The sequence below is a fragment of the Streptomyces sp. NPDC058872 genome (genome assembly GCF_042743065.1).
Taxonomy (GTDB): Bacteria; Actinomycetota; Actinomycetes; order Streptomycetales; family Streptomycetaceae; genus Streptomyces.
Map to the genome: position 1 here is coordinate 1 of NZ_JBHYMK010000045.1, position 57,149 is coordinate 57,149.

Genomic DNA, 57,149 nt, shown 5'->3' on the forward strand with positions numbered 1-57,149 from the left:
CTCCACCCCGAACGCATCGGCGTCCACCTCTCCGAAGAATTCCAACTCCACCCCGAACAATCCACCGACGCCTTCGTCCTCCACCACCCCGAAGCAACCTACTTCAACGCACGGTAATCGGGCGGAGTAAATCCGCCCGTTTCGGGTGATCGCGACGTACACTGGTCGGTCCAGTGCAGGCCGGTCTTCCTCCCCGTACCGGGGAGGGGGCCGGCCTTCTCGTCCCTCCATGGAGGTGTGTCGGATGACCAGTACGGTCCCCGCGTCCCCGTTCCGCACGAACGGCCGCTCCGCCCTGCAGGCGGTCTTCCTCGACATGGACGGGACCCTCGTCGACACGGAGGACTTCTGGTGGGACGCGGAGGTGGAGGTCTTCGCCGACCTCGGACACCGCCTGGACGACGCCTGGCGCGATGTCGTCGTCGGGGGCCCGATGTCCCGAAGCGCCGGCTACCTGATCGAATCCACCGGCGCCGACATCACCCTCGCCGAGCTCAGCGTCCTGCTCAACGAGAAGTTCGAGCAGCGCATCGAGCGGGGCGTCCCGCTCATGCCGGGCGCCGAGCGGCTGCTCGCCGAGTTGGCCCGGCACTCCATCCCCACCGCCTTGGTCTCCGCCTCGCACCGCCGGATCATCGACCGGGTCCTCGCCTCCCTCGGCCACGACCGCTTCACGCTCACCGTCGCCGGCGACGAGGTCGTCCAGACCAAGCCGCACCCCGAGCCGTACTTGACGGCCGCCCAGGGCGTCGGGGTCGACCCCGCGCTCTGTGCCGTCATCGAGGACACCGCGACCGGTGTGGCGGCCGGCGAGGCGGCGGGCTGCAGGGTCGTGGCAGTGCCCTCCGTCGCCCCGATCACGGCCTCCGCGGGGCGGGTCGTGGTGCGCTCCCTGGAAGAGGTCGACGTGCCGTTCCTGCGCACGCTGATCACCAGAATTTGAGCTTTTCCTGAGCCTTCCCGGGATCCCTCCGCGGCGAATCCGCTTTCGCCAGGTAGAAAACGATCAGGCCATTCGCCGAAAAGCCCGCAACGTGACCTTAGTCACTCAGAGTGCTGGCCGGCGAGTGGCCTGACTGCGTTCTGTGTCTGGAAAGTGACTGTTTCGGCGTGCCCATGTGTCCCGATTCGCTCAGCTGCGTCCGCATCATCCGGCGCATGACTATCGAGCCCATCGCATTCATGATCACTGTGCGATTACCCCCGGGACGGCCCGTGGTCCGGCAATAGGGGCGCCGCCCACTAATCTTTCGCGAGTACTTCGCCGCATAACCGCGTGCACCGGCGCACACCCAAGTCGCCGTGATCACAGGACCGATCGCAACACCCGGCCCGATCGCTCCCGCCCCGAACGGGCGGCAGGCGGCGGAGTTCCACCACCGCTGTATCCCAGTGCCGGATGAGGAGATCGTCCCTGATGAACCGCAAGACCCTGGTGCTGCCGGCCGTGGCCGGACTGCTCGCCCCCCTGCTCGCCGCCTGCGGCGGCACGGAGGACGGCAGAGCGATCGTCGTGGGCACCACGGACCAGTTCATCGTCACCGAGGACGCCCCCGCCCCGTTCGACCCGGCCTACGCCTACGACACCGGCGCCTGGAACATCCTGCGCCAGACGGTCCAGACCCTCCTGCACGTGCCCCGGGGCGGCGGCGAGCCCGTTCCGGAAGCCGCGCAGAGCTGTGGCTTCACCGACAAGGCCAGCGAGAGCTACCGCTGCAAGCTCCGTCCCGGCCTCACCTTCGCGGACGGCACCCCCATCACCGCGGAGGACGTCAAGTTCTCCATCGAGCGGGTCCTGAAGATCAAGTCGGACAACGGAACCGCCGCCCTCCTCGCGAACGTCGACACCGTCGAGCCCCAGGGCGCCGACGAGGTCGTCTTCCACCTCAAGACCCCCGACGCCACCTTCCCGTACAAGCTCTCCACTCCGGTCGCCGGCATCCTCAGCAAGGACAAGTACGCCGATGACGCGCTCCGCGAGGGCTTCGAGGTCGACGGTTCGGGGCCGTACACCGTGAAGGTCGAGCACGACGGAGACAAGGCCACCCGTTTCGTCTTCAGCAAGAACCCGCAGTACAAGGGCGACGTCACCCTGCGCAACGACCGGGTCGAGCTGCGCCCCTACGCCGACGCCGGTTCCATGGGCGCGGCCCTGGAGGGCGACGACATCGACATGATGGCGCGCTCCCTGTCGCAGGAGCAGATCAAGAACCTCACGGAGAAGCCCAAGGAGGGCATCCGCGTCACCGAGGTGCCCGGCCTGGAGATCCGCTACCTCGGCTTCAACACCAAGGCCCCCGCCGTCGAGGAGAAGGCCGTCCGCCAGGCCATGGCCGCCGTCGTCGACCGGGGCGCGCTCGTCAACCTCGTCTACGGACCCACCGCCGAGCCGCTCTACTCGCTGATCCCCTCCAGCATCACGGGCCACGCGACCCCCTTCTTCGACGCCTACGGCGAGCCCGACCAGGCCCGCGCCGCCAAGCTCCTCAAGGACGCGGGCGTCCAGACCCCGGTCAAGGTCACCCTGAACTACACCACCGACCACTACGGCGCCGAGACCGCCCAGGAGTTCGAGGCGCTCAAGAAGCAGCTCATCGCCAGCGAGCTCTTCGACGCCACCGTCCAGGGAACCGAGTGGTCCCAGTTCCGTACCGCCCAGAAGCGCGGCGACTACGCCGTCTACGGCCTCGGCTGGTTCCCGGACTACCCGGACCCCGACAACTACATCGCGCCGTTCCTCGACAGCGACAACTTCCTCAACACCCCGTACGTGAACAAGACCGTCCGGGAGAAGCTCATCCCGCGTTCGCGCCGCCAGGCCGACCGCAACGCCGCCGGACCCGTCTACGCGCAGATCCAGAAGATCGTCGCCGAAGACGTCCCCGTCCTGCCCCTGTGGCAGGGCAAGCAGTACGTCGCCGCGCGCGACGACCTGAACGGAGTCGAGTACGCCCTCAACACCTCCTCCGACCTTCTGCTGTGGGAACTGGGGCGCGGCACCGCCTGACCCCTTCGTTGTCCCGGTCGTGCGACCCTGCGCGGCCGGCCTGACAAGAGATCAAGAGGCAAGTTCTGTGAAGGCACACAACAAGTGGCTGACGGCCCCGCTCGCCGCGGGCCTGTCCGCCGCCCTCCTCAGCGGCTGCGGCACCGAGCAGGGCGGATCAGGCGGCTCCGGAGGGGGCGTACGCGTCGGCATGTCCGACGAGATCCTCGCCACCGACCCCGCGGCCGGCTACGACCCCGGTTCCTGGCTGTTGTTCAACAACGTCTTCCAGTCCCTCCTCGCCTTCCCGAAGGGAGGCTCCGAGCCCGAGCCCGAGGCCGCCGACAAGTGCGACTTCGAAACCGGGAGCAAGGTCTACACCTGCACCCTGCGCGAGGGCCTCACCTTCTCCAACGGCAACAAGCTCACCTCGGAGGACGTCAAGTTCTCCTTCGAGCGGGCCCTCAAGATCGCGGACCCCTCGGGTCCGGCGCCGCTGCTCTCCACCATCGACACCATCGAGACCCCGGACGAGCGGACCGTCATCTTCCGGCTGAAGGTCCCGGACGCCACCTTCCCCAGCAAGATCGCCTCCGGCGCCGGCTCCATCGTCGATCACCGCGAGTACCCGGCCGACGCGCTCCGCGCCGACGGCAAGGCCATCGGCTCCGGACCGTACAAGCTGGACTCCATCAGCGAGACCGAGGCCACCTTCTCCGCCAACGCCGGCTACAAGGGCACCGCCCGGCCCAAGAACGACGCGGTCACCCTCAAGCTCTACCAGGGCGACCGCGCCGCACTCTCCAAGGCCTTCATCGACGGCGACGTGGACGTGGCCTACCGAGGACTCTCCGCCGGCGACATCGCCGCCCTGGAGAACTCCGCCGACACGTCCGGCAAGGGCATCGAGGTCATACCCGGCAGCAGCGCCGAGGTCCAGCACCTCGTCTTCAACATGAACGACCCGGTCGTCGGCAAGCTCGGCGTCCGCAAGGCCATCGCGTACCTCGTGGACCGCGAGGCCCTCGTCGAGAACGTCTACAAGTCGACGGCCACCCCGCTCTACTCGATCGTCCCCGCCGGCATCGCCGGTCACAACACCGCCTTCTTCGACACCTACGGCGACCCCGACGCGGCCAAGGCGAAGAAGGCCCTCCGGGACGCGGGCATCACCGACAAGGTGAAGCTCACCCTCTGGTCCACGCCCAGCCGCTACGGCCCCGCCACCGACCAGGAGCTGGAGGCCATCGCCGCCCAGCTCAACGCCAGCGGCCTCTTCGAGGCCGACGTGAAGTCCGTCGCCTTCAACCAGTACGAGAAGGACATCGCGGCCGGCAAGTACGGCGTCTACGTCAAGGGCTGGGTCCCCGACTACCCCGACGCGGACAACTTCACCAGCCCGTTCTTCGGCAAGGACAACGTCCTCGGGAACCACTACGAGAACTCCGCCATCACCGGCACTCTCATTCCCAAGACCGCCGGCATCGCCGACCGCGCCGCCACGGCCAAGGCGTACGGCGAGATCCAGGACATCGTCGCCGACGAACTCCCGATCATCCCGCTCTGGCAGGGCAAGCAGTACGCCGTCGCCCGCGACGACGTCACCGGCCTCGAGTGGACCCTCGACGCCTCGACGGTCTTCCGCTTCTGGGAGATCCGGAAGGGCTGACCCCTCCACCGACCGCACGGGGCCCGGCGCGCACGACGCGCGCCGGGCCCCGTGTCCGTTCCCCGTACGATCGGCTACTGGCCGCCGCCGGGGCGCACCAGACCGCTCTCGTACGCGTACACGGCGGCCTGTACGCGGTCCCGGAGCCCCAGCTTCGTCAGCACGTGCCCCACGTGCGTCTTCACCGTCGTCTCGCTGACGAACAGGTCGGCCGCGATCTCCGCGTTCGACAGGCCGCGCGCCACCAGCTTCAGCACCTCCACCTCGCGGTCCGTCAGGGTGCCCAGGGCGTCGGGCACCTGCTCCTCGCCGGTCGGCAGGTGCGCCGAGTACTTGTCGAGCAGCCGGCGCGTGATCGACGGCGCGAGCATCGCCTCGCCGGCCGCCACCACCCTGATCGCCTGCACCAGCTCGTTCGCCGGAGCGTCCTTCAGGAGGAAGCCGCTCGCGCCCGCCCGCAGGGCCTCCACCACGTACTCGTCCAGATCGAAGGTCGTCAGGACCAGCACCTTCGCCGGTCCGTCCCGCCCCGGACCCGTGATCTGCCGGGTCGCCTCCACGCCGTCCATCCGCGGCATCCGGATGTCCATCAGCACCACGTCCGGCTGCAGTGCGCGCACCTGCTCCTGTGCCTGCAGGCCGTCTCCGGCCTCACCCACCACCGCGATGTCCTGCTCCGCCTCCAGGATCATCCTGAATCCGGTCCGCAGCAGCGGCTGATCGTCGACCAACAGGACGCGGATCGTCACGGGGGGCTCCATTCACGGGGCTGGGCTCGCAGGGGCGCCCCCACTACGGTGCGGGCGGGGCCGGGTCCATTCTGCCCTGTCCGGATTCGCCCGACTCCGGCGGGCGCACCGGAACGATCTTCAACGGATAGGCCGGGGGAGTCCCGCCGAACTCCGGACAGACGGCCTGGTGATCGCACCAGCCGCACAGGCGCGTCGGCCGTGGCCGCCAGTCCCCCGACTCCGTCGCCCGCCGGATCGCATCCCACAGCGCGAGCAACTTCCGCTCCACCCGGAGCAGGTCCGCCTCCACCGGGTCGTAGGTCAGCACCTCCCCGCTCCCCAGGTACACCAGCTGCAGCCGCCGCGGGACGACGCCCTTCAGGCGCCACACCACCAGCGCGTAGAAGGTCATCTGGAACAGCGCACCGTCGCGGTACTCGGGCCGGGGCGCCTTCCCCGTCTTGTAGTCCACGATCCGCACCTCACCCGAAGGCGCCACGTCGACCCGGTCGATCACCCCCCGCAGCCGCAACCCCGACTCCAGCTCCGTCTCCACGAACAGCTCGCGCTCGGCCGGCTCCAGACGCGTCGGATCCTCCAGCGCGAACCACCGCTCGACCAGCTGCTCCGCCTCGTCCAGCCAACCCGCGAGACGCGCCCCGTCGGGGTCCCCGGCGAACAGCTCGCCCAGCTCCGGTCGCGAGGCGAGGAGCCGCTCCCACTGCCCCGACACCATCGCCCTCGCCCGCGGTGCCGTCCGCTCCGCCGCGGGATCGTCGAAGAGCCGCTCGAGCACCGCGTGCACCAGGGTGCCCCGCGTCGCCGCCGCACTCGGCTTCTCCGGCAGCCGGTCGATCACCCGGAACCGGTACAGCAGCGGACACTGCATGAAATCGCTCGCCCGCGAGGGCGACAACGACATGGGCACCCGGGGCTCCACCGGCCCCTGCTCGCTCGTACTCATGACGGAGACCCTACGGCCCACCACCGACATGGATCGGAATACCATCGACCTGGGACCCCGTCGCGCTGCATGATCGAACCGTGACGCACCGATGTGGGTCGCACCGCGCGACGAGAGGAACACGTGAACCAGGACGAGCCCAAGCCGCAGCGGACCGAGGAGCCCGGCGGAGGGATCCTCATGGGCCGCCCCTTCGGCGTGCCCGTCTACGTCGCCCCCAGTTGGTTCCTCGTCGCGGCCCTCATCACCTGGGTCTTCGGCGACCAGATCGAGCGCGTCCTGCCCGAGATCGGCGCCGCCCGCTACCTGGTCTCCCTCTTCTTCGCCGTCGCCTTCTACGCCTCCGTGCTCGTCCACGAACTGGCGCACACCGTCGCGGCGCTCCGCTTCAAGCTCCCGGTGCGCCGCATCCAGCTCCAGTTCTTCGGCGGCGTCTCCGAGATCGAGAAGGAGACCGAGACCCCCGGCCGGGAGTTCGTCCTCGCCTTCGTCGGCCCGCTCCTCTCCCTCGTCCTCGCGGGCGTCTTCTACCTCTCCTTGTACGCCGTCGAGCCCGGCACCGTTCCGGGGGTCCTCCTCGCCGGTCTGATGATCTCCAACCTGATCGTGGCGGTCTTCAACCTGCTCCCCGGCCTCCCGCTCGACGGGGGCCGCATGCTCCGTGCCGTCGTCTGGAAGATCACCGGCAAGCCCATGAGCGGCACCGTCGCCGCCGCCTGGGTCGGCCGCGCCCTGGCGGTGCTCGTCCTCATCGGCCTGCCGGTCCTCACCCGCACCGGCCTCCTGGGCAACTCCACCGACGACATCAGCGGCTTCACCACCGTCACCGACGCCCTGCTCGCCGCGATCCTCGCCGCCATCATCTGGACGGGGGCCGGGAACAGCCTCCGCATGGCCCGCCTTCGCGAGCACCTCCCCGAGCTCCGGGCCCGCGCCCTCACCCGCCGCGCGATTCCCGTCGAACCCACGACCCCCCTCTCCGAGGCCCTGCGCCGGGCCAACGAGGCGGGTGCCCGTGCCCTCGTCGTCGCCGACGGTGCCGGCGAACCGACCGGCATCGTCCGCGAGGCGGCCATTGCCGCCGTGCCCCAGCACCGTCGTCCCTGGGTGGCCGTCAGCACGCTCTCCCAAGACCTGGCCGACGGCATGCGCGTCCCGGCCGAACTCACCGGCCAGCCCCTCCTCGACCACCTCCGGGCCCACCCCGCCACCGAGTACCTCGTAGTCGAGGAAGGGGGCGAGATCTACGGCGTCCTCTCCACCGCGGACGTCGAGCGCGCCTTCGTGAAGGCCATGGCACGCCCCTCCTCCTGAGCCCGGTACTCTTGTTCACATGTCCGAACCGACCGGTGCCGCCCGCCGTCGCGGGCCCTTCAAGGTCGGGGACCAGGTCCAGCTCACCGACCCCAAGGGACGCCACTACACGTTCACGCTCGAGGCCGGGAAGAACTTCCACACCCACAAGGGTTCCTTCCCCCACGACGAGCTGATCGGTGCTCCCGAGGGCAGTGTTGTCCGTACCACGGGAAACGTCGCCTACCTCGCGCTGCGCCCCCTGCTCCCCGACTACGTCCTGTCCATGCCCCGCGGCGCCGCCGTGGTCTACCCGAAGGACGCGGGACAGATCCTCGCCTTCGCCGACATCTTCCCCGGCGCGCGCGTCGTCGAAGCCGGCGTGGGCTCGGGCTCGCTCAGCAGCTTCCTGCTCCGCGCCATCGGCGACAGCGGCATGCTGCACTCCTACGAGCGCCGCGAGGACTTCGCCGAGATCGCGAAGGGCAACGTCGAGCGTTACTTCGGCGGCCCCCACCCCGCGTGGCAGCTGACCGTCGGCGACCTCCAGGACAACCTGTCCGACACCGACGTCGACCGCGTCATCCTCGACATGCTCGCCCCCTGGGAGTGCCTGGAGGCGGTCTCCAAGGCGCTCGTCCCCGGCGGCATCCTCTGCTGCTACGTGGCCACCACCACCCAGCTGGCCCGCACCGTGGAGTCCATCCGCGAGTTCGGCTGCTACGCCGAGCCGCAGCCCTGGGAGTCCATGATCCGCAACTGGCACGTCGAGGGCCTCGCCGTCCGCCCCGATCACCGCATGATCGGCCACACCGGCTTCCTCGTCACCGCCCGTCGCCTCGCCGACGGCGTCGAGCCGCCGATGCGTCGCCGCCGCCCCGCCAAGGGCGCCTACGGCGAGGACTATGAAGGCCCCAACAAGGGCTGACGTCCCCGACGGGGCCTCGACCCGGCACACGGGCTGACGCCCCGTGAAGGGCTGACGCTCCGACACCCGCACTGCGCCGCCGTCGGGTTCCCCGGCCGCCGGGGAAACCCACGGCGGCGTCCTCATGCCCGTCGCAGCCCGTACCGAGCCCGGTCGGCCCCCACCTGTTCCGTCGCCCTGTGACGTGTGGCACGATGCCCCGAAACCCCGTCGCACCACCCCACAGGAGACGTCTCGCGTGCAGCCCTCCGCCGCCCCGGACCTCGCGGACCTCGCCCACACCCACGCCCGACCGGCGCACTGGCTGGCCACCGCCACCGCGACCGCCGCGGTCGTCGCCCTCGCCGGACTGCTCCAGCCCGGCCCCGCCGGAGCCACCGGCACCCCGCCCCCGAGGCCCGCCCCCGAGGCCTCCGGAGCCGACTACCCCCTGGAGTGCGGAGGCGCCCCGAGCACGGTCTCGAAGCGGGCCGCCGGAGACCTCGACGGCGACGGAAACCCCGAGACCGTTGCAGCCGTGCACTGCGAAGCAGGCTCCGGCACCCCGCCGAGCGGCGTCTACGTGCTCACCGGGGGCACGGAGGACGGAGCCCCCGCGCGCGTGGTCGCCACGCTCGTCGCGCCCGAACAGCACCGGAACGTGACCGAGCTCGCCGTCCGCGACGGAGCCGTACGCGCGACCCTGCTCGGCTACTCGTCCCCCGACGTGCCCAGCTGCTGTCCCGATGAGAAGGAGCAGGTCAGCTGGCGCTGGCACGACGGTGCCTTCGTCCGCAGCAGCCAGAGCGAGGCGCCGAGCGCCTGAGCCGTCACCCGGCGTCGGGGCCGTACACCTCGACGCCGTCGGCGACCCGGCGCACGTGGATGCAGTCGCCCGGGCACTCCTTGGCGGAGTCCACCACGTCCTGGAGCAGGGGCAGCGGCACCGGCGTGGTGGCACCCGCGTCCTGCAGCAGTTCGTCGTCGGCGCTCTTCACATAAGCGAGCCCGTCGATGTCGAGCTCGAAGACCTCGGGAGCGTACTGCGCGCAGATCCCGTCCCCGGTGCACAGGTCCTGGTCGATCCAGACCTCCAGCGCCTCTTCGGCACCCTTCGCCGGAGCCTCATGCTGCACGGTCATATCTCCTGCCGTTTCTGCTTCGCGCTATAAGTCGGGCCACCTCTGACGGGTGTTGACCAATGACGACGATACAACCGCCCGCTTTCAGACGGTGAAGGGTGGGTATTCCCCTGGCGAGAGGGGAAGCGCAAGGGTGAAGATCGGACACACCCCGGAGTCTTTTTGATCTAGGGGTTTCAATCACCACCCACGCAGGTAGGGTCAGGAAGCGTCCAGCTCCCCTTGGAGGAGGTGAGGACCGTGGCAGCCCACGACGACGACATCAACCGCGGCATCCGGCCGGGGCGGGGGTCTGAAGACCCCGCCGGCCAGGTTGCCTATCTCGAGCAGGAAATCGCCGTCCTGCGCCGCAAGCTCGCCGACTCTCCGCGACACACGAGGATTCTCGAAGAGCGGATCGTCGAGCTGCAGACCAACCTGGCCGGCGTGTCCGCGCAGAACGAGCGGCTCGCGCACACGCTCCGTGAGGCCCGCGACCAGATCGTGGCCCTCAAGGAGGAGGTCGACCGGCTCGCGCAGCCGCCGGCCGGTTTCGGTGTCTTCCTGCAGGCCAATGAGGACGGCACGTGCGACATCTTCACAGGCGGCCGCAAGCTCCGGGTGAACGTCAGCCCGAGCATTGAGCTCGAAGAGCTCAAGCGGGGCCAGGAAGTCATGCTCAACGAAGCGCTCAACGTGGTCGAGGCCATGGAATTCGAGCGGGCCGGGGACATCGTCACCCTCAAGGAGATCCTTGAGGACGGCGAGCGCGCCCTGGTGGTGGGGCACACCGACGAGGAGCGGGTGGTGCGGCTCGCCGAGCCGTTGCTGGACGTCACCATTCGCGCCGGCGACGCCCTGCTGCTCGACTCCAGGTCCGGCTACGTCTACGAGGTGGTCCCCAAGAGCGAGGTCGAAGAGCTCGTTCTGGAAGAGGTCCCGGACGTCGACTACGACAAGATCGGCGGCCTGGGCAACCAGATCGAGCTGATCCGCGATGCCGTCGAGCTTCCGTACCTCTACCCGGACCTCTTCAAGGAACACGAACTGAGGCCGCCCAAGGGCATCCTGCTCTACGGCCCGCCCGGTTGCGGCAAGACGCTGATCGCCAAGGCCGTGGCCAACTCCCTGGCCAAGAAGGTCGCCGAGGTGACCGGTCAGCCCGCGGGGAAGTCCTACTTCCTCAACATCAAGGGCCCCGAGCTCCTCAACAAGTACGTCGGTGAGACCGAGCGGCACATCCGCCTCGTCTTCCAGCGTGCCCGGGAGAAGGCGAGCGAGGGCACCCCCGTCATCGTCTTCTTCGACGAGATGGAATCCCTCTTCCGCACCCGCGGCTCCGGTGTCAGCTCGGACGTGGAGAACACCATCGTCCCGCAGCTGCTCGCCGAGATCGACGGTGTGGAGGGGCTGGAGAACGTCATCGTCATCGGCGCCTCCAACCGCGAGGACATGATCGACCCCGCGATCCTGCGGCCCGGCCGGCTCGACGTCAAGATCAAGATCGAGCGTCCGGACGCGGAGGCCGCGAAGGACATCTTCGCGAAGTACCTCACGGCCAATCTGCCGCTCCATGCGGACGACATTTCCGAGCACAGCGGCTCGAAGGGCGCGGCTGCTCACGGAATGATCCAGTCCGTCGTCGAGCAGATGTACGCGGAGTCCGAGGAGAACCGCTTCCTCGAAGTCACGTACGCCAATGGCGACAAGGAAGTCCTGTACTTCAAGGACTTCAACTCCGGCGCGATGATCCAGAACATCGTCGACCGGGCCAAGAAGATGGCCATCAAGGCCTTCCTCGACCACAACCAGAAGGGCATCCGGGTCTCCCACCTCCTCCAGGCGTGCGTGGACGAGTTCAAGGAGAACGAGGACCTGCCCAACACGACCAACCCCGACGACTGGGCCCGGATCTCCGGAAAGAAGGGCGAGCGGATCGTGTTCATCCGTACGCTCGTCACCGGAAAGCAGGGCGCGGACACCGGACGCTCCATCGACACGGTGGCCAATACCGGTCAGTACCTGTAAAACGCCCACCGGCTGCGGATGTCCGGAAAACGGACATCCGCAGCCGGCGCATTCCATCCAGCATTTCCCCCGGCATCACAGGGAAACAGGGAAATACTGCAATCGATCTCCCCACCAGCGCGGAGCCGTTCTAGGCTCATCGGTACCCGCCGAGTCGCGCACCGTGAGCGCCGCCGGGCAAGGAGGGCCGCATGACCGTACGGCGAGTAATGGGCATCGAGACGGAGTACGGGATCTCCGTCCCGGGACACCCGAACGCCAATGCCATGCTCACCTCGTCCCAGATCGTCAATGCCTACGCGGCGGCGATGCACCGGGCGCGCCGCGCCCGCTGGGACTTCGAGGAGGAGAATCCGCTGCGGGACGCCCGCGGCTTCGACCTCGCCCGCGAGGCCGCAGACTCCAGCCAGCTCACCGATGAGGACATCGGCCTGGCGAACGTGATCCTCACCAACGGGGCCCGTCTCTACGTGGACCACGCCCACCCCGAGTACAGCTCTCCCGAGGTCACCAATCCGCGTGACGCCGTGCTCTGGGACAAGGCCGGCGAGCGGATCATGGCGGAGGCCGCCGAGCGCGCCGCCCAGCTCCCCGGGGCCCAGCCCATCCACCTCTACAAGAACAACACCGACAACAAGGGCGCCTCCTACGGCACGCACGAGAACTACCTGATGAAGCGGGAGACCCCCTTCTCGGACATCGTGCGCCATCTGACCCCCTTCTTCGTCTCCCGTCAGGTCGTCACCGGTGCGGGGCGGGTCGGCATCGGCCAGGACGGACGCGAGGACGGCTTCCAGATCAGCCAGCGCGCGGACTACTTCGAGGTCGAGGTGGGTCTGGAGACCACGCTCAAGCGGCCCATCATCAACACCCGGGACGAGCCGCACGCCGACGCCGACAAGTACCGCCGGCTGCACGTGATCATCGGAGACGCCAACCTCTCGGAGATCTCGACCTACCTCAAGCTGGGCACCACGGCGCTGGTGCTCTCGATGATCGAGGACGGCTTCATCACCGTCGACCTCGCCGTCGACCAGCCCGTGCGCACCCTCCACCAGATCTCGCACGACCCCGGCCTCCAGTACCTGGTCACGCTCCGGAGCGGTCGGACGCTCACCGCGGTCCAGCTCCAGATGGAGTACTTCGAGCTCGCCAGGAAGTACGTGGAAGAGCGTTACGGCTCGGACGCGGACGAGCAGACCATGGACGTCCTCGCGCGGTGGGAGGACACCCTGGGCCGCCTGGAGAGCGATCCGATGAGTCTGGCCGGTGAGCTGGACTGGATCGCCAAGCGCGAGCTCATGGAGGGCTACCGTCGCCGCGACGGCCTGGACTGGGACGCGGCCAGACTGCACCTGGTGGACCTCCAGTACGCGGACGTGCGGCCCGAGAAGGGCCTCTACAACCGTCTGGTGGCCCGCGGGCGCATGAAGCGCCTCCTGACCGAGCCGGAGGTGGAACGGGCCGAGGCGGCGCCTCCCGAGGACACCAGGGCGTACTTCCGGGGGCGGTGCCTGGAGCAGTACGCCGACGACGTCGCCGCGGCCTCCTGGGACTCGGTCATCTTCGACCTGCCCGGTCGGGACTCCCTCCAGCGGGTGCCGACCCTGGAGCCGCTGCGCGGCACCAAGGACCACGTGAAATCGCTCCTGGACCGCTGCCGGACCGCAGAGGAACTCGTCCGGGTGCTGTCGGGCGGCTGAACAGGGGGCCCGGTTCGGGCCTGAAATACCCCGGTGCTGGGAATCATGGAAACAGTGCCCGGGCGTTGTGGAAACTGCAGGGCCGATGTCAGGCCCTGCCTATAGGGTCTGATCTTGTACGGACTCAACCGAGCGGGCCGATTCGAGCGGGGTGAGGGATATGGCGACCAAGGACACCGGCGGCGGACAGCAGAAGGCGACGCGCTCCACGGAGGAGGTCGAGGAGACCACCACGGAGGCGAGCTCCGATCTCCAGGAGCGTCAGGAGAAGCTCGACGACGACGTCGACTCGATTCTCGACGAAATCGACGACGTGCTCGAGTCCAATGCCGAGGACTTCGTTCGAAGCTTTGTGCAAAAAGGTGGAGAGTGATTCCGCCTTTGATGTGAAGGCGGCTCGGGGGCGGGAACGTGACGGTGGAAGTCACCACGCGGTGCGGTCGGTGTGGCGGGACCACGCGGCCCGGTGATTCCGCCGGCGATCGGGGACCGTGCGGCGGCTCGCAGAGATCGTGCCGGCCGCACGCCCCCCGAGGCTCCGGCAGGAGCGGACCGCCTCCGCGCAGCAGAACCGGCCGTGGGCCCACGTGCCCGCGTCCCCTTCCGCATCTCGTGCGCCCCTGTCGGACCCGCGCCGCTGTGGGGGCCCGGGTTCGGGTCTTCCGGGTGCTGGCGGGGCGTCACCGGGATCGGGCGCGGCGGGACGATGCGCCTCGGGCGTCCGTCCCCCGTGTCCGTCCCGCCGCATCAGCGGTTCATGTGGATCACTGCCGTGAGACGGGTAGGGTCCGGGGCGTACTGTGCTTCAACTGTAATTCGGCCATCGGCAAGTTGGGAGACGATCCCGACACCCTTCGTCGGGCCATCTCATCACTGGAGGGAAACGCGTGGAAGCCAACACTCGTAGCACCGGGCGTCTACCAGCTGCCTTCCTGACGCCGGGCTCGTCCTCGTTCATGGACTTCCTGGCCGACCATTCGCCGGAACTGCTCCCGGGCAACCGGAAGCTTCCGGAGGGGATCGTCGAGGCGCCGCACGGCACGACCATCGTGGCCGCCACGTTCTCCGGAGGCGTGGTGCTCGCCGGTGACCGGCGGGCGACCATGGGGAACATGATCGCGCAGCGGGACATCGAGAAGGTGTTCCCGGCCGACGAGTACTCGGCCGTCGGCATCGCAGGTACCGCCGGCCTCGCCGTGGAGATGGTGAAGCTGTTCCAGCTGGAGCTGGAGCACTTCGAGAAGGTGGAGGGGGCGACGCTCTCCCTGGAGGGCAAGGCGAACCGTCTCTCCACCATGATCCGGGGCAACCTCGCCATGGCCATGCAGGGGCTCGCCGTCGTGCCGCTCTTCGCGGGCTGGGACGAGGGCAAGGAGAAGGGCCGGATCTTCTCGTACGACGTGACCGGCGGTCGCTCCGAGGAGCACGGGTACGCCGCCACCGGCTCCGGCTCCATCTTCGCGCGCGGGTCGATGAAGAAGCTGTACCGCGACGACCTGACCGAGGAGCAGGCCACCACCCTGGTGGTGCAGGCGTTGTACGACGCGGCGGACGACGACTCGGCGACCGGCGGCCCGGACCTGGCCCGCAGGATCTTCCCGATCGTCACCGTCATCACCGAGGAGGGCTTCCGCAGGCTCAGCGAGGCCGAGTCCTCCGGGCTGGCCCGGTCGGTCACCGAGCGGCGTCTGGAGCAGCCCGACGGGCCGCGTGCCGCCCTGCTCTGACCGTTCCTCGCCCCTAGAAGCCCTTCAGACCTGAAGAAAGGGACGGTAGCCGGTGTCCACGCCGTTCTATGTCTCACCCCAGCAGGCCATGGCCGACCGGGCCGAGTACGCCCGCAAGGGCATCGCCCGCGGCCGCAGCCTGGTCGTCCTCCAGTACACCGACGGGATCGTCTTCGTCGGTGAGAACCCGTCCCGAGCGCTGCACAAGTTCAGCGAGATCTACGACCGGATCGGCTTCGCCGCCGCCGGCAAGTACAACGAGTACGAGAACCTCCGCATCGGCGGTGTGCGCTACGCCGACCTGAGGGGGTACACCTACGACCGGGACGACGTCACCGCACGCGGTCTGGCCAACGTCTACGCGCAGACCCTGGGCACGATCTTCTCCAGCGCCGGGGAGAAGCCCTACGAGGTGGAACTGGTCGTCGCCGAGGTCGGCTCCGAAGCGGAAGGCGACCAGATCTACCGGCTGCCGCACGACGGCTCGATCGTGGACGAGCACGGCTCGGTCGCGGTCGGCGGGAACGCGGAGCAGATCAGCTCCTTCCTCGATCAGCGACACCGGGACGGCATGTCCCTGGCCGAGGCCCTGAAGCTGGCCGTGCAGGCGCTCTCGCGGGACACCAACGGCACCGAGCGGGAGATTCCCGCGGAGCGCCTCGAGGTGGCCGTCCTGGACCGCACGCGTCCGCAGCAGCGCAAGTTCAAGCGCATCGTCGGGCGTCAGCTCTCGCGTCTCCTGGAGGCGGACGACGCGGCGGCGACCCCGACGGACGAGCCCTCGGACGAGGCCTCCGAGGAGTAGTCGGCAGTGCTCCGAGGGCCCCGATCCGCGTGCGAGCGGACCGGGGCCCTCCGTGCACGTGCGCTCAGGAGCCTGCTGCAGGGCCCGTGGAGCCGCGCGGGACCAGGGTCACGGGCAAGAGGTCGGGAGCAGCCGCTTCGCCCGCGAGGACGTTCAGGAGGGCCTCCATGCCCCGTTCCCCGATGTGCTCGGCGGGGAGGGCGACGGTGGTCAGCTCGGGCTCGACGGCGGTTGCGAGCGCCAGGTCGTCGAATCCGGTGACCGAAACGTCTTCGGGGACCCGTAGCCCGAGGCGGCGCAGGGCCTTGCAGGCGCCGGCCGCGAGGATGTCGTCGTCGCAGACGAGGGCCGTGGGGCGGGGGCCCGGTGCGGCAAGGGCCCGCTCGGTGGCGGCCATGGCGCCGTGCACGTCCAGCGGGGCGCGGACGGTGCGCACCGAGACCTCGGCGAGGGACTCGACGAGGGCTGCGGCGCGGACGTCGAAGGTCCAGGAGGGCACGGCCGAGGCGAGGTGGACGAAGCGCCGGTGGCCGAGCGCGAGGAGGTGCCCGGTGACCTGGCGCATGCCGTCGGCGACGTCCAGGTTGACGTGGGCGGCAGCGGCGTCCGCGGGGTCGCTGTCGAGCATGACCAGGGGCAGGTCGGTGCCGCGGAAGGCCTTGAGCGCATCGGACGCCATGGAGGAGGCGATGACGCCGTCGAGGGCGGCGCGGGCGGAGGCGAAGGGGTCCTTGGCGGGCCCGATGCCGTCGGGAGAGGGGTAGAGGACGACGCCGAAGCCGTGTCGGGCCGCGACGGCGGCGGCTCCGGTGTAGACCCGGGCGAAGAACTCGTTGGTGAGGGCCGGTACCACGAGGAGCGCGGTGCGGGTGCGGCCGAGGCGGAGGTTCCGGGCGGCGAGGTTGGGGCGGTAGCCGAGGCCCCGGGCGGCCTCGCGGACGGCTTCCGCGGTGCGTTCGGAGACCCGGCCGCGCCATTTGTCACCGAGGACGAGGGAGACGGTGGCCTGGGAGACGCCCGCGGCCCTGGCGACGTCCCGGCTGGTGGGGCGGGAGCCGCCGAGTGGTTCCGGGGTCTGCACAGGAGCCTCCGAGTCGAACGGTCACGGGGCGCGGGCTGGACCCGCGCACAGGCGCCATGGTACGTATGACGTCAGAAGTTATACGTAAAACCTCGACCTGGGTTCGAGGTGACGGGAGGGTGACATGGCCACCGAGGCCCCCGCGCACGGCGGCTATCTCGACATACTCCGGGCGCCGCACGCGGCCCGACTGCTCGCGGGGACCCTCGTCGGCCGGCTGCCCAACGGCACCGGCCCCATCGCCATGACCCTGTTCGTCCGGGACCAGGGCGGCAGCTACAGCCTGGCCGGTGGTTTGATCGCCGCCTACGGCATCTCCAACGCGGTCGGGCAGCCGCTCCTCGGTCGTGCCGTCGACCTCAAGGGGCAGCCCAGGGTCCAGTTGCCCGCCGCGGTGCTGTCCGCACTCGGCATGGCCCTGTTCGCCCTCGCCGGCATCGGCCACCTCGCGCTCGCGTATGCGGCCGTCGTCCTGGCGGGACTCTTCACCCCACCGCTGGAGGGCGGCCTGCGCGCGCTGTGGCCGAGCGTGCTCGGCCGGGAGGACCGGGTGCACCGGGCATACGCGCTCGACGCGGTCGCCCAGGAGGTCATGTTCACCGTGGGCCCGCTCCTGGTGACGCTGCTCGTCGCGCTGTGGTCGCCCGCCGCCGCCCTGCTCGTCATCAACGTCCTGGGCGTGCTCGGCGCCCTCGCCGTGGTGCTCTCCGAGCCCTCCCGCACCTGGCGTTCCGCCGTGCGCGAGGCGCACTGGCTGGGCGCCCTGCGCTCGCCCGGCCTCCTCGCCCTCCTCGGTTCGTTCTTCTTCGTCGGGCTGGCGCTCGGCTCCATCACGGTCTCCGCCGTCGCGTACGCGGACGACCGGGGCGCGCCGTCCGCCTACGGCTGGCTGATGGCGGCCCTCGGCCTCGGCGCGCTGTTCGGCGGAGTCCTCTACGGTGCCCGGCAGTGGGCCGGGGCGCCCGAGCGGCGCCTCCGGGTCCTCGTGGGCCTCCTCGCGGTCTGCTACCTGCCGCTCATGCTGACCCCCGGCCCCGTCGCCATGGCCGGCCTGTCGGTCCTCTCCGGGGTCTTCCTCGCCCCCGCGCTCGCCTGTGCGTTCATCGTGGTGGACCGGCACGCCCCGAGCGGCACCGTGACCGAGGCCTTCTCGTGGCTCGTGACCACGTTCGGGGTCGGCGCGGCCCTGGGCTCCGCCGCGGCGGGGCCCGCCGTCGAACTGGCGGGAACCACGGCCGGGTTCGCCGTCGCCGGAGCCGGCGGCCTGGTCGCCCTGCTCGTGCTGCTCGCCACCGGGCGCGCCCTCCGTGCCCCCACCGGCCGCGGCACCACCGTGCGACACGCCGCGGGAGGGACGGTTCCCGGCGCCGTGCACGCCGAAAAGAACGCGCACTGATCGGAACACGACCGAAACGGGAACGTCCAACCCGGTTTCAGCGCACGCCGTCAGGCGTAATGTTCAGACATGGACCGCCGCATTTTCGGGCTGGAGAACGAGTACGGCGTCACGTGCACGTTCAGGGGACAGCGCCGACTGTCTCCTGACGAAGTGGCGCGCTACCTCTTCCGCCGTGTCGTGTCATGGGGCCGCAGCAGCAACGTCTTCCTGCGGAACGGCGCCCGCCTGTACCTGGACGTGGGTTCACATCCGGAATATGCCACACCGGAATGTGACAACGTGACCGAGCTGGTCACCCATGACAAGGCCGGCGAGCGCATTCTCGAGGGCCTTCTCGTCGACGCCGAACGACGCCTGCACGAGGAGGGAATCGCGGGCGACGTCTATCTCTTCAAGAACAACACCGACTCGGCCGGAAACTCCTACGGCTGCCACGAGAACTATCTCGTCGCCCGGCACGGGGAGTTCTCCCGGCTCGCGGACATCCTCATCCCCTTCCTCGTGACGCGGCAGCTGATCTGCGGCGCGGGAAAGGTCCTGCAGACCCCGCGGGGCGCCGTCTACTGCGTCTCCCAGCGTGCCGAGCACATCTGGGAGGGCGTCAGTTCCGCCACCACGCGCTCCCGGCCCATCATCAACACCAGGGACGAGCCGCACGCCGACGCCGAGCGCTACCGCCGGCTGCACGTCATCGTCGGGGACTCGAACATGTCCGAGACGACGATGCTGCTCAAGGTCGGCGCCACCGACCTCGTCCTCCGGATGATCGAGGCCGGCACGGTGATGAGGGACCTGACCCTGGAGAACCCCATTCGGGCGATCCGCGAGGTCAGTCACGACATCACCGGGCAGCGCAAGGTCAGGCTCGCCAGCGGCCGCGAGGCCTCCGCCCTGGAAGTGCAGCGCGAGTACTACGAGAAGGCCGTGGACTTCGTCGACCGGCGGGGCATCCGCGCCGGCACCGTCGCCCAGGTCCTGGAACTGTGGGGCCGTACGCTCGACGCGATCGAGAGCGAGCAACTGGACCGCATCGAGACCGAGATCGACTGGGTCATGAAGCACCGGCTCATCGAGCGCTACCGGACCAAGCACAACATGACCATGTCGAACCCGAGGGTCGCGCAGATAGACCTCGCCTATCACGACATCCACCGTCGCAGGGGGCTGTACTACCTGCTCCAGAAGAACGGCCAGGCGGCCCGGATCTGCAATGACATGAAGATCTTCGAGGGCAAGTCGGTGCCTCCGCAGACCACCCGGGCCCGGCTGCGCGGCGATTTCATCCGGCGCGCCCAGGAACAGCGGCGTGACTTCACCGTCGACTGGGTCCACCTCAAGCTGAACGACCAGGCCCAGCGCACGGTGCTGTGCAAGGACCCGTTCCGCTCCGTCGACGACCGGGTGGAAAAGCTGATCGCCGGAATGTAAGAAGGTCGTACCGGTCGGCTGGGCCCCGCACGTTCCCTGTGCGGGGCCCTCGACGTGGCAGGAGGAACGCCTAGAGTGTCGGCACCATTACTGTGACGTCTGAGATCTGAGGAACACGTGCGCCGACTTGCCGGCCTACTCGTCGTCCCGCTGCTGCTGCTCTCCACCGCGGCGTGCGGCAGCGACGACAAGGGCTCCGATTCCGTCTCGATGAAGAACGGGCTGCCCGCCATCACCGCGGGGGAGAAGTTCGGGGAGAAGCCGACCCTCTCCAAGGGGGAGGGCGACCCGCCCAAGGAACTGAAGGTCAACGTCATCAGCGAGGGCGACGGCGCGGTGACGAAGAAGGGCGATGCGCTCCAGGTGAACTACCTGGGCCAGGCCTGGGACTCCACCACCCCGTTCGACAACAGTTTCGACCGCGGTCAGCCCTTCGACCTCACGCTGGGTGCCGGTCAGGTCATCAAGGGCTGGGACCAGGGGCTGGAGGGCCAGAAGGTCGGCAGCCGCATCGAGATCGGCATTCCGCCGGAGCTCGGCTACGGTGCGCAGGGGCAGGGGGACATCAAGCCCAATGCCACCCTCGTCTTCGTCGTGGACATCCTGAAGGCCGTGACCATCCCGAAGTCGGCCACGGGCACCCCGGTCGCCCAGGACAACAAGGACCTGCCGCAGGTCGGTACGAACACCGACGGCAAGGCCCCTTCGCTGACGGTTCCGAAGGCCGACCCGCCGACCAAGCTCGTCTCGAACTACGTGCTGGAGTCCACGGGCGAGGCCGTCCAGGCCACCGACACGCTGGTCGTGAACTACGTCGCCGCCCTCTGGGCGGACGGCAAGGTCTTCGACTCCACCTACACCACGGGCAAGCCCGCCAACTTCCCGTTGCCGCAGCTCACCCTGAAGGGCCTCAAGGACGGTCTCGTCGGCAAGAAGATCGGCAGCCGCGTCCTCATCGTCGCTCCGCCGTCGGAGGCGTTCGGCAACGAGGAGAAGCAGGGCATCCCGAAGAACTCGACGCTGGTCTTCGCCGTGGACATCCTGGCAAAGATGTAAGACTGTCCCGATCGCGCATTTCACCCTTGCGCAGTTCATTCGTATGAGGAGCAGTTCAGTGAGCATCGAGAAGCCCGAGGTCGACTTCCCGGGTGGCGAGCCGCCGAAGGACCTGGAGATCAAGGACATCTGGGAGGGCGACGGCCCGGAGGCCAAGGCCGGCGCCACCGTCTCCGTCCACTACGTGGGCGTTTCCTTCTCCACCGGTGAGGAGTTCGACTCCTCCTGGAACCGCGGCACCCCGCTGCAGTTCCAGCTCGGCGTCGGCCAGGTCATCCAGGGCTGGGACAAGGGCGTGCAGGGCATGAAGGTCGGCGGGCGCCGTCAGCTGATCATCCCCGCCCACCTCGCCTACGGCGACCGGGGCGCCGGTGGCAAGATCGCTCCGGGCGAGACGCTGATCTTCGTTTGCGACCTGGTCGCCGTCTGATCGGTCACGCCCGACCGGTGACGGTCTTCCGGGGGTCCTCGTCGTCCGCGGCGGGGACCCTCGGCTTTTGTCCCGACACCCCGGGGCGGTACGGTCGGACGTCCGAGAACTGGAACCGGGGAAGGGTGCGGGGCGTCGATGGCGATCGCCAAGTCCGAGCGGCTGATGAATCTCGCGCTGTGCCTGCTCGGGACGCGCCGTCCGTTGAGCAAGCGCGAGCTCCGCGGTTCCATCGAGGCGTACCTCGAGGCGAGCGGCGACGACGCGTTCAACCGCATGTTCGAGCGGGACAAGGACGACCTCCGCGAGCTCGGCCTGGTCATCGAGACCGTCGAGAACCTGGAGGGCGAGACCGGTTACCTCGCTCGCCGCGACTCCAACCGGCTCCCGCCGATCACCCTCGATGCCGAGGAGGCCGCCGCGCTCGGCCTCGCGGCCAAGGTCTGGCAGCAGGCCCGCCTGGCCGGGGCCGCCAGCGGTGCCCTCCAGAAGCTCCGCGCCGCCGGCATGCCCGAGGCCGGGGACTCGTACGACACCCAGCCCAGTGCCCTCGAACCGCGCATCCCGGTGCGCGAGACCGCCTTCGAGCCGCTCATGCTGGCCTGCCGTGACCGACGGCCCGTCGTCTTCGACTACCGCAAGGCCAATGCGGCCCGCCCCGAGACCCGCCACGTCGAGCCGTGGACCCTCGAATGCTGGCGCGGTCACTGGTACCTGGCCGGCTGGGACCGCGACCGCGGTGCCGAGCGCGTCTTCCGGCTCTCCCGCATCACCGGGAAGGTCCGCTCACGGGCCGGTGCCTTCACCGCGCCCGTCCCCGACGTCTCCACCGTCCGGGAGACCGTCGAGAGCTGGGCCGGCGAGACCGCCACCCGCTCCGCCCGGATCAGGCTCCGCGCCGGCTGCGGCTACCCGCTCCGCGCCCGTGCCGGTTCGGTGACCGAGGGTGACGACGGCTGGGACGAACTGGAGATCCCGTACGGGCACGGGCTCGATGCCTGGCTCGTCGAGTTCGGCCCCGACGTCGTCGTGCTGGGGCCGGCCGACCTGCGGGCCGACGTGATGGACCGGCTGCGCGCCGTGGCCAAGGGCTGAGGGGGAGACGTACCGCATGGCGGCCAACGCGATCGACCAGACGAGGCGAATGCTCTCCCTCGTCACCTATCTCCGAGAGCGCCCCGGCGCCCACGTCGCCGACGTGGCCCGTGCCTTTGGGATCACCGAGGACGAGCTCATCGCCGACCTGGACGTGCTGCCCATGTGCGGCACCAGCTTCCGCGGCGGGGACCTGCTCGACATCGACACCGACGGCGACCGGATCTGGTGGCACAACCCCGACGACGTGGCGGAACCGCTGCGGCTCGCCGCTGACGAGGCGACCGCGCTGCTCGTTGCCGCGCGTGCCGTCGCGACCCTGCCGGGGCTCCGCGAGAGCGACCGGGAAGCCCTGCTGCGCGCCACCGCCAAGCTGGAGGCCGCGGCCGGTGAGGCCGCCGGGGCCAGTGCCCGGCTCTCGGTCACCTTCGAATCCGAAGGAGGGGTCTTCGCCGAGGTGGACCGGGCGATCTCCGAGCGGCGACGCCTCTGGGTGCGGTACTACTCGCCCGCGCGCGACGAACTCACGGAGCGCGAGGTCGACCCGATCCGGCTCTTCGCCGTCGGCCACACCTACATGGAGGCGTGGTGCCGGCTCTCCGAGGCGCGCCGCACCTTCCGGCTCGACCGCGTCGCGGAGATCCGCATCCTCGACGAGCACGCCGCGCCGCCCGAACTGGAACTGCGGGACCTCTCCGAGGGCCTCGTCCAGCCGTCCGCCGATGACCCCGAGGTGGTCGTCGAGGTCGGACCCGGCGGACGCTGGGTGGCCGAGTACTACCCGCACGACCGGGCCGAGGAACTGTCCGACGGCGGACTCCGGATCACCCTGCGGACGCCCGACCCCGCCTCCCTGCGCAGGCTGGCGCTGCGGTTGGGCAGCGACGGACGCATCGTGGCGCCTGCGGACCTCGCGGACAGTGCGAGGGCGGCGGCCGGTGCGGCGCTCGCCGCGTACGAAGCCGTGTGACGTTCCTCGGTCCGGGGGCGCTGTTACTGACGTGATGCCAAAGTCGAGAGAGATGAGGGAGATGTCCGCGATGTATGGACTTGCGGCTTCCGTGACCCCGGTCCTCTTCAAGGCCGCCTGTCCCGACTGCCGCTCCCGCTTCGAACTCTCCGCGAGCGCCCTGTGCCTCGCCATCGGGGCCAGTCGCCGCACCACCTTCTACTCCTTCACCTGCCCCGAGTGCGGCAGTTCCGTCCGCAAGCCCGCCGGTGAGCGCATCGTCGAGCTCCTCACCGGCGGTGGCGTCCGCACCCTGCGCCTCCACACCACCGTCTGAACGATCCGCGCCCGTCCAAGGTCTAGGCTCAGCACATGTTCTGGCCCATGCTCGCCATCGCCCTCGGCTTCCTCGGCCTCGCCGTCCTCGGCGGCCTCGCCGTCCGGGTCTTCCTCGAGGTCAGGCGCCTCGGCCGTCAAGTGGCCCACACCACACGGCGCATCAACCAGGCCGCCCAGGAATTGGAAACCGCCGCCGCCGATCTTGCCCGAACCGGTGAGTCGCTCCGTTAGATCGGTGCCGTACGCTGCTGGAAACGCCCTTGATCCGGCCCCGCGTGGTGCAATCGGGAGTATGCACGGGCATTGCCCCGCGTTTACTCCTGCGGGTTACGATCGCAGGCAGCGCGGTGGCCGGACGCATGTCCGACCGGCCGGGCACGCACTCCCCATGCCGCCTCGGTGAGAAGGTAGACCACAGCCATGTTCCGTCAGATCGGTCCCCTCGAGATCAGCCTCATCCTGCTCGTCGTCGTGCTGCTCTTCGGCGCCAAGAAGCTCCCCGAGATGGCGCGTTCCCTGGGCAAGTCCGCCCGCATCCTGAAGAGCGAGGCGAAGGCGATGAAGACCGAGGGCACGGAGGGCGCCGCCGCCCCTGCCGCCCAGACCGCCGAGCAGACGACCGCTGCTCCGCGGACCATCAAGGCCGCCCCCGGCGACGTCACCTCGGCCCGGCCCGTCACCGAGACCACGGACACCACCCAGCGCTGATCCGGTTCGACCCGCTCGCCCCAAGGCCGCAGCACCGCGGCCTGCCCGCATGAGATGAGGACGTGGGTTGCTCAAGTCTGCCCGCACACAGAAGCAGAAGGATCCCGAGGGGCGGATGCCGCTCGTGGACCACCTGCGCGAGCTGCGCAACCGCGTGGCCAAGGCGATGCTGGCGATCGTCGTGGCCTCCGTCGTGGCCGCGTTCTTCAGCCAGCAGCTGATGGACCTTCTGTCCTCGCCCGTGCCGAAGTGCCCGCCCGACACCACGGTCTCCGACAACACCGGCGGGCGCTGCGTCATCATCGCGTACCAGACCATGCTGTCGCCGTTCACCTCGACGGTGAAGGTGGTCATGTTGGCGGGCGTCATCGCCTCCACGCCGGTCTGGCTGTACCAGCTGTGGGCGTTCGTCGCGCCGGGCCTCCACAAGAGCGAGAAGAAGTACACGTACTACTTCGCCGCCGCTGCGGTCCCCCTCTTCGCCGCCGGCACGTACACCGCCTACCTGATCATGCCGGTCAGCGTGAAGGTCCTCATCAGCATCACGCCCGACGTGGCGTCGAACTTCCTCTCGCTCGACGACCTCCTGGACTTCACCACCCGCATGGTGCTCGTCTTCGGCCTGGCCTTCGAGCTGCCGCTGTTGTTGATGATGCTCAACTTCACGGGACTGGTCACGGGCAAGCGCATGGCCGGGTGGTGGCGCGCCATGGTCATGAGCACCTTCATCTTCGGCGCCGTGGCCACCCCGTCCACCGACCCGCTCGGCATGATCGCCCTCGCGGGTCCGATCATCGTCCTCTACTTCATGGCGGTCGGTGTCGCCCTCCTCAACGACCGCCGGCGCCAGCGCGCCAACCCCGATGCCGAGCTGAGCGACGACGAGGCCTCCTCGCTCGACCTCACCCCCGAGGTCGTGGGCGCCGTCGAACCCCTGAACGGAACCCGCTCCCTGCCCGAGCAGGCCACCGGCGAGCAGGGTGGGACCGGGACGCACCGGACCAACGGCTACGACGACATCACCTGATCTTGTAGGGTCCTCCCAGACTCCGTCCGGGGGGACCCATGGCCAGCGACATCACCCTCTTCGTCAATCCGACTGCCGGCCGCGGTCGCGGCGCCCGCGCCGCCCAGCCCGCGGCCAGGGCCCTCCGGGACGCCGGATTCTCCGTCCGCACCGTCCTCGGGGTGGACGCCGAGGACGCCCTGGCGCGCGCCCGCCGGGCCGTCGGCGGGGGCACCGGAGCCCTCGTCGTCGTCGGGGGCGACGGCATGGTCTCCCTCGCGCTCCAGGCCGTCGCCGGCACCACCACCCCCCTCGGGGTCGTCGCCGCCGGAACCGGCAACGACTTCGCCCGCACCCTCGGCCTTCCCGTCCGCGAACCGGCCGCCGCGGCCCGGCTCGCCGCCGACGCCCTCAAGGGCGGGGGAGCCCGGGCCGTGGACCTCGGGCGGGTGACGGTCGGAACCCGCACCCGCTGGTACGGCACGGTCCTCGCCTCGGGCTTCGACTCCCGCGTCAACGACCGGGGCAACCGGATGCGCCTCCCCGTCGGGCGCTTCAAGTACGACCTCGCGATCCTCGCCGAGCTCGCCGCCTTCAAGCCCGTCCCGTACCGCCTCGCCTTCGACGACGGGCGCGTGCTGGAGGTCGACGCGACCCTGGTGGCCGTCGGCAACGGCACCTCCTACGGCGGCGGCATGCGGATCTGTGCCGATGCCCGCACCGACGACGGACTCCTGGACGTGACGGTCGTCGGCGACTGCGACCGCACCACCCTGATCAAGGTGTTCCCCCGCGTTTACCGGGGCACCCACCTCGACCACCCCAAGGTCACCACCCACCGGGTCCGCTCCCTCACCCTCGACGCCCCCGGCACCACCGGCTACGCCGACGGCGAGCGCCTGGGCTCCCTGCCGCTCGCCGTGGAGTGCGCACCGGGTGCGCTGCGCGTCCTCGCGCCGCCCGTGCCCCCCACCGGAGCCCCACCCTCCACATCCCCTCAATAAAGATCGCGTCACTGTCACAGGGGGCGGGTAGGCTCGACAACAAGATGACAGAGGACCTCACACCAGCCGAGGCGTACGCGGCGGCCCGCGCCCGCAACGCCGAGCAGGCCACCGCGCTGGCCCCCTTCCGCGAGATGTACGACTTCGACCTGGACCCCTTCCAGATCGAGGCCTGCCAGGCACTCGAATCGGGAAAGGGCGTGCTCGTCGCCGCGCCGACGGGATCCGGGAAGACCATCGTCGGCGAGTTCGCCGTCCACCTGGCCCTCGCCCAGGGCCGCAAGTGCTTCTACACGACCCCCATCAAGGCACTGTCGAACCAGAAGTACGCCGATCTCGTCAAACGGTACGGGGGCGACAAGGTCGGTCTGCTCACCGGTGACAACAGCGTCAACGGCGACGCCCCGATCGTCGTCATGACCACCGAAGTCCTCCGCAACATGCTCTACGCGGGATCCCAGGCACTCTCCGGCCTCGGGTACGTCGTGATGGACGAGGTCCACTACCTCTCCGACCGCTTCCGCGGCGCCGTCTGGGAGGAAGTGATCATCCACCTCCCCGAGTCCGTCACCCTCGTCTCGCTCTCCGCGACCGTCTCCAATGCCGAGGAGTTCGGCGACTGGCTCGACACCGTACGCGGCGACACCGAGGTCATCGTTTCGGAGAGCCGGCCCGTGCCGCTCTGGCAGCACGTGCTCGCCGGGCGCCGGATGTACGACCTCTTCGAGGAGGAGACCGACCACGGCGGTCGGGGCGCCTCCCGGCGGGAGCTCAACCCCGACCTCCTCCGTCTCGCCCGCACCGAGAACACGCGCACGTACAACCCGCGCGACCGGCGGCGCGGCAAGATGGTCCGCGAGGCCGACCGCGAGCGCGAGCGTCGTCAGCGCTCCAGGATCTGGACGCCCGGGCGCCCCGAGGTCATCGAGCGCCTCGACGCCGAAGGGCTGCTGCCCGCCATCACCTTCATCTTCAGCCGCGCCGGCTGCGAGTCAGCCGTGCAGCAGTGCCTCTACGCCGGTCTCCGACTCAATGACGACGAGGGACGGCAGCGGGTCCGGGAGATCGTCGAGGCGCGCACCGCGGCGATCCCCTCCGAGGACCTCCACGTCCTCGGGTACTACGAGTGGCTCGAAGCCCTGGAGCGGGGCATCGCCGCCCACCACGCCGGAATGCTCCCGACCTTCAAGGAGGTCGTCGAGGAGCTCTTCGTCCGTGGGCTCGTCAAGGCGGTCTTCGCCACCGAGACCCTGGCCCTCGGCATCAACATGCCCGCGCGCTCCGTCATCCTGGAGAAGCTCGTCAAGTGGAACGGCGAGCAGCACGCGGACATCACTCCCGGCGAGTACACCCAGCTCACCGGTCGTGCCGGACGTCGTGGCATCGACGTCGAGGGGCACGCCGTCGTGCTCTGGCAGCGCGGCCTCGACCCCGAGCACCTCGCCGGACTCGCCGGCACCCGCACCTACCCGCTGCGCTCCAGCTTCAAGCCCTCGTACAACATGGCGGTCAACCTGGTCGACCAGTTCGGTCGGCACCGTTCCCGCGAGCTGTTGGAGACCTCCTTCGCCCAGTTCCAGGCCGACCGCTCCGTCGTGGGCATCTCGCGCCAGGTCCAACGGAACGAAGAGGGGCTCCAGGGCTACCGCGAGGGCATGACCTGTCACCTCGGTGACTTCGAGGAGTACGCGCGGCTCCGCCGCGACCTCAAGGACCGCGAGACCGAACTGGCACGGCAGGGTGCGGCCCAGCGCCGCGCCCAGGCAGCCAGCTCCCTGGAGAAGCTCAAGCCCGGTGACGTCATCCACGTCCCCACCGGAAAGTTCGCCGGCCTCGCGCTCGTGCTCGACCCGGGCATCCCCGCGGGCCGCACCAACGGCCACCGGGGCTTCGAGCACCACGACGGGCCGCGCCCCCTCGTCCTCACCGCCGAGCGGCAGGTCAAGAGGCTCGCCTCCATCGACTTCCCGGTTCCGGTCGAGGCGCTGGAGCGCATGAGGATCCCCAAGTCCTTCAACCCGCGCTCCCCGCAGTCCCGGCGCGATCTCGCCTCCGCCCTGCGCAGCAAGGCCGGGCACATCAACCCCGAGCGGCACCGCAGGCAGCGGTCGGCAGCCGCGGACGACCGCGAGATCGCCAGGTTGCGCACCGCGATCCGAGCCCACCCCTGTCACGGCTGCGACGAGCGCGAGGACCACGCCCGCTGGGCCGAGCGCCACCACCGGCTGCAGCGGGACACCCAGCAGTTGGAGCGGCGCATCGAGGGCCGTACCAACACCATCGCCCGCACCTTCGACCGGATCGTCGCGCTCCTCACCGAGCTCGACTACCTGCGCGGCGACGAGGTCACCGCCAATGGCAAGCGGCTCGCCCGGCTCTACGGCGAACTCGACCTGCTGGCCAGCGAATGCCTCCGCGACCGGGTGTGGGAAGGTCTCACCCCGGCCGAACTCGCGGCCTGCGTTTCGGCGTTGGTGTTCGAGGCGCGCCAGTCCGACGACGCCGTCGTGCCCAAACTGCCCAGTGGGAACGCGAAGGCCGCCCTCGGCGAGATGGTCCGCATCTGGGGTCGACTGGACGCCCTCGAAGAGGAGTTCAAGATCAACCAGGCGGAGGGGGTCGGTCAGCGCGAGCCCGATCTCGGCTTCGCCTGGGCCGCCTACCAATGGGCCTCCGACAAGAGCCTCGACGAGGTGCTCAGGGAGGCGGAGATGCCCGCGGGCGACTTCGTCCGCTGGTGCAAGCAGGTGATCGACGTCCTCGGACAGGTCGCTGCGGCGGCGCCCAAGGAGAACAGCACCGTCGCCAAGAACGCCCGCAAGGCCGTGGACGCGCTGCTGCGCGGGGTCGTCGCCTACAGTTCGGTGGGCTGACGGGGCGTCTCTTTCCGGTGGGGTCCACGGTCTTCGGGGCGTGGACCCCACCGTTGCGTCGTACCGGAGGTTTTCCACAGGTCCTTGTCCACAGGGGTGGCGCGGGGGTCCGGCCTTCCGCTTGCATGGACCCGCAAGCAGAGGACGTCAGTCGGAGAGGACGCGCATGACCGTGCACGCTGGTCCGGGTGTGGGGGCACGAGACGAGGGGCAGCGGGCCGAGCCGTCGGGCCGGGGGCACGTCGAGGGGGTGACACCGGCGTTCGCCGAGGGGCCCCGGGGCCTGCCGCTCCTCGGAAACCTTCCCGCCTTCGGCAAGGATCCCCTGGCCTTCTTCGAACTCCTGCGGGAGCGGGGGGACTTCGTGCGCTGGCGCTTCGGTCGCGGTCCCGCCCTCTTCATCGCCCACCCCGATGCCATCGGTGAACTCCTCACCGAGGTCGAGCGGACCTTCGACCAGCCCGATCTGGGCATTGCGTTCCGGACCCTCCTCGGCAACGGCACCGTCGTCGCCAAGGGGGCCGACTGGCGGCGCAAGCGCTCGCTGGTACAGCCCTCGGTCCGCCCCAAGCAGGTGCGCTCCTATGCGTCGACGATGGCGGAGTGCGCCGTCGCCCTGGCCGACCGCTGGACGGACGGGCAGCACGTCGACATCAAGAAGGAGATGGCGGCGCTCACCCAACTCATCGCGGTGCGGACCATCTTCGGCGTCGACACCGCTGCGGACGCCGAGTCCATCGGCCGTGCGATGGACGTCGCGCAGAAGGAGATCGGAGCCGAGTTCAGCGGCATCGGCGCCCTGTTGCCCGACTGGGTGCCCACCCCCGGGCGCGCCCGCATCAAGCGGGCCACCGCCGTCATCGACGCCGAGGTCTCCCGGGTGGTCTCCCGTCACCGCGGCGGCGACACCGAGCGCCCCGACCTGCTGAGCCGGCTCCTGACCGCCCGTGACGAGACCGGCGCCAGCCTTTCCGACCGCGAGATCCGCGACGAGACCGTCACCCTCTACATCGGCGGTCACGAGACGACCAGCTCCACCCTCGTCTGGGCCTGGTACCTGCTCTCCCAGAACCCGCGGGTCCGCGAGGCGCTCACCGCGGAACTCGACCGCGTCCTCGCCGACCACGAACCCGGATACGACGATTACGCGGAGCTCACCTACGCCCAGGCGGTCATCAAGGAGACGCTCCGCCTCTACCCCACCATCTGGCTCCTCACGGGCATCGCCAAGGAGGGCGCCACCCTCGGTGGCACCCCGGTGCCCGCCGGTACCCGGGTGTGGTCGAGCCAGTGGGCCACCCATCGCGACCCCCGCTGGTACGGGGACCCGGAAGCCTTCCGCCCCGAGCGCTGGCTCCCCGGCGAGGACGGCGAGCCGGCCGAAAGGATCCCGGAGTACGCCTGGTACCCCTTCGGCGGTGGTCCCCGCGTGTGCCTGGGCACCCGCTTCGCCCTCGTCGAAGCGGTCCTCGTCCTCGCCGTCCTCGCCCGGCGCTACGACCTCGACGTCACGACCGGGGGGATACGTCCGGTCCCCAGCCTCACCCTCCAACCGGACCGGGACGTCCTCGCCACCGTCCGGGCCCGGAAGTGAGGGCGGCGACGGGGCGGTTTCCCGCAGTCGCACGATGACCGGGTGCGGCTAGGGTCACTGGATGGTTCATGATCCAGATACCTTCGACACCGCGATGGCCGCCTGGCAGGAATGGCAGGAGGCCCCGTGGGGCCGGCTCCGTTACGCGCTCGCCGAGGCCAACCTGGTGCGCGACCTCGGCGACGGCTGCGGAGCCGGGCCCCGGCGGATTCTCGACCTCGCGGGTGGCGACGGAGGCGACGCGCTGCGGCTGGCCGCGCGCGGGCACCTCGTCACCGTCGTCGACCACGCGCCGGCCATGTTGGCCGCCGCCGAGGCGCGAGCCGCGGAGCGCGGCCTGTCGGACCGGGTGACATGTGTCCGGGCGGACGTGCACGCCATGCCGGTGGACCTCGTCGAGGGGGACTTCGACGTGGTGCTGTGCCACAACCTCCTGCCATACGTGGAGGACGCCGCGACGACCCTGGCCGCGGTGCTCGCACCGTTGGGGGAAGGAGGCCTCCTCTCCGTGATGGCGATCAACCGGCACTCGGCGCCCCTGAACATCGCCGTGCGGGAGGCAAACCCGGCGGCAGCCCTGGCAGCGCTCGACGAGGGGCGGCTCCAGAACGAAATGTTCGATTCCCAACTGGCCCTGCACACGGCCGAGGAGATCATTCCCGTACTCGGGGAACTCGGTTGCGAGGACGTCCGGCACTACGGCATCCGCAGCTTCTGCGACTACCTCACCGACGATGCCCGCAAGTACGACGAGAGCTACTACGCCGATCTGGAACGACTGGAACTCGCCACGACCGCGCGACCTCCGTACATGCACACCGCGCGGCTCTTCCAACTCACGGCCCGCAGGCGAAAGGTGTCCTGACGGCCCTTCCGTGCAGGTGCGCACCCCCTGAAGGGTCCGGTCATCCCCTCCGTGGGGGGATGGTGTCCGGTGTGCGCCCGGGCGCCGGGGGTTTCGGCGGCCAGGCCGCACCCGGCACGTCCCCCACCGTGGAACCTGGTACGACGCCCTCGGCCCGCTCGATGTCCGGCATCCGGCCAGCGCAGACCGGGGGGTCGCGCCATCGTCCGGCAGGTCCCGGGCCGCCGTGAGGGGCGGCCCGGGCGGTCACGCGGCTACGGGGGCCGCGTGCCGTTGCTGCCGGGACGCCCAGAGCGAGCGGACGACCAGGAAGAGGGGGAGGCCGATGGGGGAGAGGAGGATGGTCAGGACGAGGAGGGGCGCCATCAGGAGCGGGGGCACGGCGAGGCGGCGGGCCTCGCGGTACATCCACTGACCGATGAGGAGGTCCCAGGCGATGACCTGGGCCCAGAGCGCACCGGCGCCGTCGGGAAGGGCGGTGAGGGCACGGAAGGCGTCGAGGTCGGGTTGGCTGACCGCTGCCCAGAGTTCCGGCAGCACCGGGACGGCGAACACCGCCCAGAGGGCCAGGAGCGGCAGCACGGTCAGCGGGGAGGCCGCGAGGCGTTCGGTGCCGCGCCAGCGCGGTGCCACGATCATGAGCAGCCAGACCGGCGCGGCGAGGAGGAAGGTCAGCTCGAAGAGGCGGTCGGTCATCCCACGACCTCCTCGGCCCGGGCGGGGGAGTCGGCGGAGGTGCGGAGGGACAGTACGGCGGCTGCGGTCCCGAGCAGCAGGATCGCCCCCGCGCCGGCGAGCGTCGCACCGTCCGGTGCGAACAGCGCCTGGCCGCGCAGCGCCTGCCAGGTGAGCAGGACGAAGACCGCCGCGTACACCGCCGAGGCCGTGAGCGTGAGGCGCAGCCGTACCTGTTCGTCGGCGAGGCGGGCGAATCCGGGGAACCGGTGGGAACGCGAGGCGAGGGCGGTCAAGACGATCAGCAGCAGCGGGAGCAGTTGGAGCGCGTGCATGCCGAAGAAGTGCGCCACGCGCAGGTCGCCACCGGTGGTCGCCCAACCGGTCAGCGGCATCGACGGTCCGCCGTCGGGGACCCCGACGCTGTGGGCGCCGATGATCGGCGAGTCCTCGACCGCCAGTTGTTCCGGTGTGGGGCGGACCATCAGGAAGCCGACGGCGGTGCCCGCCAGGGCGATCAGCGAGGACAGTCGGACGGCCCAGGCCATCGCCCGGTCGAGGATCCGGGCGCGCAGCAGGAGCACGGCGATGACCAGGGCGGCCAGCCACAGTACGACGATGGTGCCCCCCATGGCCTGGAAGACGGCTGCGTCGAAGGGGGTCGCCTGGTTGAAGTGGCTCTGGGTGCCGCGGAGGACCTGGAGGGTGATGAGGCTCATCTCCACGGCGCTGGCGGCGGTGATGACCGTCCCGGCCCACCAGCCGATCCGTTGGCCCCGGGGCAGCAGCGAGAGCATCCAGGCCAACGACAGCCCGTAGGCGACGAACGAGACCGAGAACTTGAACGGCTTGGTCCAGATCGGCACGCCGACCAGGGTCCGGTCGTCGACGAGGAGGCCGACGGCGGAGACGAGGGCGAAGACGCCCATCGCTGCGGCGAACCAGACCAGCGGTTGGTGCAGCCGGAACGGTGCGGGTGAAGGGGCGGGTGGGCGTTGCGGGTTCGGCGAAGACATGGGAATCCCCCGTGACAAGGATGGATAGTGGCACTCTCCACTATCTGATAGCGCCACTATCTATGATGGGGTGTCGGTCGGCAAGGCCTGAATGGTGCTGGGAAGGTGAACGCACGGTGCGTATTGGAGAGTTGAGTCGCAGGACCGGAGTGTCCGTGCCGACGATCAAGTTCTACGTACGGGAAGGGCTCCTTCCTGCCGGCGAACTGACCAGTCCGAACCAGGCCTCGTACGCGGAGACGCACGTGCAGCGACTTCGCCTGATCCGGGCGCTCCTGGACGTCGGCGGCATGCCGGTGGCGGACATCCGCGAGGTCATCGCGGCGATCGACGACTCCGACCAGACCGTGCACCAGGTGCTGGGCGCTGCCACGAAGCGGATGGTGCCGCGCTGTGACCGCGAACCGAGCGCCGGCTTGGAGGAGGCGCGGGAGCGGATCGCCGAACTGATCGCCGCGCACGGTTGGCAGACCTATTCGGGGGGCCAGACGACGGAGGCGTTGGTGGCGGCCCTCGCCGCGCTGCACGAGCTCGGGCACGGCGCGTTCGACGAGGTGCTCGACGTCTACGCGGACGCGGCGGAGCGGGTGGCGCAGGCAGATCTGGAATACGTGGCCCGCTATGCGGCGCGCGAGGAGCTCGTGGAGCGGGTCGCCGCCGGTACGGTCCTCGGCGACGCGATCTTCTCCGCGCTGCGCCGGTTGGCCCAGGTGGACGCCTCGGAGCGCATCTTCGGCGAGTCCCCCTGAGGGCCGTCCCGCAGTCACCGGCGGGTGCACGGCGACGGTCGCGGCACCTCACCGGGGCGTCGGGCCACCCGGACGGGTCCGGCCGGAGGCCTTCTCCCGTCTGCGACGCACCGCGTCCGGCGCCGTGCGCTGGTCCGGCCCGACGTCCGTTCGGCAGGGGGTGAGCGCGAGGGATCGCCGGCTGCCCGCCCCGCCGAACGGTGAGGGGGGACGGGGGCTGCCCGTCCCCCCTGGGGGTCTCAGTCCTCCTGTTCGCGGGAGTCTCAGTCCTCCTGTTCGCGCTCCACCTGCTCGTTCCACTCGCGCTTGATCGCGCGCCAGGCTTCGTCCGACTTGCCCAGGCGCCAGTAGCCCGAGATCGACAGGCGTTCGCGCGCCACTCCGCGGTCGTGCCGCAGGTGTCGGCGCAGTTCCTTCACGAAGCCCGCCTCGCCGTGCACGAAGGCGTGCACGTCACCGGCGGGGAAGTCCAGTGCGGTGACGGCCTCGACGAGTGCCCGGCCCGTCGGGGCCTCGCCCCGGTGCAGCCAGGTGACGTCGATGTCCGTCGCCGTCGCGAGCTTCTGTTCCTCGGCCGCGTCCGCGACCTCGATGAGGACCCGGGCCCGAGCCCCCTCGGGCAGTTGCTCCAGGGTTGCCGCGATGGCCGGCAGGGCGCTCTCGTCCCCCACGAGCAGATGCCAGTCCGCCGTCGGGTCCGGCGCGTAGCCGCCGCCGGGGCCGAGGAAGCGCACGAGCTCGCCCGCCCGGGCGCGTGCTGCCCAGGGCCCGGCCAGGCCCTCGTCGCCGTGCACCACGAAGTCGATGGTCAGTTCGCGGTGGACGGGGTCCCAGGCCCGCACCGTGTACGTGCGGGTCGTCGGCCACTGCTCCCTGGGGAACTCCGCCCGGATCCGCTCCATGTCGAAGGGCTCCGGATAGCTGACGCCTTCGGGGGCGAAGAGGAGCTTCACGTAGTGATCGGTGTAGGCGCCTGCCTCGAAGCCTTCGAGCCCGGGGCCGCCCAGCACGACCCGCACCATGTGCGGAGTGATCCGCTCGGTGTGCACCACGCGCGCTTCGGTGGCCTTCGGTGCCTTGCGGGTCGGCTGTTCTGCCACGGCGGGCTCTCCTGACTCTGCGTACTTAGGTATGCCTAAGCTAGCACTTCGTGCGCCAAGGGGCCCGGTGTGCCTCCGGGGTCGGGTTTCCGGGGAGGCCGGGGAAGGCGGTCGGCTCAGCGCTCCAGGACCGGCAGCAGCCTGCCCACTGCGCCGCCCAGTCCCCAGCGCTCCACCAGCGCTTCCAGGGCGGCCGGGTCGCGGGGGGCGGTCGGCAGGGCCGGGTCGAACTCCGGCAGCGGCACGTCGGTGGCGACCCGCACCACCGTCGGCGCCACGTCCAGGTATTCGGCTGCCTCCAGGATCCCCCGTCGCTTCGCCGGGGTGAGCTTGGAGGTCGGGTCCCCGGCCGCCGCCCGTACGCCCGCCAGGTCCTCGTACTCCGTGATCAGCTGTGCCGCCGTCTTCTCGCCGATCCCCTTCACCCCGGGCAGGCCGTCGCTCGCGTCTCCGCGCAGCGCCGCGAAGTCCGCGTACTGGTCGGGGCGGACTCCGTACTTGGTGCGGATCAGCTCGGCGTCCACCAGGTCGCAATCGCCCACGCCCTTCCGCGGGTACAACACCCGCACGCCCCGGACGTCGTCCACCAGCTGGAACAGGTCGCGGTCTCCCGTGACGATGTCCACGGCGTGCTCGGCGCGGGTCGCCAGTGTTCCGATCACGTCGTCCGCTTCGTATCCCGGGGAGCCGATCCGGGCGATGCCCAGTGCGGCGAGGACCTCTTCGATCACCGGCACCTGCGGGGCCAGCGTGTCCGGGACCTCCTCCTCGTCCGGGCCGGCCGAGGTCTCCGCGACCACGCGGTGCGCCTTGTAGGAAGGGATCAGGTCCACCCGCCACTGCGGTCGCCAGTCCTCGTCCCAGCAGGCGACCAGTGCATCGGGGCGGTGGTCCTGGACGAGTCGGGTGATGAAGTCGAGCAATCCGCGGACGGCGTTCACCGGGGTGCCGTCGGGTGCTCGGACGGAGTCCGGCACGCCGAAGTACGCGCGGAAGTAGAGGCTTGCGGTGTCGAGGAGCATCAGGCGTCGCGTCACCCCCCGATCATGCCGCACCCCACTGACGGTCCCGCCGAGCGGCGTGCTCCCCCCTCCTGCCCGGGCACGGGGCCGCACCCCCTTCGGGGGATGTCCGCTCGGGGCCCACCCTCCGGTCGTGGTCGTGGTCGTGGTCGTGGTCGTGGTCAGGGGCGAAGGCGAAGCCGGGCCCGGGGCGAGACCAAGCAGGGGGAGGCCGGACGCTTCAAGGGCCGGACCATCGGCATCGAGCCCGGTGCCGGAACGACGGGCGTCCTCAAGGACGAGGTCCTCGGGGCGTACGGCCTGGAGGGGGAGCACGAGCTCGTCGACGGCTCGACGCCCGGCATGCTCGCCGAACTGGAGCGCGCCTACGACCGCAAGGAACCGGTCGTCGTCACCCTCTGGTCCCCGCACGGGGCCCACTCCGCCCACGATCCGAAGAAGCTCGCCGACCCCCAGGAGGGCGAGGGCGAGGGCGTCCGCACCCTCGCCCGCAAGGGCCTCGCCGCGGAGAACTCCGAGGTCAGCCGTTGGCTGAAGGGCTTCTCCCTCACCGAGGAGCAGCTCAGCGGCCTCGAAGCCGTCATCCAGGAGACCGGCAAGGGCAAAAGGGCAAGGAGCAACAAGCGGTCAGGACCTGGCTCGACCGGAACCCCGACCTTGGTGGAGGAGCCCGTCCCGCAGCAGCCACGGGGGCCGTCGAGGTTCACTGGCCGAAAAGGAGTGGTCGCCGATCGTGTGCGGTGACCACTCCTTTTCGGCACGACGCGAAACCCCGCCCCAAAGCTGCGTAAGGTTCAGGTAACCGACTGGTGCGAGCAGAGGGAGGGAGTCGACGTGGACGAGAAGGAAGCACCCCGCGTGGGCGCGGCCGTCAAGAGGCGCCGCAGAGCGCTCCAGCTCACCCTGGCCGTCGTCGCCTCCCGCAGCGGGCTCTCCGTGCCCTTCCTCAGCCAGATCGAGAACGAGCGGGCCCGACCGAGCCGCCGCTCCCTGGAGCACGTCGCCGAGGCGCTGGAGACCACGGTCGGCGAGCTCCTCGCCGCCGCCGAGGCCTCCCGCACGGTCGACGTCGTACGGGCCGGGGAGCGCTCCTCGGTGCTGCCCCCGGGGGTGCGGTCGCTGGTTCGGGGCCGGCACCAGCTGCACGCCATGGAATTCACCGGCGAGCAGGACGCCGGCCGTGAGTTCCAGCACCGGAACGACGAGCTCCTCTATGTCGCCGACGGTGCCGCCGAGGTCGAGGCGGAGGGGCGGGCCCATCGACTCGGCCGTGGTGACACGCTTTACCTCTCCGGCGGGGTCCGCCACCGGTGGCGCGCCACCGAACCCGGCACCCGTCTTCTCGTCGTCGCCGTCGGCGACCACGTCGAGGCGGAGGAGGAATGAGCGGGGGAAGGGGAGCCGGGAGCCCCCGGGTCGTCTCCCTGGTGCCGTCCCTCACCGAGGCCGTCGCCGTCACCCGGCCCGGTGTCCTCGTCGGTGCGACCGACTGGTGCAGCCACCCCGCCGGTCTCGGCGCCACCCGGATCGGGGGCACCAAGAACCCGGACGTCGTGGCGATCTCCGCGCTCCGGCCCGACCTCGTCCTCGCCAACGAGGAGGAGAACCGCGCCGTCGACCTCGATGCCCTGCGCGCCGCCGGGCTGGAGGTCCTCGTCACCGAGATCCGCACCCTCGACCAGGGGATCGGAGAACTCGCGCGGGTCCTCGCCGCCTGCGGCGAACCCCGGCGACCGCGCTGGCTGGAGGAAGCCGAGTCGGCCTGGGCGGCCGTTGCGCCGATCGGCGAACTCACCGCCGTCGTACCGATCTGGCGGCGGCCCTGGATGGTCCTGGGGCGCGACACCTTCGCCGGCGACCTCCTCGCCCGCTTCGGCGTCCGGAACCTGTACGCCGACCACCCCGAGCGCTATCCCCGGATCCCGCTCGACGCGCTCCGCGCCACCGGCCCCGACCTCGTCGTCCTGCCCGACGAGCCCTACCGCTTCACGCACGACGACGGCCCCGAGGCGTTCCCCGGGACCGCCGCCGCCCTCGTCGACGGGCGCATGCTCACCTGGTACGGGCCTTCGCTGGCCGAGGCCCCGCAGGCACTCGCCCGGGCCCTGCGGGCAGCGCACCGCTGAGCAGTCCGCGTGCGGTGAGGGAACCGGCCACCAGCCAGGCCGCCACGAGCAATCCGTACAGGCCGGTCGCGAGCCAGCGGAACTCCGCCAGACCGGTGTGCCGGGCGAGTGCCGCGGCGCCCGTCACGCAGGTCCCGACCGGGAAGGTGAACGCCCAGAAGGTCATGGTGAAGCCCATGCCCCGCCGCCCGGCCCGCAGCGCCATCGCCCCGGCGAGCGCCAGCCACAGCAGCGCGAAGCCCATGACGGGCACCCCGTAGAGGACGGCGAAGGCGGCGAACCCGTGCGCGTACGGCGCGGGCAGCACCCCCGCGGCGGTGTCCGCGAACGCGCTCGCTGCCGTGGTCGACTGGCCCAAGGGCCCGAGGACCAGGAAGAGGGTGGGGGTGAGCGCGAGCGGCAGCGGCCCGCCGGTGACCAGCCGTCCGAAGACCAGGGGCAGCATTATCAGGGTGGCGATCAGGCTCATGCCGAACAGCGCGTAGCAGCCGATCAGCAGGGCCTCGCCGGCCCGCCCCGCGGGCAGATGGGGGACCAGCAGCGGACCGAGCGCGGCCGACACCATGGGGGCGACGACCGGCAGCAGCCACACCGGTGACGCGCTCTCGATCCGGTGGTGCACCACCATCAGGTACGGGACGGCCACCGCGGCCACCAGGCCGATCACGGTGCCGGCGGTGAAGAGGACGGCATCGAGGGCGACGGCCGCGGGGAGGCCGATCCAGTCCCGCCCCACCAGCAGTGCCCCGCCACCGACCGCGAGCAGGGCCATCGAGAGGCAGCCGTAGAACGGTGCCACCGCCGGGTCCAGGAGGTGCGCCCGGGCCTGGTCCCGGTGCCGGACCCAGTGCGCCGTGCGGGCCGCCACCAGGGCGAGCAACATGGCGCAGGACAGGGTCCAGACCGCCGCGCAGGCCGTACGGAGCCCCGGGACGTCCACCGGGAGCGCGGCACCCGCATTGGCGACGATGGCCGTGCCCATCACCGAGGCGTACCAGTTGGGGCCGAGGTGACGGACGGAGCGGGACGCCGGTGCGCCGGGGGTGGTGGCGCGGAGGGCCGGAAGGAGAGGTGCGAGGCTTGCCATGTCCCGATCGTTTCGCGCGGGAGCGGCCCCCACCAGGGATCTTGTGACTATGAGGCCATAAGCTGGCCTTATGAGCAGTGAGTCGAGCGAGACGCCGTCACCCCTCTCCCACCGGGTCCCGGACCTCGGCGCGCTCGAACTCCTCCTCGCCGTCGCCCGGCACGGAAGCCTCGGCGCCGCCGCCCGGGAGGTCGGCATCACCCAGCCCGCCGCGAGCAGCCGCATCCGTTCCATGGAGCGGCAGCTCGGCGTGGCCCTCGTCGACCGCTCGCCGCGCGGTTCCCGGCTCACCGATGCGGGCGCCCTGGTCACGGACTGGGCCCGGCGGATCGTGGAGGCCGCGGAGGCCTTTGACGCCGGCGCCCAGGCCCTGCGCGGACGGCGGGACTCGCGGTTGCGCGTGGCCGCCTCCATGACGATCGCCGAGTACCTGCTCCCCGGCTGGTTGATCGCGCTGCGCGCCGAGCGCCCCGACACCGCCGTGTCGCTCCAGGCCGGGAACTCGGCTGCGGTCGCGGAGCGCCTCTTCACCGGTGAGGCGGACGTCGGCTTCGTCGAGGGGCTCGCCGTGCCGGACGGCCTCGACGGGGTCGTGGTCGCGCACGACCGGCTCGCGCTCGTCGCCGCTCCCTCGCACCCGTGGGCCCGGCGACGGAAACCGCTCGACCCGGCGGAGCTCGCCGCGACCCCGCTGGTCCTGCGGGAGCGCGGCTCCGGAACCCGGCAGGTCCTCGACGCGGCGCTCTCCGCGCACGGCGGACTCGCCCCGCCGCTCCTCGAACTCGCCTCCACGACCGCGGTGAAGGCGGCTGCGGTGAGCGGGGCGGGGCCCGCGGTCCTCAGCGAACTCGCGATCGCGGAGGAGTTGGCGTCGCGCCGGCTGGTCGCCATCCCGGTGGACGGGGTCCTGCTGCGCCGGGACCTCCGCGCGGTCTGGCCCGCGGGCCACCGCCCGACGGGCCCGGCCCGGGACCTGCTGTCGCTGACGCGGGGCTGACGGTCGTCCCGTCGCCCCGGCGGATCTGCCCGCGCGGTCGGATCAGAGGTCCGTCGCGCGGAACGTGATGCGACCGCCGACCGCCGTCAGACGGACCGGGACCTCCGACAGCTCCGTCGCCGGGGTCCTCAGGGGGTCGGCCGCCAGCACCGTCAGATCGGCCCGGTAACCGAGGGCGAGACGGCCCGCCTCGTGCTCCTCGCCCACCGCGTACGCGGGCGCCGTCGTCATGCCGCGCAGCGCTCCCAGGGCGGTGAGCGCCTGCTCCGGTCCGTGCGGAGCCCGGCCGAGGTCACGGCTCGGGCGGCGGTGCCGGGCTCCGGCCATCACGCCGAGCGGCGGGAAGGGGGCGATCGGCCAGTCGGACCCGAGCACCACCGTGGCACCCGATTCCGCCAGGTCGCGGCAGCGCCACGCCCGTGCGGCGCGTTCTTCGCCCAGCCGCCGGGACCAGTTGTCCGTGTGGTCGGCGCGGGTGAAGTCGCAGCAGTGCGTGGGTTGCATCGAGGCCAGGACGCCCAACTCCGCGAACCGGCGGAGGGTGTCGTCCGGCACCGTTTCGATGTGCTCGACCCGGTGCCGCACTTCGGCCCCTCCGGCGGCCCGCGCCTTCTCGACGGAGTCCAGGACGTGCCGCACGGCCGCATCGCCGATGGCGTGCGTCGCGGTGGTCACGCCCGCCCGGTGCAGCTCCCCGATGACGCGGGTGTACGCCTCGGGGTCGGGCCAGAAGGCGTGGGTCGACTCGCCGTGGCAGTCCGGGTGCTCCAGCCACGCGGTGCCGTTGTCGATGGTTCCGTCCATGAACAGCTTCACTCCCGCGACCCGCCACGACTCGCCGCCCAGGCCTTGGAGCGAGATCAGTTCCCGCACCCCGTCCGCGTCGGTGCCCGGCTGGCACCAGGGCGCCACGCGGAGCCGCAACGGCAGCTCACCGGCCCCGTCGAGCGCTTCGTACAGGGCCAGGCTGTCCCCGTTCGCGTCCATGGCGTGACCGCCGGTGAGACCGGCCGCCGCCATCGATCGCAGTGCCGCGGCGAGGCGCTGCCGGCTCTCCTCGTGCGTCGGCCGGGGCGCGACCCGCTCGACCAGCTCGCAGGCCGCGTCCTCCAGGAGCAGCCCGGTCGGACGACCGTCGGCGTCGCAGACGACCTCGGCGGACGCCTGTGCGAAGGTCCGGGGACCGTCCACCCCGGCGAGCGCGAGTGCCTGCGGGCTGGCCAGTGCCGAATGGGCGTCGAAGAGCAGGAGGAACGCCGGCACCCCGTCGAGCAGGGTCTCGAAGGGCGCGGTGCTGACGGGGCGGTCGCCGAAGACGTTCGGGTCGAGGCCCCAGCCGAACAGCCACGGCCCGCGTCCGAGGGCCCGCACTTCCCGCGCCAGGGCGTCCCGCACGTCGTCCAGGTCGGAGCAGGACGACAGGTCGAGGCCGTGGGTGAGCTCGGCACCGGAGACCGGGTGCAGGTGGCCGTCGACGAGGCCGGGGGTGACGACCGCCCCCTTGAGGTCGATGACGGTGGTCGCCGGATCGGCCAGCGCCCGGACCTCCCGTTCGTCGCCCAGCGCGGAGATCCGTCCGTCGTCGGAGACGGCGAGCCCGGTTTCCGGCAGGAACGTCCCCGTACCGGGGTCGAGCAGGCGGGCTGAGGACAGGACGAGTCGGGTGCGCACGGTGGCTCCAGGGAGAAGGTGTGGCGGGGAGGAGGCGGGGAGGAGGCGGGTGGGGAGGGACGGGGAAGGAAGCCGGTGGAGCGTGGGGGAGGGACGGGGGGCCCGGTGGGGGGTGTCGCGGACGACCGCCGCTGACGTCAGCCCGGCCGGGGCGGATCCACGGGCTCGACCGGTCCGGTCGACCGCACGGGGGCGGCTGGTTCCTCCGGTCCGCTCGGCGCCTCCGGCGCCGCCGTCTCGGTCAAGGTGCCGTGCGGCAGGCCGAGTACGCGTTCCGCCGTGGTGACGGCCATCCGGGTCACCACCTCGGGGCGGTCGCTCCGGTCGGTGTTGGCGTGGGCGCCGAGCCCGTCCAGCACCACCAGGATCTGGATGCCCGCTGCGCGCGGGTCCTCGGTCCGGAACTCGCCCCGCTCGACGCCTGCGCGGATGAGTCCTTCGAGCCGGTCGTCGGAGGCGATCTCCATCGCGGCCACCCGGTCGCGCAGGACGGGCCGGTAGCGGCTGAGGTGCCGGGCGTTGATCCACAACCGACTGATGTCGTCGTACGCCTCACCGGTCGACAGGGCGAAGTAGCGCGCGAGGTACTGCGTGGGCGTCCCGTGGGGGCGGTCGGCCGGCAGCAGCGCGTCCAGCTCGCCGATGGCGGCGACGCCGAACGCCTCGGCCACGAGTTCCTCTGCCGAGGGGAAGTAATGGCTGATCAGTCCGGGGCGCACGGTCAGCTCATCGGCGACCCGCCGGAGCGTGACGCACTCCAGGCCCTCGGTCAGGGCGATCCGGGCTGCGGTCTCCACGATCTCCGCCCTACGGGCCTCGGGAGTTTTCCGAATTCTCTTGCGCTGAACGCTTGACGGCATATCGGGAATGCTATTGAGTGTGCGACCAATAAGCAAGCAGGTGGGCACGACACACATCCGGAGGGCCGTATGGCTTCCACGATCCCCGACCCCGGCGCCGCCCGCGCCGATGCCGCACCACCGGTCTCCGACCGGCCCGGCCGCATCGAGGCCCACGGCATCGACCACATCCCCGATGCCGAGCGCCACGGGCGTCCCCGCGAGCTGTTCTCCGTCTGGGCCGCGGCGAACGTCAACTACCTCAACCTCGTGGTCGGCGGTGCCCTCGTCCTGATGGGCCTGAGCCTCTGGCAGGCCCTGGCCGTCATCGCCGTGGGCAATCTCTTCTGGGTGCTGACCGGGCTCCTCGCCACCTCGGGGCCGGCCGCGGGAGCACCGAGCGAGGTGATCACCCGTGCCCTGTACGGAGTCATCGGCAACCGGGTGAACAACGCGATCGGCGGCTGGCTGGTCTCCGTCTGCTACTTCGCGCTCAACCTCGCCGCCGCCGCGACGGCCGCCTTCGCGCTCGTGGAGAAGGCCGGAGCCACGGCCGGCGTTCCCGTCCAGGTGGCCGTCATCGTGCTGATCGCCGCCCTCACGCTGGTCATCAGCGTCTACGGGCACGCCCTGATCATCAAGCTCTACCTGCCGATCACCCTGGCCCTGGCGGGCGCCTTCACCGTCGTCGCCCTCGCGGTCCTCAAGCACGCCGACTTCTCGTACGTGCCGGACCGGCCGCTCGCCGGGGCCGAACTCTGGGCGGTGCTCGTCGCGGGCACCACGATGATCGCCTCGGGTCCGCTGTCGTACACGACGAGCGCCGACTTCTCCCGCTACCTGCCGCGCACGGCCCCGCCGAAGGCGATCGCCGGCTGGACCGCCTTCGGCGCCTTCCTGCCCAGCCTGGTGGTGGGCGCGCTGGGAGCGCTCGCCGCGACCGCCGTCGACATGACCGACCCCCAGAAGGCGCTCCAGGAGATCCTGCCGGGTTGGTTCGTCCCGGTCTTCCTGCTGACGCTCGTCCTCGGCACGATCTCCATCAACGCCCTGACCGCGTACAGTGCCGGACTCGCCCTGCAGGCCGTCGGGCTGCGCATCCGGCGCACCGTCAGCGTCCTCTTCGACGGCGCCGTCGCGATCGCCCTCACCCTCTACGGCCTGCTGGTCTCCAACTTCCTGGACACCGTCAGCAACGCCCTCCAGATGACGGTCGTCCTGATCGGCCCGCTCATGGCCGTGTACGCCACTGACATCGTGCTGCGTCGCAACCGCTACGACGGGCGGGCGCTCTCCGACGAGTCCCCCACCAGCCCGTTCTGGTTCGCCGCCGGTGTCAACCCGGCCGGCGCGCTCGCCCTGCTCGCGGGCGTGGCTTCGGCGGCCCTCTGCGTCAACACGCTCTACGCGGGTCCGGTCGCCTCCGTGCTCGGCGGGATCGACCTCTCCCTGCCGGTCGGCATGCTCGTGGCAGCCGCCCTGTACGTGCTCCTCGGCCGCCGTGCGGTGGCGGCCACGAGCACCTGAGCCGCGGGGCGGCCGGAGCCCACCCCGGCCGTCCCGCTCACGACCGGCCGCCCCGCACCCTCCGCCGGAAGGCGCGGGGCCCGGACCCGCGTCAGACCCGCTCGGACGCGGCTCCGACCAGCCCCTGCATCACGCGCAGGTCCTCGCCCATCTCCGGGTGCCACTGCACGCCGAGGGCCCAGGCCGGGGCGGCCAGCTCCACCGCCTCCACCGTGCCGTCCTCCGCGTGGGCGGAGGCCGTGAGCCCCGTGCCCAACCGGTCCACGGCCTGGTGGTGGTAGGTCGGGACCTCGGTGAGCTCGGGCACCAGGGAGGCGTAGCGGGTGCCCGGCACCGGCTTCACCGCGTGCCGCCCGACCACTCCGACCGCCTCCGCGTGCCCGTCCAGGTGCTGGACCAGCGTGCCGCCCAGGGCGACGTTGAGCAGCTGCATTCCCCGGCAGATGCCGAGCAGCGGGGTTCCCGAGGCGAGGGCCGCGTCGATCAGGGCCAGCTCCCAGGAGTCCCGGGCGCGGGCCGGTGGTCCGGTCCGCGGGTCGGGCTCGGCCCCGTACCGTGCGGGCTCGACGTCGGCCCCGCCCGCGACGACCAGGCCGTCGAGCCGGGACACGACCGCTGCCGCGGCCTCCGGCCCGTCCGGCGGAAGCATCACCGCGAGGCCGCCGCTCTCCCGCACGAGCTGGGGGTAGCGAGCCGGCAGCAGGGCCGCGGTCATGTCCCACACCCCCCAGCGCGCCTGGTCCAGATAGGTGGTCATGCCGATGAGCGGCTTGGTCACGGAACTTCCTCCAGTGCTGCGGAGATGCGGGCGGATCAGTCGCGTTCGAGTTCGGCCTCGGCCGCGGCGAGCGCCGCGAACTCCTCCTCGGGCGCCCGGGCCACCAGATGGTGCCGACTGTAGAACGCGAAGTAGGCGAGGGCGATCACGTACACCCCGAGGGCCATGAGCGCCGCGGTCCGGTCCACCAGGAAGGTCGCGACCAGGGCCGAGAGGGCCAGGACGAAGGCGACGGACGAGGTCGCCGCCCCACCGGGCGTGCGGTAGGGCCGGTGCAGCCCGGGCTCGCGGCGGCGCAGCACGATGTGGGAGAGCGCCATCAGGGCGTAGGAGATGGTCGCCCCGAAGACGGCGATGTTGAGCATCCGGGCCCCGTCGCCCGTCCCGGCGGCGAGCGCGAAACCGATCGCTCCGGGGATGAGCAGCCCCAGGTACGGCGACTTCCGACGGCTGGTCAGGGAGAGGAAGCGGGGCAGGTAGCCGGCCCGGGAGAGGGCGAACAGTTGGCGGGAGCCGGCGTAGATGAGGGAGAAGAAGGACGCGACCAGGCCGGCGAGGCCCGCGTAGTTCACGAAGCGGCTGAGCGCGGTCGGGTCCCCGTCGCCCTGGAGCGCCACCACGAGCGGGTTGCCCGCTTCCTGTACGGCTGCCGAGCCGCGTGCGCCGGTGGTGGCGAAGAAGGTCATGACGGCGAGGAGCACCAGGACGCCCATGGAGATCGCGAGCGCCTTCGGCATCGACCGCACCGGGTCCTTGGCCTCCTCGGCGGCGAGCGGCACGCCCTCGACGCCGAGGAAGAACCACATCCCGAAGGGGAACGCCGCCCAGATGCCGAGCAGGCCGAACGGCAACCAGGAGTTCGCTCCGAAGGCCTCGCCGTCGACCGGAATGTCGTTCAGCCCGTCCACGTGGAAGTCGGTGAACGCGCCGAGCGCGAAGACGAGGAGCGCCGCCACCGCGATCGCCGTCACGATCAGGCTGAAGCGCAGTGCCTCGCCCACGCCCCACAGGTGGATCCCGATGAAGAGCGCGAAGCAGACCAGGTAGACCGGCCAACCGGACTCCAGGCCGAAGAGCCCCAGGGACTCGACGTAGTCGCCGATGAAGATGGAGATCGCGGCGGGGGCGAGGACGTACTCGATGAGGATCGCGGTGCCGGTGAGGAAGCCGCCCCAGGTGCCGAGGGCCCGGCGGGCGAAGCCGTAGCCGCCGCCCGCGGTGGGCAGGATGGCGGAGAGTTCGGCGAGTGCGAAGACCAGGCAGGCGTACATCGCGCCCATCAGGACGGTGGCGACGGCGAGTCCGCCGAAGCCCCCCTTCGACAGGCCGATGTTCCAGCCGGAGAAGTCCCCGGAGACGACGTACGCCACGCCGAGCCCGGTCAGCAGCAGCCAGCCGGCGCTGCCGCGGCGCAAGGTCCGGCGTTCGAGGTAGTCGTCCTTCGACGGCGTGGTGTCTTCGAGCGTCATGGCAGCGTCAGCTCCCCGCAACGGGCCCAATGGATTGGTCCCATACCTTTGCGGCGCTCGTAGGGGATGCGCAACCCCCGTGCGTTACTTTCGGGTTACGCCGCCGGGGTGCCGCCTCAGGTCAGGAACCCCCGCAGCAGTGCCGCCGTGCCGGAGCAGTGCTCCCGCATCACCTCGCGCGCCGCGTCCGCGTCCCCGTCCAGGACCGCTTCCACCAGGGCGGCGTGCTGGTGCTGGGAGTGCTCCAGATTGCGTACGAGCAGGGGGATGCAGTCCAGCAGGTCGTTCACCGTCGCGCGGACCGCGGCGTACTGGGCCGTCAGCGTCGGCGAGCCGGAGAGCTCGGCCAGCGTGAGGTGGAAGAGGGTGTCCTGGCGGCGGTACTCGGTCAGCGGGGCGTCGTTCGTCGCCGCGGCGGCGGCCCTCAGGCGTTCGGCCCCCGCCGGGTCGAGGCCGTGGGCGGCGCAGAGTCCGGCCGCTCCCACCTCCAGGACCTCGCGGAAGCGCAGGGTGTCCTCCACGTCGACCGCGGCGATCCGGCGGCGCAGTTCGTCCTCGTCCGCCGTCTGGGCGCGGGGCAGCACGAACGTCCCGCCGTACCGGCCGCGTCGGCTCTCCACGAGCCCCTGTTCCTGGAGCACCTTGAGGACTTCGCGCAGGGTCACCCGGCTGATCCCCATCCGGTCGGCGAGCTCCCGTTCGGCCGGCAGGCGCTCTCCGCCCGGCACCAGGCCCAGCCGTACGACCCGGAGGATCTGTTCCAGGGCCTCCTCGAAGCCGTTGCCCGCCCGCACCGGGCGCAGCACGGGCGTCAGCCGGTCCGCCGGTTCACTCGTACTGGCCACGTTCTCGTTTCCCTTCCTCCAGGACTTCCCAAGCAATGGTCTAACGCAATACCTTATGGCTTCCGGCACGCCGAAGGAGGAGCAGTCCCGTGGCAGACCGCACACCCCCGCTCACCGTCGAGGAGCTGCGCGCCCTCGTCGCGAGCGGCGAAATCGACACCGTCGTCCTGGCCTTCCCCGACATGCAGGGGCGGCTCCAGGGCAAGCGGTTCGCCGCACCGTTCTTCCTGGACGAGGTACTCGGCCACGGCACCGAGGGGTGCAACTACCTCCTGGCCGTCGACACCGAGATGAACACCGTCGACGGATACGAGATGTCCTCCTGGGACCGCGGCTACGGCGACTTCGCGATGCACCCCGACCTCACCACCCTCCGCCGCGTCCCCTGGAACGAAGCCACCGCCATGGTGACGGCCGACCTCGCCTGGGCCGACGGCACCCCCGTCGTCGCCGCGCCCCGCCAGATCCTCCGCCGCCAGCTGGAGCGCCTCGCGGAACTCGGCCTCACCGCCCACGTCGGCACCGAGCTCGAATTCATCGTCTTCAAGGACAGCTACGAGCAGGCCTGGGACGCCCACTACCGCGGCCTCACCCCCGTCAACCAGTACAACATCGACTACTCCGTCCTCGGTACCGGACGCATCGAACCGCTCCTGCGCCGCATCCGCAACGAGATGACCGGGGCCGGTCTCACCGTGGAGTCCGCCAAGGGCGAGTGCAACCCCGGCCAACACGAGATCGCGTTCAAGTACGACGAGGCCCTCGTCACCTGCGACCAACACGCCGTCTACAAGACCGGCGCCAAGGAGATCGCCGCCCAAGAGGGCCGCTCGCTCACCTTCATGGCGAAGTACGACGAGCGCGAGGGCAACTCCTGCCACATCCACCTCTCCCTCCAGGACGCCGAGGGCCGGAACGTGATGGCCGGCGACGACCCGCACGGCATGTCCGAGACCATGCGGCACTTCCTCGCCGGCCAGCTCGCCGCCCTGCGCGACTTCTCCCTCCTGTACGCCCCCAACATCAACTCGTACAAGCGGTTCCAACCCGGTTCCTTCGCCCCCACCGCCGTCGCCTGGGGCCACGACAACCGCACCTGCTCGCTCCGGGTCGTCGGCCACGGCCGCTCCACCCGCTTCGAGAACCGCCTCCCCGGCGGCGACGTCAACCCCTACCTGGCGGTCGCCGGCCTCATCGCGGCCGGACTGCACGGCATCGAGCAGCGCCTGGAACTGCCCCCGCCCTGCGCCGGCAACGCCTACACCGCCGAGTACGCGCACGTCCCCACCACGCTGCGCGAAGCCGCCGAGCTCTGGGAGACCAGCGAGATCGCCAAGGCCGCCTTCGGCGCCGAGGTCGTCGCCCACTACCGGAACATGGCCCGCGTCGAGATCGACGCCTTCGACGCCGCGGTGACCGACTGGGAGCTGCGCCGCTCCTTCGAACGCCTCTGAGAAACGCCCTGCGAGAAGTGAGAGGAACGAGTTGCTCCAGGTACTGAACCCGGCGACCGAGGAGGTGGTCGCCACCGTCCCGGCCGCCACCCCCGGTGACGTCGACGCCGCCGTCTCCCGCGCCGCCGCCGCACAGCGCGGCTGGGCCGCCGCCGCCCCTGCGGACCGGGCCAGGTTGCTCCGCCGCTTCGCCGCCGTCGTCGACGAACACGTCGAGGAACTCGCCCGCCTGGAGGTCACCGAGGCGGGCCACACCATCGGCAACGCCCGCTGGGAAGCCGGCAACGTCCGCGACCTGCTCGACTACGCTGCCGGGGGAGTCGAACGCCTCAACGGCCGCCAGATCCCGGTGGCCGGCGGCCTCGACATCACGATCCTCGAACCCCTCGGGGTGGTGGGCGTCATCGCCCCCTGGAACTTCCCCATGCCGATCGCCGCATGGGCCACCGCCCCCGCCCTCGCAGCCGGCAACGCGGTCCTCCTCAAGCCGGCCGAGACCACCCCCCTCACCGCGCTCCGCCTCGCCGAACTCGCCCTGGTCGCCGGCCTCCCCGAAGGCCTCTTCCAGGTCCTGCCCGGCACCGGACCGATCGCCGGGAACGCGCTCGTCGAACACCCCGGCGTTGCCAAGATCGTTTTCACCGGCTCCACCCGGGTGGGGAAGAGCATCATGGCGAAGTGCGCCGACCGGGTGAAGCGAGTCACCCTGGAGCTCGGCGGCAAGAGTCCCAACATCGTCTTCGCCGATGCGGACCTGGAGGCCGCCGCCGCGGCGGCGCCGATGTCCTTCCTCGACAACAGCGGCCAGGACTGCTGCGCCCGCACCCGCATCCTCGTCCAGCGGAGCGCGTACGACCGCTTCCTGGACATCCTCGCCCCCGCCGTCGAAGGGATCCTCGTCGGCGACCCGCTCGACGAGCGCACCCAGATGGGTCCGCTCATCTCCCGCAGCCAACTCGACCGAGTCCGCTCCTACGTGACCGACGACCTCGAGGCCATCCGGGGCAAGGCCCCCGAAGGCCCCGGTTTCTGGTTTCCGCCGACCGTGCTCACCGGCGTTCCCGAGGACGCCCCCTGCGCCGTCGAGGAGGTCTTCGGGCCCGTCGCCGTGGTCCTGCCCTTCGAGGACGAGGCCGATGCGGTCCGCCTCGCCAACGCCACCGAGTACGGCCTGTCCGGATCGATCTGGACCCGGGACCTCGGCCGGGCCCTGCGCACCTCCCGAGCCGTCCGGGCCGGCAATCTCTCCGTCAACTCCCACTCCAGCGTCCGCTACTGGACCCCGTTCGGCGGCTACCAGCAGTCCGGCCTCGGCCGCGAACTCGGCCCCGACGCCCTGACCGCCTTCACCGAAACCAAGAACGTCTTCATCAGCACGGAGGGCCCCGCACTGTGAGCACCGAAGAGATCGTCTGCCGCCGCCTCGTCGGCCGCACCGCCGTCATCACCGGAGCCGGCAGCGGCATCGGCCTCGCCACCGCCCGCCGCCTCGCCTCCGAAGGCGCGCACGTGGTGTGCGGCGACATCGACGAGCGGGCCGGCAAGGCCGCCGCGGAGGAGGTCGGCGGCACCTTCGTGAAGGTCGACGTCACGGATCCCGAGGAGGTGGAGAACCTCTTCCAGGTCGCCTTCGACACCTACGGCTCCGTCGACATCGCCTTCAACAACGCCGGCATCTCGCCGCCCGACGACGACTCCATCCTGGAAACCGGACTGGAGGCCTGGAAGCGCGTCCAGGACGTCAACCTCACCTCCGTCTACCTCTGCTGCAAGGCCGCCCTGCCTTACATGCGCCGCCAGGGCAGGGGCTCCATCATCAACACCGCCTCCTTCGTCGCCATCATGGGAGCGGCCACCAGCCAGATCTCGTACACCGCGTCCAAGGGCGGGGTCCTCGCCATGTCCCGCGAGCTGGGCGTCCAGTTCGCCCGCGAGGGCATCCGCGTCAACGCCCTCTGCCCCGGGCCGGTCAACACTCCGCTCCTCCAGGAGCTGTTCGCCAAGGACCCCGAGCGCGCCGCGCGCCGCCTGGTGCACATTCCCGTCGGCCGCTTCGCCGAGGCCGAGGAGATCGCCTCCGCGGTCGCCTTCCTCGCCAGCGACGACTCCTCCTTCATCAACGCCACCGACTTCCTCGTCGACGGAGGCATCTCCGGCGCGTACGTCACCCCGCTCTAGCACCTCGCCACCGCCGCCACTCCCCGACCCCCACCCCACGCAGCCGGGCGCCGCGAGGCGCCCGGCTGCGTGCGCACGGACAGGAGAGCGTCCATGCACCGCAAGCTCCGCACCAGGGCCGCCGCGACGGCCCTGCTCCTCGCCGCGACCGGCCTGCTCCCCACGACGAGCGCCGCCGCCCGACCCGCCGGACCCCGTGACTGCCCGACCCTCACCGTCGCGGAGGGCTGGTACGGCGACAACAAGGCGCGCCTCGACGAGCTGATCGCCGCCCGGTGCGCCGAGGCCGCGGCGCACCGGGGCCCCAAGGGCGACAAGCCGGTCGCCGTCTTCGACTGGGACAACACCGTCATCAAGAACGACGTCGGCGACGCCACCTTCTACTGGCTGCTCCGCAACGACCGCATCAGGCCTCCGCGCCACGGAGACTGGTCCACCACCAGCCGCTACCTCACGCCCGAGGCCGCCGATGCCCTCGGTGCCGCCTGCCCCACCGGCGGTCGCACCCTGCCCACCGCCACCGACCTCCGCTGTGCCGACGAGCTCCTCTCCGTCTACGGCTCGGGCTCCACGACCGACGGCAAGACCGCCTTCGCGGGCCACGACCACCGCCGCATGGAGCCGCAGTACGCCTGGCTCGCCCAACTCCTGCGCGGCTGGACCGCCCGTGACGTCCGCTCCTTCGCAGCCGCGGCCCGTGCCGAGAACCTCGCCGCGCCCCGGGGCGCCACCCAGCGGGTCGGCAGTCGGCAGGTCACCGGCTGGATCCGTTACTACGACCAGCAGCGCGACGTGATCCGTGCGCTCCAGGGCGCCGGCTTCGACGTGTGGATCGTCTCCGCCTCCCCCGAGCCCGTCGTGGAGGTCTGGGCCCGGGGCGTAGGCATCGACCCCTCCCACGCCCTCGGCATCCGCAACACCACCGAACACGGCCGCCTCACCGGTCACCTCAAGGGCTGCGGCACCGTACGGGACGGCGAGGACACGATGATCACCTACATCGACGGCAAGCGCTGCTGGATCAACCAGGAGGTCTTCGGCGTCCGCGGCGCCGCCGCCGAGCGCGTCCAGCCGGCAGGCCGGCGCCCGGTCTTCGCCGCGGGAGACTCCGACACCGACGTCTCCTTCCTGCGGGACGCCACCGGGCTGCGGCTCGTCCTGAACCGCAACAAGAACGAACTCATGTGCCGGGCCTACGAGAACGGCGACGGCCGTTGGCTCGTCAACCCCATGTTCATCGAACCGAAGAAGCCGAAGCCGAGCCCGTATCCGTGCTCGACCACCGGCTACACGGCGGGCGACGGCACGGCACAACCGGTCCGGCGCGCTGACGGAAGCATCGTCCCCGACCAGGTCGACTCGGTCTTCTAGGCGGTCGTGCCCGGATCCGCGGGCCAGCAGCGCCCTCCACCCCTCCTCGGGGCCCGTCACGCCTTCTAGAGGAAGGTCATCCCCTCGCCCCGGTACGTGGGCACCGTCGCCGTGATGCGGTCGCCCTCGACCAGCTGCAGGTCCGCGAACCGTTCGCACAGCTCCCCGGCCTTCGCGTGGCGGAACCAGACCTTGTCGCCGATCCGCAGGTCGTCGGCCGGGGAGCCCAACAGCGGGGTCTGCACCTCGCCGGGACCCTCCTGCGGGTCGTACCGGAGCCCCTCCGGCAGGTACGGGACGGGCAACCGGTCCGGGCCCGCGGCCCCCGAGGCCGGGTAGCCCCCGCCGAGCACCGTCACCACGCCCACGCCCGGACGGCGCACCACCGGTTGGGCGAACAGCGCCGCCGGTCGGCCCGAGAAGGACGTGTAGTTGTCGAAGAGCCGCGGCACGAAGAGCCCCGAGCCCGCCGCGATCTCCGTCACCGCCTCCTCGGCCGCCGTGTGCTGCACGCTTCCCGTGCCGCCGCCGTTCACGAACTCCAGGTCGGGCGCCACCGCCCGGACGGCCCGCACCACGGCCGCCCTGCGCTCCGCCAACTCCCTGCGGGCCGCGGACTGCAGGAAACGGATCGCCCGGGACCGCAGCGGTCGGCCCGCGACCGCGTCCCCGACCCCGGCGACATGGCCCTCGTACGCCATCAAACCGACCAGCCGGAACCCCGGCCGCCGCACCACGGAGCGGGCCAGCTCGGCCAGGCCGGCCGGGGTCCGCAACGGTGAGCGTCGGGCCCCCACCCTCATCCGCCCGCCGAGCAGGTGCAGTGCGGTGTCCATCTCCAGACAGATCCGCACCTCCTCCGCCCCGCCCGCGCGGGCGGCGTCGATCAGGTCCAGCTGCGCCACGTCGTCGACCATCACGGTCACGGCGGCGGCGAGCTTCGGATCCCGCGCGAGTTCCCCGAACCCGGAGCGGTCGGCGGAGGGGTAGGCCAGCAGCACGTCCTCGAACCCCGCGCGCGCCAGCCACAGCGACTCGTCGAGGGTGAACGACATGACCCCGGCGAAGCCGTCCCGCGCGAGCACCCGCTCCAGCAGGGCCCGGCACCGCACCGACTTGCTCGCCACCCGCACCGGCTTGCCCCCGGCCCGGCGCACGAGGTCCGCCGCGTTGGCGTCGAAGGCCTCCAGGTCGACGATCGCCACCGGCGCGTCGAGATGGGCGGTGGCCCGGTCGTAACGGGCCCGGTCGGCGGCACGGGGAGTCATGGCCCGAGCTTGCCAGACCGGTTTGCGGGTGGGTAGCCCCTGAGTTCCCGCACCCGGGGGAACAGCCCGTAGAGTGACGGACATTGTCGAGACGAGCGGGGACGGGGATGACCAGCGAGCACCACCCCACGACCTCCCGCATCACCGAAGCCCTGCTCCCGACGACGGACGAAGGGGAGCGCACGACCCGGCTCCGCCCGGTGCGCACCCTCCGGCCACCCGTCGAAGCAGCGCCCGCCACCGCCCCGCGGTCCGCGCCGCCCCGCCCGATGACCGCCCCGGCAGCTGCTCCGGCGCCACCCGGGTTCCTGGCCGCACCCGCGCCGACGCCCGTGGCCGTACCCGGGGAGCCCGCGACCGGGTCCGCTCCGGCGGCCGCTGCACCGGCCGTGTCCACGGCTCCGCCCGCCCCACTGCCGGCCGCTCCCGTGCAGCCGCAGCAGTTCCCCCCGTACGCCCACCACGGCCACGGTGCCCTGCCTCCGGAGGTCCCGGTCGGCACCACCGACCTCCGGTCCGTCCGGCAGCGGAGCATGCGACGGACCCTCGCGGTCGCCGTCTGCACGGTGCTCGGTCTCGGGCTCGTCGGAGGATCCCTCGCCGGGGTCTGGCTCGCGGCGGCCGAGCCCACCGGGCCCGCGGAGCCCGTCGGCTACGCGGAGGCGAAGGAGCTCTGGCACGAGGCCCCCGTCGACACCCTCTTCCCCCGCACCCTCGCGGGCCCCGGCGACGGTCCCGGCGGTGCCGACCGGACCTGGACCCGGATCGTGGTCGCCCCGGACGCCGCCTGCACGCCGGCGGTCCTCGCCGGGGGCCTGCTCGCGGCCGTCGAGCCGCTCGGCTGCGAGCGCGTCCTGCGCGCCACCTACACCGACGCCACCGCCAGCAGCGTGATCACCGTCGGCCTGGTCTTCACCCGCGCCGACGCCGCCGCCCAGGGGGCCCTCGGCACGGACCTCGCTCCCCGCCTCGGAGCGGACGTCCCCCCGGCCCTTTCCGGCCCCGGCACCGTCGCCGCCCGGTTCGGCCCGCCGCAGCGCGCCGCCTGGTGGTGGGACGCCCCCACCGACCTCCCCGTCGTCGTCACCGCGGTTTCCGGCTTCGCCGACGGGCGGACGGTCGACGGCGGCCCGCTGCTCGCCGACCTCGCCATGACCGCACAGCGCACCGACGCCGCCTCCCAGGCCGGCCTCGGCCACGAGGCCAAGGGCATCACCGAACGCCTCGTGGGACTGCTGCGCACGGCCGCGACCACGGCCGCGGCCGCCAAGGAGAACGCCCGGTGATCCGTCCCAGCCGACGCCGCGCCCGTGGCGCTGCGGTCGCCCTGCTCACCGCCCTCCTCTCCGTGCTGCCCGCCACCACTTCCCCCGCACACGCCGACACGATCCGGGCCCGCCAGTGGGGCCTCGAAGCCCTCCACACCGAGGAGGCCTGGCGCACCACCAAGGGCGAGGGCATCACCGTCGCGGTCCTGGACACCGGCGTCGACGCCGACCACCCGGACCTCGTGGGATCCGTCCTCCCCGCACACGACCTCGTCGGCTTCGGGGCGTCGAAGGGCGAGCGGGCCTGGGCCCGTCACGGCACCGCGATGGCCGGCATCATCGCCGGCCACGGCCACGGCCCCGGTGCCCAGGACGGAGTCCTCGGCATCGCCCCCGAGGTCCGGATCCTCCCCGTGCGGGTCATCCTGGAGTCCACCGACGGCGCCCGGGCCAAGGCCCGCAAGTCCCGGGGCACCGCCCTCGCCGAGGGCATCCGCTGGGCCGCCGACCACGGCGCCGACGTCATCAACCTCTCCCTCGGCGACGACTCCAAGTCCGCCCACCCCGATGCGGGCGAGGACGCCGCCGTCCGGTACGCGCTCGCCAAGGGCGTCTCCGTCGTGGCCTCGGCCGGCAACGGCGGCGAGAAGGGCGACCACATCTCCTACCCCGCCGCCTACCCCGGCGTCATCGCCGTCACCGCCGTCGACCGCTACGGCACCCACGCCGCCTTCTCCACCCGCCGCTGGTACGCCACCGTCAGCGCTCCCGGCGACGACATCGTCATCGCCGACCCGGACCGCCGTTACTACGAGGGCTGGGGCACCAGCGCCGCAGCCGCATTCGTCTCCGGTGCCGTCGCCCTGGTGCGCTCCGCGCACCCCGACCTCACCCCGGCCCAGGTCAAGAGCCTGCTCACCGACACCGCCCGGGACCGGCCGAAGGGCGGGCGCAGCGACGCCAAGGGGTACGGGACGGTCGACCCGGCCGCCGCGATCGAGGCCGGCGGCCGGATCGAGGGAGGCGACCCCGTGAGCAGGACCGCCGGCTACCGGGACCCGTATTTCGGGCCCGGCCCCCTTCCCGCGGCGGAGGACGGCCGAGGCTTCGGCCTGCTGGCCCCCGCTGCCGGCGGCCTCGGGGTCCTGCTGCTCCTCACCGCCCTGCTGCTCGTGCGGACCCGGCGAACCCCCTGAGGCCGGGGGGTGTCCGGTCGACCGGGACCGGCGGCTAGGCTCGGTGCGTGGCGCTCAAGAACATTCCGGACCCCGGTTTCTCCGACGACGACGGCACGGCCGACCCGCAGCTCGCGGCGGCCCTCGCGGCCTGGGCGGAGGACAGAACCGCCCACGGCCCGGTCCTCGAAGCCCTCAAGGGGGCCCGGCTGCTGGTGCCGGTCGTGGCCGTCCTCGGGGAGGTCGAGATCGACCCCGAGACCGGGCTCAAGCAGGAGAAGACCAGCGACATGGCGGTCCCCACGCTGACGGCCGGCGACCGACGGGCCCTGCCCGCCTTCACTTCGATCGCCGCGCTCGCCCTCTGGGACCCTGCGGCCCGCCCGGTGGCGGTCCCCCTCCACCAGGCGCTCCAGGCCGTCGCCCACGAGAAGGCGGACACCCTCGTCCTCGACCTCGCGGGTCCCGTGCCGTACCAGCTGACCGGTTCCGCCCTGCTCGCCCTCGCCGAGGGCCGCACCAGCACCGATCCGCTGGACGACCCGGTGGTGCGGGAGGCCGTGCGCGCCGTGGTCGCGGCCGAGCCCACGGTGCTCCGCGCCCATCTGGGTCCGGGCGCGGCCGACGGCACCGTCGCCCTGGTCCTCGCGGCGGACGCCGCCCCGGCGGAGGCAGCCCAGCGGGTGGCCCGCGCCCTGGCCGGCGACGAAACCCTGAGGGCCCGCCTGGTGCGGGGTCTCGACCTGGCGCTGTTGCCGGCCGAGGCCACGCCC

Annotated in this window: 53 protein-coding genes and 1 pseudogene (1 of these 54 running past the window's edge); 39 read left to right on the top strand and 15 right to left on the bottom strand. The window is 71.3% G+C overall.

The features are described 5' to 3' along the window. Positions 1-244 precede the first annotated feature (244 nt). The 3 genes from ACFW22_RS25275 to ACFW22_RS25285 all read left to right on the top strand — a co-directional run bounded on the left by ACFW22_RS25275 (position 245) and on the right by ACFW22_RS25285 (position 4,655). Positions 245-943: an HAD family hydrolase gene (locus ACFW22_RS25275; RefSeq protein WP_386408634.1), complete on the top strand. Its 699-nt coding sequence runs from the start codon at positions 245-247 to the stop codon at positions 941-943. A 474-nt stretch (positions 944-1,417) separates the two neighbouring features. Then, positions 1,418-3,007: an ABC transporter substrate-binding protein gene (locus tag ACFW22_RS25280; RefSeq protein WP_386408636.1), complete on the top strand. Its 1,590-nt coding sequence runs from the start codon at positions 1,418-1,420 to the stop codon at positions 3,005-3,007. Positions 3,008-3,074: 67 nt separating this feature from the next. Then, positions 3,075-4,655 carry an ABC transporter substrate-binding protein gene (locus ACFW22_RS25285; RefSeq protein WP_386408638.1) on the top strand — a complete coding sequence of 527 codons (1,581 nt, stop codon included), beginning with the start codon at positions 3,075-3,077 and terminating at the stop codon, positions 4,653-4,655. Between the two features lie 74 nt (positions 4,656-4,729). Here the strand turns inward: ACFW22_RS25285 and ACFW22_RS25290 are convergent, their stop codons facing one another. After that, entirely contained in the window at positions 4,730-5,404 is a 675-nt protein-coding gene (locus tag ACFW22_RS25290) for a response regulator (RefSeq protein ID WP_384884439.1), read from the bottom strand. Between the two features lie 43 nt (positions 5,405-5,447). Then, positions 5,448-6,350 carry a RecB family exonuclease gene (locus tag ACFW22_RS25295; protein WP_386408640.1) on the bottom strand — a complete coding sequence of 301 codons (903 nt, stop codon included), beginning with the start codon at positions 6,348-6,350 and terminating at the stop codon, positions 5,448-5,450. A gap of 180 nt (positions 6,351-6,530) precedes the next feature. Between ACFW22_RS25295 and ACFW22_RS25300 the strand changes: the two genes are divergently transcribed. From ACFW22_RS25300 to ACFW22_RS25310, 3 genes are all read left to right on the top strand, one after another. Next, positions 6,531-7,664: a site-2 protease family protein gene (locus ACFW22_RS25300; protein WP_386408741.1), complete on the top strand. Its 1,134-nt coding sequence runs from the start codon at positions 6,531-6,533 to the stop codon at positions 7,662-7,664. Between the two features lie 19 nt (positions 7,665-7,683). Beyond that, positions 7,684-8,571 (top strand): tRNA (adenine-N1)-methyltransferase, encoded by an 888-nt coding sequence (locus ACFW22_RS25305; RefSeq protein ID WP_019884997.1) that lies wholly within the window; start codon positions 7,684-7,686, stop codon positions 8,569-8,571. 238 nt (positions 8,572-8,809) lie between these two features. Further along, on the top strand, positions 8,810-9,376 hold the full coding sequence (locus ACFW22_RS25310) for a hypothetical protein (protein ID WP_386408642.1): 567 nt from the start codon (positions 8,810-8,812) through the stop codon (positions 9,374-9,376). Between the two features lie 4 nt (positions 9,377-9,380). On the opposite strand, the gene ACFW22_RS25315 is transcribed toward ACFW22_RS25310, so the two are convergent. Then, positions 9,381-9,692, bottom strand: a complete 312-nt coding sequence (locus ACFW22_RS25315) for a ferredoxin (protein ID WP_386408644.1) — start codon at positions 9,690-9,692, stop codon at positions 9,381-9,383. A 240-nt stretch (positions 9,693-9,932) separates the two neighbouring features. Here ACFW22_RS25315 and arc point away from each other — a divergent pair, with 240 nt between their 5' ends. From arc to prcA, 6 genes are all read left to right on the top strand, one after another. Further along, a complete protein-coding gene (gene arc, locus ACFW22_RS25320) occupies positions 9,933-11,699 on the top strand; it encodes a proteasome ATPase (protein WP_386408646.1) in 1,767 nt (588 codons plus the stop codon). A 191-nt stretch (positions 11,700-11,890) separates the two neighbouring features. Next, positions 11,891-13,402: a depupylase/deamidase Dop gene (gene dop, locus ACFW22_RS25325; RefSeq protein WP_386408648.1), complete on the top strand. Its 1,512-nt coding sequence runs from the start codon at positions 11,891-11,893 to the stop codon at positions 13,400-13,402. Positions 13,403-13,562: 160 nt separating this feature from the next. Then, positions 13,563-13,775 carry a ubiquitin-like protein Pup gene (locus ACFW22_RS25330; RefSeq protein ID WP_384884456.1) on the top strand — a complete coding sequence of 71 codons (213 nt, stop codon included), beginning with the start codon at positions 13,563-13,565 and terminating at the stop codon, positions 13,773-13,775. Positions 13,776-14,068: 293 nt separating this feature from the next. Then, positions 14,069-14,338 (top strand): endonuclease domain-containing protein, encoded by a 270-nt coding sequence (locus tag ACFW22_RS25335; RefSeq protein ID WP_386408651.1) that lies wholly within the window; start codon positions 14,069-14,071, stop codon positions 14,336-14,338. Further along, a complete protein-coding gene (gene prcB, locus ACFW22_RS25340) occupies positions 14,290-15,129 on the top strand; it encodes a proteasome subunit beta (protein ID WP_386408653.1) in 840 nt (279 codons plus the stop codon). Before ACFW22_RS25335 ends, prcB begins: the two co-directional genes overlap by 49 nt. A gap of 52 nt (positions 15,130-15,181) precedes the next feature. Beyond that, entirely contained in the window at positions 15,182-15,934 is a 753-nt protein-coding gene (gene prcA, locus ACFW22_RS25345) for a proteasome subunit alpha (protein WP_386408655.1), read from the top strand. A gap of 64 nt (positions 15,935-15,998) precedes the next feature. On the opposite strand, the gene ACFW22_RS25350 is transcribed toward prcA, so the two are convergent. Then, positions 15,999-17,015, bottom strand: a complete 1,017-nt coding sequence (locus ACFW22_RS25350) for a LacI family DNA-binding transcriptional regulator (RefSeq protein ID WP_386408657.1) — start codon at positions 17,013-17,015, stop codon at positions 15,999-16,001. A gap of 124 nt (positions 17,016-17,139) precedes the next feature. Here ACFW22_RS25350 and ACFW22_RS25355 point away from each other — a divergent pair, with 124 nt between their 5' ends. From ACFW22_RS25355 to ACFW22_RS25420, 14 genes are all read left to right on the top strand, one after another. Beyond that, the gene (locus ACFW22_RS25355; protein WP_386408659.1) at positions 17,140-18,411 is read left to right on the top strand and encodes an MFS transporter; all 1,272 of its coding nucleotides are present in this window, start codon (positions 17,140-17,142) and stop codon (positions 18,409-18,411) included. Between the two features lie 69 nt (positions 18,412-18,480). Next, positions 18,481-19,842: a Pup--protein ligase gene (gene pafA / locus ACFW22_RS25360; protein WP_384875778.1), complete on the top strand. Its 1,362-nt coding sequence runs from the start codon at positions 18,481-18,483 to the stop codon at positions 19,840-19,842. 117 nt (positions 19,843-19,959) lie between these two features. Further along, the gene (locus tag ACFW22_RS25365; protein WP_386408662.1) at positions 19,960-20,898 is read left to right on the top strand and encodes an FKBP-type peptidyl-prolyl cis-trans isomerase; all 939 of its coding nucleotides are present in this window, start codon (positions 19,960-19,962) and stop codon (positions 20,896-20,898) included. A gap of 58 nt (positions 20,899-20,956) precedes the next feature. Next, on the top strand, positions 20,957-21,328 hold the full coding sequence (locus ACFW22_RS25370) for an FKBP-type peptidyl-prolyl cis-trans isomerase (protein ID WP_147977214.1): 372 nt from the start codon (positions 20,957-20,959) through the stop codon (positions 21,326-21,328). 138 nt (positions 21,329-21,466) lie between these two features. Next, positions 21,467-22,423 (top strand): helix-turn-helix transcriptional regulator, encoded by a 957-nt coding sequence (locus ACFW22_RS25375; protein WP_386408664.1) that lies wholly within the window; start codon positions 21,467-21,469, stop codon positions 22,421-22,423. Between the two features lie 16 nt (positions 22,424-22,439). Next, positions 22,440-23,393, top strand: coding sequence for a helix-turn-helix transcriptional regulator (locus ACFW22_RS25380; protein WP_386408666.1), 954 nt, complete (start codon positions 22,440-22,442; stop codon positions 23,391-23,393). A gap of 52 nt (positions 23,394-23,445) precedes the next feature. Continuing rightward, positions 23,446-23,709: a hypothetical protein gene (locus ACFW22_RS25385; protein ID WP_386408668.1), complete on the top strand. Its 264-nt coding sequence runs from the start codon at positions 23,446-23,448 to the stop codon at positions 23,707-23,709. A gap of 35 nt (positions 23,710-23,744) precedes the next feature. Then, on the top strand, positions 23,745-23,942 hold the full coding sequence (locus ACFW22_RS25390) for a hypothetical protein (RefSeq protein WP_386408670.1): 198 nt from the start codon (positions 23,745-23,747) through the stop codon (positions 23,940-23,942). Positions 23,943-24,131: 189 nt separating this feature from the next. After that, complete coding sequence (gene tatA, locus ACFW22_RS25395; protein ID WP_386408672.1) at positions 24,132-24,419, top strand: Sec-independent protein translocase subunit TatA; 288 nt, start codon at positions 24,132-24,134, stop codon at positions 24,417-24,419. A 67-nt stretch (positions 24,420-24,486) separates the two neighbouring features. Next, on the top strand, positions 24,487-25,446 hold the full coding sequence (tatC, locus tag ACFW22_RS25400) for a twin-arginine translocase subunit TatC (RefSeq protein WP_386408674.1): 960 nt from the start codon (positions 24,487-24,489) through the stop codon (positions 25,444-25,446). A 38-nt stretch (positions 25,447-25,484) separates the two neighbouring features. Further along, positions 25,485-26,429, top strand: a complete 945-nt coding sequence (locus tag ACFW22_RS25405) for a diacylglycerol kinase (protein WP_386408677.1) — start codon at positions 25,485-25,487, stop codon at positions 26,427-26,429. Between the two features lie 44 nt (positions 26,430-26,473). After that, positions 26,474-29,302 carry a DEAD/DEAH box helicase gene (locus tag ACFW22_RS25410; RefSeq protein ID WP_386408679.1) on the top strand — a complete coding sequence of 943 codons (2,829 nt, stop codon included), beginning with the start codon at positions 26,474-26,476 and terminating at the stop codon, positions 29,300-29,302. 166 nt (positions 29,303-29,468) lie between these two features. Further along, positions 29,469-30,896 (top strand): cytochrome P450, encoded by a 1,428-nt coding sequence (locus ACFW22_RS25415; protein ID WP_386408681.1) that lies wholly within the window; start codon positions 29,469-29,471, stop codon positions 30,894-30,896. Positions 30,897-30,957: 61 nt separating this feature from the next. After that, positions 30,958-31,761, top strand: a complete 804-nt coding sequence (locus ACFW22_RS25420; RefSeq protein ID WP_386408683.1) for a class I SAM-dependent methyltransferase — start codon at positions 30,958-30,960, stop codon at positions 31,759-31,761. Between the two features lie 246 nt (positions 31,762-32,007). On the opposite strand, the gene ACFW22_RS25425 is transcribed toward ACFW22_RS25420, so the two are convergent. Both ACFW22_RS25425 and ACFW22_RS25430 read right to left on the bottom strand, forming a co-directional pair. Then, complete coding sequence (locus ACFW22_RS25425) at positions 32,008-32,457, bottom strand: ABA4-like family protein (RefSeq protein ID WP_386408685.1); 450 nt, start codon at positions 32,455-32,457, stop codon at positions 32,008-32,010. Then, complete coding sequence (locus ACFW22_RS25430) at positions 32,454-33,452, bottom strand: hypothetical protein (protein ID WP_386408687.1); 999 nt, start codon at positions 33,450-33,452, stop codon at positions 32,454-32,456. Before ACFW22_RS25430 ends, ACFW22_RS25425 begins: the two co-directional genes overlap by 4 nt. A gap of 155 nt (positions 33,453-33,607) precedes the next feature. On the opposite strand from ACFW22_RS25430, the gene ACFW22_RS25435 reads away from it, so the two are divergent. Then, entirely contained in the window at positions 33,608-34,201 is a 594-nt protein-coding gene (locus tag ACFW22_RS25435) for a MerR family transcriptional regulator (RefSeq protein WP_386408689.1), read from the top strand. 263 nt (positions 34,202-34,464) lie between these two features. On the opposite strand, the gene ACFW22_RS25440 is transcribed toward ACFW22_RS25435, so the two are convergent. Further along, positions 34,465-35,301 (bottom strand): siderophore-interacting protein, encoded by an 837-nt coding sequence (locus tag ACFW22_RS25440; RefSeq protein WP_386408691.1) that lies wholly within the window; start codon positions 35,299-35,301, stop codon positions 34,465-34,467. 116 nt (positions 35,302-35,417) lie between these two features. Next, on the bottom strand, positions 35,418-36,323 hold the full coding sequence (locus ACFW22_RS25445) for a 5'-3' exonuclease H3TH domain-containing protein (RefSeq protein WP_386408743.1): 906 nt from the start codon (positions 36,321-36,323) through the stop codon (positions 35,418-35,420). Positions 36,324-36,524: 201 nt separating this feature from the next. Between ACFW22_RS25445 and ACFW22_RS25450 the strand changes: the two are divergent. From ACFW22_RS25450 to ACFW22_RS25460, 3 genes and pseudogenes are all read left to right on the top strand, one after another. Continuing rightward, positions 36,525-37,000, top strand: a pseudogene (locus ACFW22_RS25450) (glycine betaine ABC transporter substrate-binding protein); the annotation flags it as partial. 157 nt (positions 37,001-37,157) lie between these two features. Then, entirely contained in the window at positions 37,158-37,709 is a 552-nt protein-coding gene (locus tag ACFW22_RS25455) for a helix-turn-helix domain-containing protein (protein ID WP_386408693.1), read from the top strand. Then, entirely contained in the window at positions 37,706-38,449 is a 744-nt protein-coding gene (locus ACFW22_RS25460) for a helical backbone metal receptor (protein WP_386408695.1), read from the top strand. Before ACFW22_RS25455 ends, ACFW22_RS25460 begins: the two co-directional genes overlap by 4 nt. Here ACFW22_RS25460 and ACFW22_RS25465 read toward each other — a convergent pair. Continuing rightward, on the bottom strand, positions 38,376-39,536 hold the full coding sequence (locus ACFW22_RS25465; RefSeq protein WP_386408697.1) for a TDT family transporter: 1,161 nt from the start codon (positions 39,534-39,536) through the stop codon (positions 38,376-38,378). The two genes, ACFW22_RS25460 and ACFW22_RS25465, sit on opposite strands and share 74 nt — an antisense overlap. Positions 39,537-39,606: 70 nt before the next feature. Between ACFW22_RS25465 and ACFW22_RS25470 the strand changes: the two genes are divergently transcribed. Next, on the top strand, positions 39,607-40,533 hold the full coding sequence (locus ACFW22_RS25470; protein ID WP_386408699.1) for a LysR family transcriptional regulator: 927 nt from the start codon (positions 39,607-39,609) through the stop codon (positions 40,531-40,533). A gap of 42 nt (positions 40,534-40,575) precedes the next feature. Here the strand turns inward: ACFW22_RS25470 and ACFW22_RS25475 are convergent, their stop codons facing one another. Beyond that, on the bottom strand, positions 40,576-42,204 hold the full coding sequence (locus ACFW22_RS25475) for an amidohydrolase (RefSeq protein ID WP_386408701.1): 1,629 nt from the start codon (positions 42,202-42,204) through the stop codon (positions 40,576-40,578). 137 nt (positions 42,205-42,341) lie between these two features. Continuing rightward, on the bottom strand, positions 42,342-43,001 hold the full coding sequence (locus ACFW22_RS25480; RefSeq protein WP_386408703.1) for a TetR/AcrR family transcriptional regulator: 660 nt from the start codon (positions 42,999-43,001) through the stop codon (positions 42,342-42,344). A gap of 132 nt (positions 43,002-43,133) precedes the next feature. On the opposite strand from ACFW22_RS25480, the gene ACFW22_RS25485 reads away from it, so the two are divergent. Next, a complete protein-coding gene (locus ACFW22_RS25485) occupies positions 43,134-44,570 on the top strand; it encodes a purine-cytosine permease family protein (protein WP_386408705.1) in 1,437 nt (478 codons plus the stop codon). A gap of 91 nt (positions 44,571-44,661) precedes the next feature. Here the strand turns inward: ACFW22_RS25485 and ACFW22_RS25490 are convergent, their stop codons facing one another. The 3 genes from ACFW22_RS25490 to ACFW22_RS25500 all read right to left on the bottom strand — a co-directional run bounded on the left by ACFW22_RS25490 (position 44,662) and on the right by ACFW22_RS25500 (position 47,662). Next, positions 44,662-45,348, bottom strand: a complete 687-nt coding sequence (locus ACFW22_RS25490) for a gamma-glutamyl-gamma-aminobutyrate hydrolase family protein (RefSeq protein ID WP_386408707.1) — start codon at positions 45,346-45,348, stop codon at positions 44,662-44,664. Positions 45,349-45,383: 35 nt separating this feature from the next. Continuing rightward, positions 45,384-46,817 (bottom strand): ethanolamine permease, encoded by a 1,434-nt coding sequence (eat, locus tag ACFW22_RS25495; protein ID WP_386408709.1) that lies wholly within the window; start codon positions 46,815-46,817, stop codon positions 45,384-45,386. A gap of 116 nt (positions 46,818-46,933) precedes the next feature. Continuing rightward, on the bottom strand, positions 46,934-47,662 hold the full coding sequence (locus ACFW22_RS25500) for a FadR/GntR family transcriptional regulator (protein ID WP_386408711.1): 729 nt from the start codon (positions 47,660-47,662) through the stop codon (positions 46,934-46,936). Positions 47,663-47,751: 89 nt separating this feature from the next. On the opposite strand from ACFW22_RS25500, the gene ACFW22_RS25505 reads away from it, so the two are divergent. The 4 genes from ACFW22_RS25505 (at position 47,752) to ACFW22_RS25520 (ending at position 52,665) form a co-directional block, all read left to right on the top strand. Further along, positions 47,752-49,116 carry a glutamine synthetase family protein gene (locus tag ACFW22_RS25505; RefSeq protein ID WP_386408713.1) on the top strand — a complete coding sequence of 455 codons (1,365 nt, stop codon included), beginning with the start codon at positions 47,752-47,754 and terminating at the stop codon, positions 49,114-49,116. Between the two features lie 31 nt (positions 49,117-49,147). After that, positions 49,148-50,512, top strand: coding sequence for an aldehyde dehydrogenase family protein (locus ACFW22_RS25510; RefSeq protein ID WP_386408715.1), 1,365 nt, complete (start codon positions 49,148-49,150; stop codon positions 50,510-50,512). After that, positions 50,509-51,294 carry a 3-oxoacyl-ACP reductase gene (locus ACFW22_RS25515; RefSeq protein ID WP_384875855.1) on the top strand — a complete coding sequence of 262 codons (786 nt, stop codon included), beginning with the start codon at positions 50,509-50,511 and terminating at the stop codon, positions 51,292-51,294. The genes ACFW22_RS25510 and ACFW22_RS25515 overlap by 4 nt, the downstream gene beginning before the upstream one ends. A gap of 93 nt (positions 51,295-51,387) precedes the next feature. After that, positions 51,388-52,665: a haloacid dehalogenase-like hydrolase gene (locus ACFW22_RS25520; protein ID WP_386408718.1), complete on the top strand. Its 1,278-nt coding sequence runs from the start codon at positions 51,388-51,390 to the stop codon at positions 52,663-52,665. 65 nt (positions 52,666-52,730) lie between these two features. Here ACFW22_RS25520 and ACFW22_RS25525 read toward each other — a convergent pair whose 3' ends face one another. After that, a complete protein-coding gene (locus ACFW22_RS25525; protein WP_386408720.1) occupies positions 52,731-53,933 on the bottom strand; it encodes an amino acid deaminase/aldolase in 1,203 nt (400 codons plus the stop codon). A gap of 107 nt (positions 53,934-54,040) precedes the next feature. Here ACFW22_RS25525 and ACFW22_RS25530 point away from each other — a divergent pair, with 107 nt between their 5' ends. The 3 genes in view from ACFW22_RS25530 to ACFW22_RS25540 are tightly spaced (at most 47 nt apart) and all read left to right on the top strand, a layout consistent with a single transcriptional unit that may run on beyond the window. Beyond that, a complete protein-coding gene (locus ACFW22_RS25530; RefSeq protein WP_386408722.1) occupies positions 54,041-55,219 on the top strand; it encodes a hypothetical protein in 1,179 nt (392 codons plus the stop codon). Further along, positions 55,216-56,397 carry a type VII secretion-associated serine protease mycosin gene (gene mycP / locus ACFW22_RS25535; protein ID WP_386408724.1) on the top strand — a complete coding sequence of 394 codons (1,182 nt, stop codon included), beginning with the start codon at positions 55,216-55,218 and terminating at the stop codon, positions 56,395-56,397. Before ACFW22_RS25530 ends, mycP begins: the two co-directional genes overlap by 4 nt. Positions 56,398-56,444: 47 nt before the next feature. Then, positions 56,445-57,149: the 5' portion of an SseB family protein gene (locus ACFW22_RS25540; RefSeq protein WP_386408726.1), read on the top strand. It continues 30 nt past the right edge of the window; the window shows 705 of its 735 coding nt (coding positions 1-705); it begins with the start codon at positions 56,445-56,447; its stop codon lies beyond the right edge, outside the window.

What these genes read in the sequence shown, in the direction of transcription:
- ACFW22_RS25470 (WP_386408699.1), top strand. Translation starts at nt 39,607, where the DNA reads ATGAGCAGTGAGTCGAGCGAGACGCCGTCACCCCTCTCCCACCGGGTC.
- ACFW22_RS25525 (WP_386408720.1), bottom strand. Translation starts at nt 53,933, where the DNA reads ATGACTCCCCGTGCCGCCGACCGGGCCCGTTACGACCGGGCCACCGCC.
- ACFW22_RS25465 (WP_386408697.1), bottom strand. Translation starts at nt 39,536, where the DNA reads ATGGCAAGCCTCGCACCTCTCCTTCCGGCCCTCCGCGCCACCACCCCC.
- eat (WP_386408709.1), bottom strand. Translation starts at nt 46,817, where the DNA reads ATGACGCTCGAAGACACCACGCCGTCGAAGGACGACTACCTCGAACGC.
- ACFW22_RS25485 (WP_386408705.1), top strand. Translation starts at nt 43,134, where the DNA reads ATGGCTTCCACGATCCCCGACCCCGGCGCCGCCCGCGCCGATGCCGCA.
- ACFW22_RS25390 (WP_386408670.1), top strand. Translation starts at nt 23,745, where the DNA reads ATGTTCTGGCCCATGCTCGCCATCGCCCTCGGCTTCCTCGGCCTCGCC.
- ACFW22_RS25295 (WP_386408640.1), bottom strand. Translation starts at nt 6,350, where the DNA reads ATGAGTACGAGCGAGCAGGGGCCGGTGGAGCCCCGGGTGCCCATGTCG.
- ACFW22_RS25410 (WP_386408679.1), top strand. Translation starts at nt 26,474, where the DNA reads ATGACAGAGGACCTCACACCAGCCGAGGCGTACGCGGCGGCCCGCGCC.
- ACFW22_RS25520 (WP_386408718.1), top strand. Translation starts at nt 51,388, where the DNA reads ATGCACCGCAAGCTCCGCACCAGGGCCGCCGCGACGGCCCTGCTCCTC.
- tatA (WP_386408672.1), top strand. Translation starts at nt 24,132, where the DNA reads ATGTTCCGTCAGATCGGTCCCCTCGAGATCAGCCTCATCCTGCTCGTC.
- ACFW22_RS25275 (WP_386408634.1), top strand. Translation starts at nt 245, where the DNA reads ATGACCAGTACGGTCCCCGCGTCCCCGTTCCGCACGAACGGCCGCTCC.
- ACFW22_RS25530 (WP_386408722.1), top strand. Translation starts at nt 54,041, where the DNA reads ATGACCAGCGAGCACCACCCCACGACCTCCCGCATCACCGAAGCCCTG.
- ACFW22_RS25375 (WP_386408664.1), top strand. Translation starts at nt 21,467, where the DNA reads ATGGCGATCGCCAAGTCCGAGCGGCTGATGAATCTCGCGCTGTGCCTG.
- ACFW22_RS25425 (WP_386408685.1), bottom strand. Translation starts at nt 32,457, where the DNA reads ATGACCGACCGCCTCTTCGAGCTGACCTTCCTCCTCGCCGCGCCGGTC.
- dop (WP_386408648.1), top strand. Translation starts at nt 11,891, where the DNA reads ATGACCGTACGGCGAGTAATGGGCATCGAGACGGAGTACGGGATCTCC.
- ACFW22_RS25385 (WP_386408668.1), top strand. Translation starts at nt 23,446, where the DNA reads ATGAGGGAGATGTCCGCGATGTATGGACTTGCGGCTTCCGTGACCCCG.
- ACFW22_RS25415 (WP_386408681.1), top strand. Translation starts at nt 29,469, where the DNA reads ATGACCGTGCACGCTGGTCCGGGTGTGGGGGCACGAGACGAGGGGCAG.
- ACFW22_RS25445 (WP_386408743.1), bottom strand. Translation starts at nt 36,323, where the DNA reads ATGCTCCTCGACACCGCAAGCCTCTACTTCCGCGCGTACTTCGGCGTG.
- ACFW22_RS25355 (WP_386408659.1), top strand. Translation starts at nt 17,140, where the DNA reads ATGGCCACCGAGGCCCCCGCGCACGGCGGCTATCTCGACATACTCCGG.
- ACFW22_RS25420 (WP_386408683.1), top strand. Translation starts at nt 30,958, where the DNA reads ATGGTTCATGATCCAGATACCTTCGACACCGCGATGGCCGCCTGGCAG.
- ACFW22_RS25300 (WP_386408741.1), top strand. Translation starts at nt 6,531, where the DNA reads ATGGGCCGCCCCTTCGGCGTGCCCGTCTACGTCGCCCCCAGTTGGTTC.
- ACFW22_RS25405 (WP_386408677.1), top strand. Translation starts at nt 25,485, where the DNA reads ATGGCCAGCGACATCACCCTCTTCGTCAATCCGACTGCCGGCCGCGGT.
- ACFW22_RS25315 (WP_386408644.1), bottom strand. Translation starts at nt 9,692, where the DNA reads ATGACCGTGCAGCATGAGGCTCCGGCGAAGGGTGCCGAAGAGGCGCTG.
- pafA (WP_384875778.1), top strand. Translation starts at nt 18,481, where the DNA reads ATGGACCGCCGCATTTTCGGGCTGGAGAACGAGTACGGCGTCACGTGC.
- ACFW22_RS25430 (WP_386408687.1), bottom strand. Translation starts at nt 33,452, where the DNA reads ATGTCTTCGCCGAACCCGCAACGCCCACCCGCCCCTTCACCCGCACCG.
- ACFW22_RS25280 (WP_386408636.1), top strand. Translation starts at nt 1,418, where the DNA reads ATGAACCGCAAGACCCTGGTGCTGCCGGCCGTGGCCGGACTGCTCGCC.
- ACFW22_RS25330 (WP_384884456.1), top strand. Translation starts at nt 13,563, where the DNA reads ATGGCGACCAAGGACACCGGCGGCGGACAGCAGAAGGCGACGCGCTCC.
- ACFW22_RS25380 (WP_386408666.1), top strand. Translation starts at nt 22,440, where the DNA reads ATGGCGGCCAACGCGATCGACCAGACGAGGCGAATGCTCTCCCTCGTC.
- ACFW22_RS25460 (WP_386408695.1), top strand. Translation starts at nt 37,706, where the DNA reads ATGAGCGGGGGAAGGGGAGCCGGGAGCCCCCGGGTCGTCTCCCTGGTG.
- ACFW22_RS25305 (WP_019884997.1), top strand. Translation starts at nt 7,684, where the DNA reads ATGTCCGAACCGACCGGTGCCGCCCGCCGTCGCGGGCCCTTCAAGGTC.